General features: G+C 59.1%; 37 protein-coding genes and 21 pseudogenes (2 of these 58 cut by a window edge). 25 read left to right on the forward strand and 33 right to left on the reverse strand.

Annotated features, from left to right (window positions below):
* Together BA011_RS29315 and BA011_RS29320 are read right to left on the reverse strand one after the other, a co-directional pair.
* Positions 1–1,555: the 5' portion of an ABC transporter substrate-binding protein gene (locus tag BA011_RS29315; RefSeq protein ID WP_065283412.1), read on the reverse strand. 29 nt of this gene lie to the left of the window's left edge; 1,555 of the gene's 1,584 nt are visible here — the first part of the coding sequence; it begins with the start codon at positions 1,553–1,555; its stop codon lies beyond the left edge, outside the window.
* 923 nt (positions 1,556–2,478) lie between these two features.
* Positions 2,479–4,035 carry a gamma-glutamyltransferase family protein gene (locus tag BA011_RS29320; RefSeq protein WP_065283569.1) on the reverse strand — a complete coding sequence of 519 codons (1,557 nt, stop codon included), beginning with the start codon at positions 4,033–4,035 and terminating at the stop codon, positions 2,479–2,481.
* Between the two features lie 134 nt (positions 4,036–4,169).
* On the opposite strand from BA011_RS29320, the pseudogene BA011_RS29325 reads away from it, so the two are divergent.
* From BA011_RS29325 to BA011_RS29345, 5 genes and pseudogenes are all read left to right on the forward strand, one after another.
* A pseudogene (locus BA011_RS29325) lies at positions 4,170–4,760 on the forward strand (amidohydrolase); the annotation flags it as partial.
* A gap of 70 nt (positions 4,761–4,830) precedes the next feature.
* Positions 4,831–5,271, forward strand: a complete 441-nt coding sequence (gene tnpA, locus BA011_RS29330) for an IS66-like element accessory protein TnpA (RefSeq protein WP_065282368.1) — start codon at positions 4,831–4,833, stop codon at positions 5,269–5,271.
* A complete protein-coding gene (tnpB, locus tag BA011_RS29335; RefSeq protein WP_018240906.1) occupies positions 5,255–5,608 on the forward strand; it encodes an IS66 family insertion sequence element accessory protein TnpB in 354 nt (117 codons plus the stop codon). The genes tnpA and tnpB overlap by 17 nt, the downstream gene beginning before the upstream one ends.
* A gap of 41 nt (positions 5,609–5,649) precedes the next feature.
* A complete protein-coding gene (gene tnpC, locus BA011_RS29340; protein ID WP_065279183.1) occupies positions 5,650–7,257 on the forward strand; it encodes an IS66 family transposase in 1,608 nt (535 codons plus the stop codon).
* A gap of 84 nt (positions 7,258–7,341) precedes the next feature.
* On the forward strand, positions 7,342–7,998 hold the full coding sequence (locus tag BA011_RS29345; RefSeq protein ID WP_237352720.1) for an amidohydrolase family protein: 657 nt from the start codon (positions 7,342–7,344) through the stop codon (positions 7,996–7,998).
* Between the two features lie 88 nt (positions 7,999–8,086).
* On the opposite strand, the gene BA011_RS29350 is transcribed toward BA011_RS29345, so the two are convergent.
* From BA011_RS29350 to BA011_RS29390, 9 genes are all read right to left on the reverse strand, one after another.
* Positions 8,087–9,586, reverse strand: a complete 1,500-nt coding sequence (locus tag BA011_RS29350) for an FGGY-family carbohydrate kinase (RefSeq protein WP_065283413.1) — start codon at positions 9,584–9,586, stop codon at positions 8,087–8,089.
* Between the two features lie 15 nt (positions 9,587–9,601).
* Entirely contained in the window at positions 9,602–10,402 is an 801-nt protein-coding gene (locus tag BA011_RS29355; RefSeq protein WP_065283570.1) for a BtpA/SgcQ family protein, read from the reverse strand.
* 119 nt (positions 10,403–10,521) lie between these two features.
* Positions 10,522–12,354, reverse strand: a complete 1,833-nt coding sequence (gene atzF, locus BA011_RS29360) for an allophanate hydrolase (RefSeq protein ID WP_065283414.1) — start codon at positions 12,352–12,354, stop codon at positions 10,522–10,524.
* A gap of 10 nt (positions 12,355–12,364) precedes the next feature.
* Positions 12,365–13,000: an isochorismatase family protein gene (locus BA011_RS29365; RefSeq protein ID WP_065283415.1), complete on the reverse strand. Its 636-nt coding sequence runs from the start codon at positions 12,998–13,000 to the stop codon at positions 12,365–12,367.
* Complete coding sequence (locus BA011_RS29370) at positions 12,993–13,679, reverse strand: cysteine hydrolase family protein (RefSeq protein WP_065283416.1); 687 nt, start codon at positions 13,677–13,679, stop codon at positions 12,993–12,995. Before BA011_RS29370 ends, BA011_RS29365 begins: the two co-directional genes overlap by 8 nt.
* The gene (locus BA011_RS29375) at positions 13,676–14,821 is read right to left on the reverse strand and encodes an ABC transporter ATP-binding protein (protein ID WP_065283417.1); all 1,146 of its coding nucleotides are present in this window, start codon (positions 14,819–14,821) and stop codon (positions 13,676–13,678) included. The genes BA011_RS29370 and BA011_RS29375 overlap by 4 nt, the downstream gene beginning before the upstream one ends.
* A 10-nt stretch (positions 14,822–14,831) precedes the next feature.
* A complete protein-coding gene (locus tag BA011_RS29380) occupies positions 14,832–15,653 on the reverse strand; it encodes a carbohydrate ABC transporter permease (RefSeq protein WP_065283571.1) in 822 nt (273 codons plus the stop codon).
* Positions 15,654–15,658: 5 nt separating this feature from the next.
* On the reverse strand, positions 15,659–16,558 hold the full coding sequence (locus BA011_RS29385) for a carbohydrate ABC transporter permease (protein ID WP_151343655.1): 900 nt from the start codon (positions 16,556–16,558) through the stop codon (positions 15,659–15,661).
* A 174-nt stretch (positions 16,559–16,732) separates the two neighbouring features.
* On the reverse strand, positions 16,733–18,028 hold the full coding sequence (locus BA011_RS29390; protein WP_065283418.1) for an ABC transporter substrate-binding protein: 1,296 nt from the start codon (positions 18,026–18,028) through the stop codon (positions 16,733–16,735).
* Positions 18,029–18,439: 411 nt separating this feature from the next.
* On the opposite strand from BA011_RS29390, the gene BA011_RS29395 reads away from it, so the two are divergent.
* Entirely contained in the window at positions 18,440–19,948 is a 1,509-nt protein-coding gene (locus BA011_RS29395; RefSeq protein ID WP_151343616.1) for an FAD-dependent oxidoreductase, read from the forward strand.
* A gap of 8 nt (positions 19,949–19,956) precedes the next feature.
* On the opposite strand, the gene BA011_RS29400 is transcribed toward BA011_RS29395, so the two are convergent.
* Positions 19,957–21,048, reverse strand: coding sequence for a questin oxidase family protein (locus BA011_RS29400; RefSeq protein ID WP_151343617.1), 1,092 nt, complete (start codon positions 21,046–21,048; stop codon positions 19,957–19,959).
* A 52-nt stretch (positions 21,049–21,100) separates the two neighbouring features.
* Positions 21,101–21,874, reverse strand: a complete 774-nt coding sequence (locus BA011_RS29405; protein WP_065283419.1) for an SDR family NAD(P)-dependent oxidoreductase — start codon at positions 21,872–21,874, stop codon at positions 21,101–21,103.
* Positions 21,875–21,922: 48 nt separating this feature from the next.
* On the opposite strand from BA011_RS29405, the gene BA011_RS29410 reads away from it, so the two are divergent.
* Positions 21,923–22,936: a DeoR/GlpR family DNA-binding transcription regulator gene (locus tag BA011_RS29410; protein ID WP_237352721.1), complete on the forward strand. Its 1,014-nt coding sequence runs from the start codon at positions 21,923–21,925 to the stop codon at positions 22,934–22,936.
* A gap of 31 nt (positions 22,937–22,967) precedes the next feature.
* Positions 22,968–24,161 carry an amidohydrolase family protein gene (locus tag BA011_RS29415; RefSeq protein ID WP_065283420.1) on the forward strand — a complete coding sequence of 398 codons (1,194 nt, stop codon included), beginning with the start codon at positions 22,968–22,970 and terminating at the stop codon, positions 24,159–24,161.
* 138 nt (positions 24,162–24,299) lie between these two features.
* Here BA011_RS29415 and BA011_RS42490 read toward each other — a convergent pair whose 3' ends face one another.
* The 3 genes and pseudogenes from BA011_RS42490 to BA011_RS29425 form a co-directional block, all read right to left on the reverse strand.
* On the reverse strand, positions 24,300–24,461 hold the full coding sequence (locus BA011_RS42490; protein ID WP_420493445.1) for a hypothetical protein: 162 nt from the start codon (positions 24,459–24,461) through the stop codon (positions 24,300–24,302).
* 392 nt (positions 24,462–24,853) lie between these two features.
* Entirely contained in the window at positions 24,854–25,912 is a 1,059-nt protein-coding gene (locus BA011_RS29420; RefSeq protein ID WP_231283901.1) for a GSU2403 family nucleotidyltransferase fold protein, read from the reverse strand.
* 1,130 nt (positions 25,913–27,042) lie between these two features.
* Positions 27,043–27,849, reverse strand: a pseudogene (locus tag BA011_RS29425) (NAD(P)-dependent alcohol dehydrogenase); the annotation flags it as partial.
* Between BA011_RS29425 and BA011_RS42500 the strand changes: the two are divergent.
* Positions 27,836–27,967: pseudogene (locus BA011_RS42500) on the forward strand (transposase); the annotation flags it as partial. The pseudogenes BA011_RS29425 and BA011_RS42500 overlap by 14 nt on opposite strands.
* A 256-nt stretch (positions 27,968–28,223) precedes the next feature.
* Here the strand turns inward: BA011_RS42500 and ltrA are convergent.
* Positions 28,224–29,546 carry a group II intron reverse transcriptase/maturase gene (gene ltrA / locus BA011_RS29435; RefSeq protein WP_186806473.1) on the reverse strand — a complete coding sequence of 441 codons (1,323 nt, stop codon included), beginning with the start codon at positions 29,544–29,546 and terminating at the stop codon, positions 28,224–28,226.
* Positions 29,547–30,579: 1,033 nt separating this feature from the next.
* On the opposite strand from ltrA, the gene BA011_RS29440 reads away from it, so the two are divergent.
* Positions 30,580–31,605: an LLM class flavin-dependent oxidoreductase gene (locus BA011_RS29440; RefSeq protein ID WP_064245255.1), complete on the forward strand. Its 1,026-nt coding sequence runs from the start codon at positions 30,580–30,582 to the stop codon at positions 31,603–31,605.
* Here BA011_RS29440 and BA011_RS46605 read toward each other — a convergent pair.
* Positions 31,542–31,798 (reverse strand): annotated as a pseudogene (locus BA011_RS46605) (IS6 family transposase); the annotation flags it as partial. The gene BA011_RS29440 and the pseudogene BA011_RS46605 overlap by 64 nt on opposite strands.
* 158 nt (positions 31,799–31,956) lie before the next feature.
* On the opposite strand from BA011_RS46605, the pseudogene BA011_RS46365 reads away from it, so the two are divergent.
* The 5 genes and pseudogenes from BA011_RS46365 to BA011_RS29460 form a co-directional block, all read left to right on the forward strand.
* A pseudogene (locus BA011_RS46365) lies at positions 31,957–32,121 on the forward strand (GntR family transcriptional regulator); the annotation flags it as partial.
* A 391-nt stretch (positions 32,122–32,512) separates the two neighbouring features.
* Positions 32,513–33,991: an acetyl-CoA carboxylase biotin carboxylase subunit gene (locus BA011_RS29445; protein ID WP_064245254.1), complete on the forward strand. Its 1,479-nt coding sequence runs from the start codon at positions 32,513–32,515 to the stop codon at positions 33,989–33,991.
* On the forward strand, positions 33,988–34,491 hold the full coding sequence (locus BA011_RS29450) for an acetyl-CoA carboxylase biotin carboxyl carrier protein subunit (RefSeq protein WP_081274371.1): 504 nt from the start codon (positions 33,988–33,990) through the stop codon (positions 34,489–34,491). The genes BA011_RS29445 and BA011_RS29450 overlap by 4 nt, the downstream gene beginning before the upstream one ends.
* A 1-nt stretch (position 34,492) precedes the next feature.
* Positions 34,493–36,100, forward strand: coding sequence for an acyl-CoA carboxylase subunit beta (locus BA011_RS29455; protein ID WP_064245252.1), 1,608 nt, complete (start codon positions 34,493–34,495; stop codon positions 36,098–36,100).
* A 423-nt stretch (positions 36,101–36,523) separates the two neighbouring features.
* The gene (locus BA011_RS29460; protein ID WP_065283422.1) at positions 36,524–38,059 is read left to right on the forward strand and encodes a class I adenylate-forming enzyme family protein; all 1,536 of its coding nucleotides are present in this window, start codon (positions 36,524–36,526) and stop codon (positions 38,057–38,059) included.
* A gap of 180 nt (positions 38,060–38,239) precedes the next feature.
* Here BA011_RS29460 and tnpC (BA011_RS29465) read toward each other — a convergent pair.
* The 3 genes and pseudogenes from tnpC (BA011_RS29465) to BA011_RS42515 form a co-directional block, all read right to left on the reverse strand.
* Positions 38,240–39,562: pseudogene (gene tnpC / locus BA011_RS29465) on the reverse strand (IS66 family transposase); the annotation flags it as partial.
* 56 nt (positions 39,563–39,618) lie between these two features.
* On the reverse strand, positions 39,619–40,335 hold the full coding sequence (locus tag BA011_RS29470; RefSeq protein ID WP_151343619.1) for an IS6 family transposase: 717 nt from the start codon (positions 40,333–40,335) through the stop codon (positions 39,619–39,621).
* A gap of 118 nt (positions 40,336–40,453) precedes the next feature.
* Positions 40,454–40,654: pseudogene (locus BA011_RS42515) on the reverse strand (DDE-type integrase/transposase/recombinase); the annotation flags it as partial.
* Between the two features lie 444 nt (positions 40,655–41,098).
* Here BA011_RS42515 and BA011_RS29475 point away from each other — a divergent pair.
* The 6 genes and pseudogenes from BA011_RS29475 to BA011_RS42535 form a co-directional block, all read left to right on the forward strand.
* Positions 41,099–41,815: pseudogene (locus BA011_RS29475) on the forward strand (IS6 family transposase).
* Positions 41,816–41,867: 52 nt separating this feature from the next.
* A pseudogene (locus BA011_RS29480) lies at positions 41,868–42,191 on the forward strand (TlpA family protein disulfide reductase); the annotation flags it as partial.
* A 737-nt stretch (positions 42,192–42,928) separates the two neighbouring features.
* A pseudogene (locus BA011_RS29485) lies at positions 42,929–43,536 on the forward strand (IS6 family transposase).
* Positions 43,428–44,390, forward strand: a pseudogene (locus tag BA011_RS29490) (IS256 family transposase); the annotation flags it as partial. The pseudogenes BA011_RS29485 and BA011_RS29490, both read left to right, overlap by 109 nt.
* 60 nt (positions 44,391–44,450) lie before the next feature.
* Positions 44,451–45,640 (forward strand): IS3 family transposase gene (locus tag BA011_RS29500; protein WP_151343586.1). Its coding sequence is split into 2 segments (ribosomal slippage): positions 44,451–44,703 and positions 44,703–45,640, totalling 1,191 coding nucleotides; the frame shifts between segments, so codons are not numbered across the junction.
* Positions 45,641–45,658: 18 nt separating this feature from the next.
* Positions 45,659–45,922, forward strand: a pseudogene (locus tag BA011_RS42535) (IS256 family transposase); the annotation flags it as partial.
* Between the two features lie 173 nt (positions 45,923–46,095).
* Here BA011_RS42535 and BA011_RS29505 read toward each other — a convergent pair.
* The 3 genes and pseudogenes from BA011_RS29505 to BA011_RS29515 all read right to left on the reverse strand — a co-directional run.
* Positions 46,096–47,163 carry a sensor histidine kinase gene (locus tag BA011_RS29505; RefSeq protein WP_064251309.1) on the reverse strand — a complete coding sequence of 356 codons (1,068 nt, stop codon included), beginning with the start codon at positions 47,161–47,163 and terminating at the stop codon, positions 46,096–46,098.
* A gap of 78 nt (positions 47,164–47,241) precedes the next feature.
* Positions 47,242–47,712, reverse strand: a pseudogene (locus tag BA011_RS29510) (transposase); the annotation flags it as partial.
* Positions 47,713–47,776: 64 nt separating this feature from the next.
* Positions 47,777–48,391: pseudogene (locus tag BA011_RS29515) on the reverse strand (group II intron maturase-specific domain-containing protein); the annotation flags it as partial.
* A gap of 51 nt (positions 48,392–48,442) precedes the next feature.
* Here BA011_RS29515 and BA011_RS29520 point away from each other — a divergent pair.
* Positions 48,443–49,017 (forward strand): annotated as a pseudogene (locus BA011_RS29520) (IS6 family transposase); the annotation flags it as partial.
* 29 nt (positions 49,018–49,046) lie between these two features.
* On the opposite strand, the gene BA011_RS29525 reads toward BA011_RS29520, so the two are convergent.
* Positions 49,047–50,194 (reverse strand): IS3 family transposase gene (locus tag BA011_RS29525; protein WP_130718853.1). Its coding sequence is split into 2 segments (ribosomal slippage): positions 49,047–49,945 and positions 49,945–50,194, totalling 1,149 coding nucleotides; the frame shifts between segments, so codons are not numbered across the junction.
* Between the two features lie 61 nt (positions 50,195–50,255).
* Here BA011_RS29525 and BA011_RS42545 point away from each other — a divergent pair.
* Together BA011_RS42545 and BA011_RS45370 are read left to right on the forward strand one after the other, a co-directional pair.
* A pseudogene (locus BA011_RS42545) lies at positions 50,256–50,387 on the forward strand (IS6 family transposase); the annotation flags it as partial.
* Between the two features lie 564 nt (positions 50,388–50,951).
* Positions 50,952–51,008 (forward strand): annotated as a pseudogene (locus BA011_RS45370) (IS66 family insertion sequence element accessory protein TnpB); the annotation flags it as partial.
* Positions 51,009–51,330: 322 nt separating this feature from the next.
* Here the strand turns inward: BA011_RS45370 and BA011_RS29540 are convergent.
* Genes BA011_RS29540 through BA011_RS29550 form a run of 3 tightly spaced genes read right to left on the reverse strand, consistent with a single transcriptional unit; the run spans position 51,331 to position 53,352 of the window.
* The gene (locus BA011_RS29540) at positions 51,331–52,344 is read right to left on the reverse strand and encodes a tyrosine-type recombinase/integrase (RefSeq protein ID WP_064251307.1); all 1,014 of its coding nucleotides are present in this window, start codon (positions 52,342–52,344) and stop codon (positions 51,331–51,333) included.
* On the reverse strand, positions 52,341–53,042 hold the full coding sequence (locus BA011_RS29545) for a tyrosine-type recombinase/integrase (protein WP_237352722.1): 702 nt from the start codon (positions 53,040–53,042) through the stop codon (positions 52,341–52,343). The genes BA011_RS29540 and BA011_RS29545 overlap by 4 nt, the downstream gene beginning before the upstream one ends.
* A gap of 25 nt (positions 53,043–53,067) precedes the next feature.
* The gene (locus tag BA011_RS29550; protein ID WP_420493416.1) at positions 53,068–53,352 is read right to left on the reverse strand and encodes a LexA family protein; all 285 of its coding nucleotides are present in this window, start codon (positions 53,350–53,352) and stop codon (positions 53,068–53,070) included.
* Between the two features lie 28 nt (positions 53,353–53,380).
* Here BA011_RS29550 and BA011_RS29555 point away from each other — a divergent pair, with 28 nt between their 5' ends.
* A complete protein-coding gene (locus BA011_RS29555; RefSeq protein ID WP_065282351.1) occupies positions 53,381–54,496 on the forward strand; it encodes an IS630 family transposase in 1,116 nt (371 codons plus the stop codon).
* Here BA011_RS29555 and BA011_RS29560 read toward each other — a convergent pair.
* From BA011_RS29560 to BA011_RS29575, 5 genes and pseudogenes are all read right to left on the reverse strand, one after another.
* Positions 54,475–55,440 (reverse strand): recombinase family protein, encoded by a 966-nt coding sequence (locus BA011_RS29560; RefSeq protein WP_335727690.1) that lies wholly within the window; start codon positions 55,438–55,440, stop codon positions 54,475–54,477. The genes BA011_RS29555 and BA011_RS29560 overlap by 22 nt on opposite strands.
* Before the next feature lie 69 nt (positions 55,441–55,509).
* Positions 55,510–55,794: pseudogene (locus BA011_RS44510) on the reverse strand (transposase); the annotation flags it as partial.
* A gap of 68 nt (positions 55,795–55,862) precedes the next feature.
* Positions 55,863–56,081: pseudogene (locus tag BA011_RS29565) on the reverse strand (dihydrodipicolinate synthase family protein); the annotation flags it as partial.
* A 122-nt stretch (positions 56,082–56,203) separates the two neighbouring features.
* Positions 56,204–56,533, reverse strand: a pseudogene (locus BA011_RS29570) (dihydrodipicolinate synthase family protein); the annotation flags it as partial.
* Between the two features lie 61 nt (positions 56,534–56,594).
* Positions 56,595–57,671, reverse strand: a pseudogene (locus tag BA011_RS29575) (trans-sulfuration enzyme family protein) (it continues 148 nt past the right edge of the window).

Consider the following 57,671-nt stretch of genomic DNA (forward strand, 5'->3'; position numbering starts at 1 on the left):
TGGACCCGTCAGGATAGATGAAGAGGCCGGCCAGCGACTTGTCCATCGCGTGGATCATCACCGAAGTGAACAGTGACAGGGCCGGCACCTTTTCGGCAAGCATGGGCATGGTTTCGGTCTGCAGGATTTTCTTGCGCTCATCGAGCGACGGGGCACTGCGCTCCTTGTCGAGTGTCGCGTCGAGTTCCTTGTCGACGATGCCGGTGATGCGCTTCGAGGTTGAATGGAAATGCGTGCGCAGCACGAGGTCGGGCTCAGGTGAACCGGTGGACCAGCCGCAATCGACCATATGGCCGGGGCCGCCGCCCGGACGATCGTAGAGGCGTTCGTTCCAGGCGGCGATTTCCAGAACGGAGAGCGACACCTGAAAACCCTGTTCCTGCAGCATTGCGGTGATGACCTCGCCATATTCCTTGGTCTTCGGGTAGAAGCCGACGGAGGTGATGTATTCCAGCAGCGGCAGACCCTCGCCCTTGGGGAAACCGGCCTCGGCCAGCAGCGCCTGGCATTTTTCTGGGCTGTATTCCGGATAGTCCGGCAGGTCGATATAGCCGAACTTCACCGGCGACACGTAATTGGACGAAGCATGGCCGGCCGAGCCCAGAATTTCGACGATCATCGAGCGGTCGATCGCGTGGCAGGCCGCCTTGCGGATGAGCGGGTTGTCGAACGGCGCCTTTGAGCAGCGGAACCAGAGATACTTGTTCTCGACCGAAACGACGCTGCTGATGGCGATCTTGTCGTTGCCCTGGAGTGAGGTCACCTGTTCCGGTTCCAGACGCTCGACGATCGAGGCCTGGCCATTGAGCAGGGACAACATGCGTGTCGTGCTGTCGCCGACGAAATTGAAGCTGATGCCGGGAATCTTCGGTGTGCCGAGGAAATAGCCAGGATAGGCTTCGAGGATCGTGGCATTGCCCTCCTGCTTGACGAACTTGAACGGGCCGGTGCCGTTCAGGCGCTGCGTCAGCGGCCCGGTCGGGCCACCGGCGACATCGGTCGCCGACATGATCGGCAGATATGAGGCAAGGAAGATGAACAGATGGGCCGGGTATCCGCCCTTGGAGGTATCCACGATGACGGTGTAGTCGTCAGGGGTGGTAATCGTCAGCGTCTCGGTCGGGCCGGGGTAGAATTGGGCCGGGCGGTCGGGGCGGGAGCCGTATTCGAAGGTCGCCTTGACGTCTTCTGCCTTGAAGGGTTTGCCGTCGTGGAATTTCACACCTTCGCGCAGCTTGATCTCGAGTTTGTTCGGCTCGAGAAGCTTGATGCTGGTGGCGAGTTCATAGACCACTTCGTCGGGCTTTTCGACTGTCATCGGCGTCCGCGTCAGGAAACCCATGACGAAGCCTTCGATATTCTTCTGCGACAGCGTCGTATGGCCGGTCGGGTCCCAGTTGCCCGTAATATTTTCCGCCGACAGGAACACCACCGTCTTGCCCGATTGGGCAAAGGCCGAGGAGAACAGAAAATCCGGGTTGATCTGCAGGAGACCGGCACCCGTGCCAGCCGCACCAAGCCCGGCGAGGAAATTGCGTCTGCTGATGTCATTCATAAGCTGTTTCCCTTTGTTGTGGTTTTATGTGGCTTTCTTATTATTCCACGATATCGGGCATTTTTTCCTTTTTCAATGAGCTCTCGTAAATTAGAAAGTCGCAATGCCATACTTCCGTCGTAAGTCGGCTCCGACGATTTGTATTCTGTTGATTGTAAGTGAAATTTCGGAAAATTCCTTCTGTGCAGCGCTAGCTAAGATCTCAAGAATGGCGAATTTTTCAGCATTTATCTATTGCGCAGGCAGAATAGGCGGATCAGATATTTCTATAAATATCACAAAATCACATTTTGGCGCCTAAAAAATACACAGGGAAAGGCAGCGCGCGCAAACCTCGCCATCTCCACTGACACCAGTTGCTCCTTTTGCGTCCATACCCACACGGCCACCGCCAAGGCGCGCGGGGACGGAGGCGCAGCATGCCGAACTCCTTTCGGTCATCGGCGTTGCCGCTCCAACCAATAAATAACTGTGCGATCCGTCGTTGAGCATCGGCGGTGTTGAAGGAATTCGAACCGCCGATCACATCCAATCCGCGCTGTTTGCGTTAAGCCGCTGGGGTTTATATGCGACCCGCCGGACTCCCACGTAAGGCAAACCATCACCGGGGTGCCTAAGTCCTGCGATAAGAACGCCTATGGTGCTGAGACGTTGCCAAGCCTAGCAAGGCTGCCGGTCCACCACACCGAATTGAGGACTCTTTGTCCAGGCGCAAGTGGCTCACCGCTTACCCAATTCATCCATGGATGCCTCCTCTTTTGTGGGTGACATAAAGCATCGCCAACATGGCACATTGCGATACCGGTGGGAGAGGCTCCAACCTATCAGTGGAAATCAGAAACGCGGAGATCCCTCGTGCCTTCGCCGTCACCAAATCGTGCGGATCCAGTTTCCACGTGGCGCCAATCCCGCCGCTTGGGCCGTCAAGTACGCGCAACGGGAAGTGCGACCCCGTCCCCACGCGGGTCATGGGCGCCCGCAAGCGAACCATCCGCCTGCCGCGCGATGATGCCGGCTTGTCCGGAAAGGGGACTGAGCCGATCGATGGGGGATAGCACATGGCCACGTGCGGCGAGCTCGGCGAACACTGTGTCGCCTGCGTTGACTTCCAGCTTCAAGGTATCGCGGCTGTCCGAGAAGGTTTTGCCCAGCAGGAAGCGCTGCCCGGTGAGGGCCGTCATCGGATCCTCGCCGAAATCGATCAGGCGCGTGAGGATCATCGACAGTGTCTGTGGCTGGCCGTCAGCTCCCTGCGTTCCGTAGATATAAGCTGGTCTACCGTCTTTCAGCCCCAGTCCCGGATTGAGCGTGTAAAAAGGGCGCTTTTTCGGGGCCATGACATTCGGATGCCTGGGATCAAGGGAAAAGGCAGCGCCGCGATTCTGCCAGAGAATGCCGGTGTCGCCGACAACGACCCCGCTACCCCAGTCGAAATAGGTGCTTTGCAGAACGCTGACGCTTCTGCCCGAGGAATCGGTCACGCCGAAGAAGACGGTGTCACCGGGGCGAAAAAGCTGCGGCCAGTCCATTGCGCGTTCAAGATCAATGGAGCGTGCCGATCTTGCCAGGTGTGGCCGGCTCAACCAGTCCTCCACCGGCTGGTTCGCGAAGTCCGGGTCGGCGATCAGGCCGCGATCCAGAAAGGCTCTTTTGACCGCTTCAACGCAAAGATGAATATGATCGGCGTCGCCGGATGTCAGCTGTTTCATATCGAAATGAGACAGAATGCCCATGATCGCCAGCGTCGAAATGCCCTGCGTCGGCGGTGGCGGGGCCAGCAATTCTACGCCGCGATAAAGCAGGCTTGCCGGTTCGCTCTGGCGTGTCCGGGTCGCGGCAAGATCGGCGGAGGTGAGCGGCGATCCCGCAGCCAGCAACCCTTTTGCAATCCGTGCCCCGAGTTCGCCTTCGTAGAAGCTGCGCGGACCGTCGCGGGCGATCAGTTGCAGCGATGCCGCCAGCTCTTGCTGCCGGAAAGGCGTCCCGACCTGAGGGGCGATGCCGTCAGGCATGAAAACCTCGCTGAAGCCCGGCCAGTTCACGACCTCGGACTTTCTGAAATCCAGCCAGAAGCTCTGCGAATTCGTGACAGGGAAACCGTCCGCCGCGTGCCCGATCGCATCGTCGAGCAGACTGGAAAAGGAAAGGCCTCCGCCCCAATTCCGGACAGAATAGTTATGGGCGTGACGCCAGGCATCCACCGCGCAGGCGGATGTGAGCGTCGAAAGTGGTCCTCGCAAGGGGATCTCGCCGTCAAAGCCGGGCAGAATGCTGGCCGACTGGCCGATACCGAGGAAGCAGTCCTTTCGGCCCTCTTCATCTGCGACGATCCAGACAGCGTCGCCGCCAAGACCACAGAAATGCGGATAGACCACAGCGATCGTCGCGCCGATGGCGATCGCAGCGTCGAGCGCAGTTCCGCCATCCCGCAGAATACGAGCGCCGGATTTACTCGCCAGCGGATGCGGGCTCGTTACCATGCCACCTCGTCCCTGCGCAAATCCGGGTCCTTTGGTCCGTGGTTCGCTCAGCGTCATGCGTTCTTTCTTCCAAGGCTTGTCTTTTGCGCAAAACCGGTTTCAACGTGTCTCCAATACACGCCCAGGAGACAAGCATGGCCATCGATCTCGTGATCCGCAATGCATTTCTGCCGGGGTCCGATGGCTTTACGGATATCGCGTTTGCGAATGGCCGTATTGCTGCAATGGCGCCCCACTTCATTTGCGATGCGCCGGAGTACGATGCCCGCGGCCGGTTGATCAGCGGGGGCTTGATCGAAACGCATATCCATCTCGACAAGGCCGGGATTATCGGTCGATGCGTGCTCTGCACGGGGACGTTGGCTGAAGCCGTCAGCGAGACGTCGAAGGCAAAGGCTGCCTTCACCGAGGAGGACGTTTACGCGCGCGCTGCCGCGATCGTAGAACAGGCGATCCTCAATGGCACGAACCGGCTGCGCACATTCGTGGAGATCGACGGGCGCGCCGGGTTCCGGTCCTTTGACGCCATCAAGCGGCTGCGTGCCGACTACGCTGCTGCCATCGACATCGAAATCTGCGCCTTCGCCCAGGAAGGGCTGACCAACGATCCGGGTACGGAGGAAATGCTGGACACGGCATTGGCGTCCGGCGCGGATCTCGTCGGCGGATGCCCCTACACCGATCCGAACCCGGACGACCATATCCGCAGGATCTTCGTAAGCGCACAATTCCCCGCACCTGTTCACTGAACGGCGAATGAGGGAGTCTGTGTCCACAAGGGAGACTGTGGACACAATGACATTGGATAACTTGAAGGGCTCAGGGGGTCTTCGGGCAGTGAAGGTTCTTCCCAACGGGAAGCGGCGTTTCGATCCGGTCGAGAAAGACCGGCTGATCGACGCCGCAATGAAGCCCGGCGTATCGGTTGCCCGTCTGGCACTGGCGCACGGCGTCAACGCCAATCAGTTACGCAACTGGGTGAAGCTTCGCCGAGATCGGCAGGCCCAGGGTAGTTTGACGGCTGCTGCAGGGCAGGAAACGTCGGCCTTTGTTCCTGTGGTTGCAGCGTCGCCGATTGCGCGGCAGCCCGACATGCCGGCCCGGCCATCATCGGCAGGAATGCGGCTGATGGCGTCTTTGCCAAATGGTGTGCGGCTTGAGCTTGAGGATGTGGATGAGCGGGCTCTTTCGGCGATGATCGAAATTCTGGGGCGGTGCAATGTTCCGGCTGGCTGACGATCTTCGCGTCTATCTTCACCGGGACCCGATCGACTTTCGTGCGGGGATCAACAGCCTGGCGATCCTGGTCGAGCAGTCGATGGGCCTGAGCCCGTTCGAGCGTGCTGTCTTTGTCTTTTGCAACCGCCGGCGCACCCGGATGAAGCTCCTGTTCTTCGAGCGGTCAGGGTTCGTGCTTGTATTGAAAGCCTTGTCCGAAGACCGGTTTCGCTGGCCCCGCCGCGAGGCGCCGGTCGTGACGCTCGATACCGAACAGTTGCGCTGGCTGCTTGACGGCATCGATCTCGACGCGATGGTGCGCCATCCTGTTCGGCAATATGAGTTTGTCGGCTGAAGGCTGTTGACGGAGCGGGGCGGCTCAGATTCAAAGCTACGATGACACGAGCCGGCACCCCGACCGTTGCGGAACTGATGGCGCTTCTGGCGGCGAATGCTGCCGAGAACGTCGCGCTGCGGGCTGAGAGAGACGCCCTTGAGCAGCGTGTCTTCAAGCTCGAGGAAGAACTGGCGCTTGCACAACTGCATCGTTTTGCGCCGCGCAGCGAAAAGCATATGGATCGCGTCTTCAATGAAGCCGAGAACGCCGCTCTCGAGGCCGATGCTGATGAGGGCTTGGCCGACTGTGACGAGACCGACGCCACTGAGCTTCCCGACACGGGATTGCCAGAGGTGGAAAAGCCCGAAGGCCGCAAGCGCGGGCGTAAACCTCTTCCGGCAAATTTGCCCCGCCAACGCGTTGAATATGACCTTGCCGACGATCAGAAGACCTGTCCGTGCTGCCGCCATCCGTTGCATCGCATGGGCGAACTCGTCACCGAGCAGCTGCATATCGAGGTGAAGGCCACGGTGCTGCAGAATGCCCGGGCCAAGTATGCTTGCCGCAACTGCGAGCGCACCGATATCAGCACTCCCGTTATCATCGCGCCGATGCCCGCACAGCCCTTGCCGGGGAGCATTGCCACGGCCTCGACGCTGGCCTTTGCTCTTGTTCATAAATATGTCGACGGCACACCGCTCTATCGCCTGGCACAGGCCTTCGAGCGCGCTGGCGTCCCTGTCAGCCGTGGCGCTCTTGGCCATTGGGTGATCGGGTCCAGCGAAAAGCACCTCGTTCGCATCTACGATGCACTGAAGCAGCGGCTCTTGTCGCAGAACGTCATTCACGGTGACGAGACCACGGTGCAGGTGCTGAAGGAAAAGGACAGGAAAGCAACTGACGAGTCCTACATCTGGGCCTATCGCAGCGGGCAGGATAGTGTCGAACCGGTTGTGCTGCTCGAATATCAGCCCGGTCGTGGGCAGGTGCATCCGCAGACTTTCCTTGGTGACTATCGCGGCATCCTGATGAGCGACGGCTATCAGGGCTGGCGCACCCTGAAGGGCGCAACGCATGTCGGGTGTATGGCTCACGCCAGGCGACGCTTCGTCAACGCCTTCAAGGCCGGGAAGAAACAAAGCGGGCCGCCCGCGCAGGCATTGAAGTTCTTCGACCAGCTCTATCGGATTGAAAGGCAGGTGCGGGACGAAAAGCCGGATGACGGCGAAACGCAGGCCGATTGCATCCGGCGCTTGCGCCAGAAGCATAGCGTTCCAGTCCTTGATGCCCTGAAGGAGTGGCTCGACAGGATGGCCCCCAAGGTCGTGCCCGACACCAAGCTCGGCGATGCGATCTCCTATACGCGAAACCAGTGGCAATATCTGACCCGCTACACCGAAGACGGCAGGATGCCGATCGACAACAATTTATTGGAACGCGATATCAGAGTTTTTGCCACTGGAAGGAAGAGCTGGCTATTTTGCGACACTGTCGACGGGGCCAAGGCAAGCGCTGTCATCTACAGCCTTATGCTGACCTGTCGCGCCTGTGGCGTCGAGCCATTCACCTGGTTGCGACACGTCTTTACCGAATCGCCGCAGCGTCCGGACGGCGCCAATATCGACGATCTGCTCCCATTTAACTTCGCCAAATCCACTGCCGCATAAGCCGCTGCGGGCGTCACAATCCACTGCGTCAACGCGCAGCGAAATGAGCGCTTACGGATCTTCGATCTTGGCGAGCGTTACGGCGTGCCGGTCGATTTCCATCTGGACTTCGATCTCGATCCGGCCGGATCCAATCTTCCCCTGGTGATCGCCGAAACTCTGGCGCGTGGCTACCAGGGGCGCGTATCGGTCGGTCATGTGACGAAGCTGTCTGCCCTGCCGCCGGAGGCATTCGAGGCCGTCGGCCGCAGTCTGACGCAAGCCGGCATTGCGGTAACCGTGCTGCCGGCAACGGATCTGTTTCTGACGGGGCGGGCGGCAACGCATCTTGTTCCGCGCGGCGTTACGCCGGCGCATCGGTTGGCGGAACTCGGCGTCCTCACGACGATCTCGACCAACAACGTCCTCAACCCGTTCACCCCCTTCGGCGATGTCAGTCTCATCCGCATGGCCAATCTCTATGCCAATGTCGCGCAGATCGGGACCGCCGAGGCCCTCGAAGCGGTCTTTGACATGATCACGATCAATGCCGCCCGGCTCCTGGGCCTGGAGCAATATGCGCTTGACGTCGGCGGTCCCGCCACGCTCGTTCTGTTCGATGCGGTATCCGGTGCTGATGCCGTAGCCAGGCTTTCCCCAGCAGTGACCGGGTGGAAAAATGGTCGGCAGACGTTTTTGCGGCCGGCATCTCGATTGCTCTTCGGGCAACAACACCAAAATCTCGATGGTCGGCTAGAATAGCGGCTTTAGGCGTCTAGCATTCCGCGGCTCTCCGCGCGACGGTGAAGCGTCACCAAATATTCCTTCGACACGCGAAGCCCCCTGATTGTCATTGCCAAAGGGGAGAAAGCTGCCCGTAGAGGTCGCGGTAGCGGCGATAGGCCTTTCTATAGTGGACGCCGTTTTCCCAGTTTGGTTGCAATTGTTCGGCGAAGGTGACGAAACGCGTGATGCCGCGCCAATCATCTGTCAGCCCTGCGCCGATCGCGGCGGTCCAGGCCGCGCCTATGCAGGAGCCCGGATGACCGGACAGGCGTTGGACCGGGGCTTCGAGAACATCGGCGACGATTTGCATCCAGATCCGGCTTTGCGCGCCGCCGTCCGAGACGAAATAGCGCTTCGGCCTATGGCCCATGTCGATGAGGACCTCGATATGATGGCGGATAGCATAGGCATAGGATTCGAGCAGGGCCCGCCAGATATGGCCGAGATCATGCGACAAGGTCAGACCTTCGACCACGCCGCGTGCGGCCGGATCGTGAATGGGTGTTTTTTCTCCGAGAAGATAAGGCAGGATTGTCAATCCGTCGGCGCCGGCACTTTTTTTGTCCGCCATCCCGTCGAGGTGCTGGTGGATCGTCAGCCCGGCGGCTTTCGCGGCTTCCTTTTCCCCGCCGGCAAAGGTTTCGATGAACCAGTTCAGCGCCGAGCCGCCGGTCGACATGCATCCATTTGGCATGAAAAGTCCCGGCACCAGATGATAGTCGAGGAAGAGGCGAGAGTCGGGACGCACGACATCCGTCGCGGTCAGGATATCGACGGCGCCGCCGAATTTGAGAAGCACATCGCCCGCATCGACGACGCCAGCGCCAAGCGCCGAAGCGATCATATCCGCTGCTCCGGCAACCACCGGCGTGCCGATGGCAAGTCCGGTTTCGAGCGCGCCCTTTTCATCGATATGACCCGTGATCGCATGCGACGCCCGCTTCGGCGGAATGACTGAGCGCGGTATATGCGCGAGTGCGACGAGGCCGTCATCGATCTCGTGCCGCGTGACATCGACGAAACCCGCTTCGAGCGCCCAGTTCTGCTCCACGGTAAGCGCGCCCGTTAGCCGGTAGTTGATATAGTCATAGGAGCCGAGGACAGTGGCGATGCGCTTGAAGTTGTCCGGTTCGTGCCGTTCGATCCAGCGCAACTTGGCAGTGACGAGTTGCTGGTTTATGCCGTTTCCGGCCTTTGCCAGGAATGCAGCTTCGTCATATTCGGCCTTGAGGTCGGCGACTTCCGCGCCGCAACGGCCGTCGCTCTGCTGGATGCTGGGTCGGATGACAGCCCCGTTTTCGTCGAGCAGAACAACGGCCGGCAGCATGCCTGTCGTGCCGATCGCCCGGATGTCGCTTGCCTTCGCCCCGCTCCTTTCCAGAAGCTCCGGAATGATCGAGCACACGTTTGCCCACCAGTCTGCCGGATCCTCCTCCGCCCAGCCGATATCCGGCGATCGAAGGGAAACGGATCGAGATGCGGTGACAAGGATTTCGTCAGGCAGCCTCAGCAGGATACCGATGGTCGAGGTCGTTCCGATATCGAGGCCAAGGACCATGGTCATTCGCCAATCTCCAATCTAGCGCAGCGTTTCGACCAAATCCATGAACCGCTTGACACGGCTGCCGTCAACGGCGTTCCACGTATTGCCGTCGATCTTGAAATGCGTGCCGATTACCACGCCTTGCGCGATGGACAGGACATCACGCACATTGTCGAGATTGACGCCGGTGTTTGCAAAGACGGGCACTTCCGTCACTGCCTCGCAGACCGAGCGCAGATCGGACGCTTCGGCCGGCTGGCCGGTGATCGGACCAGACACCAGGATCGCGTCCGCCAGCGACGAGAACACCGCGCTCTTGGCCCGCAGCGCGATGGGCCGCTGGTCGAGCGAATAGGCGAATTCGGCATTAATGTTGAACAGCAATTTCATGTCGTCGCGACGCAGGGCAGCGCGTAGACGCGAGGCACTGGCGCAATCCGGCTGCCAGAGGCCCATGTCGGATGCAAACAGGCCGGTGAAGATTTCCCGTACGAAACTGGCGCCGGTCACGGCGCCGATGGCCACGCTTGCCGATGGATCCCAGAGATAGTTGACGCCGAAAGGAACCTTGATGGCGGGTTTGATCGCCTGAACGATGGCGGTCATCGCCGCAATGCTTTCCGGCGAGCCCTTGAAGACGTAGGGCCGGTCGTTTTCGTTCCCGAACATGATGGCATCGACACCGCCGTCCTGCAGCTTCTCGACATCCGTCAGGACGTCGTCGATCAGTTTTTGAACGCCGCCGTCCGCATTGTAGAGCGGCGAGCCGGGAAGCGCACCGATATGCGCCATGGAGATCACGACCTTCTTGCGGTCGCCGAAGCAATCAAAGATCATTGTATTTTCCTTCCTTGCAGGCATGCCGTTGTCCGGATCGAGGTGAACCGGGTCAGGCATATGCGTGTTTCCAGTGTTCGAGTTTGTCAGGTGATGTGCTGGATGTTTGTCGATCATTTCTAGGCCGCGACGCTTTGGCGGTAGGCCCGCCAGCCGCCATAGGCTGTGATGTCGGGTTGGCCGTCGATGGCCGTGCTCTCACAGAGGAAGCCGGTGACCTCCGAGCCGTCCTCGAGTGCCAGCTTTCCGACACCCAGCGGTGCTGGAATGCGGGCGATGAAATCGCCAAATCCGGCGGCCGGCAAGGCCCAGACTTCGACCGCGATGCCGGCGCCGCCATCGGCTGCGCGGATAAGGCCGGGCTTGGGCGGGACGGTGCCGTTCAGTGCGTAGAGCCGGTAGGCGTCGGTTGTCTTTGCCGCGCGGCGGAAGATGCCGCCGCGTGTCGTCAGTTCGTGATTGAGCGGCATGCCCGAGAGATGGGCGCCGACAACGGCGATCTCACGGTAATCTTCGTCAAGCGGCAGGGCTGCCGCTTCGGGATAGGGATTGTCAAACATGGCGAGCGAGAGACCGGTCGAACGGTGGAAGGCAGCGGCGATCCCCGCCGCCTTGGCTTCCTGAAAGCCAGGCGCCAGAAACGTCACGCCAAGCGGCAATCCGTCGTTGCGGAAACCGTTGGGGACGGCAATGCCGCAAAGTCCCATCAGGTTGACGAAGTTCGTGTAGATACCGAGCTTAGCATTCAGCGAGATCGGGTCGGCGGCGATTTCATCCTTTGTGTAGATGGTCGGCGCGGTCGGCACCATCAAGACGGCGATATCCTCCCAGACGGGCCGCGTGTCGCGCTTGAGTTCGGCGATGCGGTGGCTGGCCGCAAACGTATCGAGGGCTGTGAACTTACCCGAATTGGAGAGGATCTGGCGTGTCACGGGATGAATGGCGTCGCGGTGTTTTTCGAGCACGGCATCGAGGCTGAGAGCACGCTCCGAAATCCACGGGCCCTCGTAGAGAATGCGCTGCGTTTCTTCGAAAGGCGCGAAATCGATCTCGACAACGTCTCCGCCCAGATCCTGCATCCGCGCCACGGCCTCTCCGAACAGGCGCTCGGCCTCCATATCACCGAAGAAGCGCAGAGCTTCGCCCTTGGGGATGCCGAAGCGGAACCGTGGTGGCGGGGTCGCTGGTGTCAGCGGGACGGCCTCAGCCTCCGGTTTGGAGAACGGGTATGTCGGATCGTAGCCGCCGATCAGGTCTGTCACCTTCATGCCGTCCTCGACGGTCAGTGCGAAAACCGCAAGAGTCTCGATGGTTTTCACGCATCCGCCACCGGAAACGCACGCATTGCTGATGAGACCCGGAGTCGGCTTTATGCCGACGATGTTGTTGAAGCTTGCCGGCACACGACCGGAACCGGCCGCATCGTTGGCAATGGAAAAGGACGAGAGGCCGGCTGCGACCGATACCGCCGAGCCGGAGCTTGACCCCCCTGAAATGTAACGCTCGTCGAAAACCGAGGAGCAGGCGCCGTAAGGTGTGCGCATGCCGACGAGGCCGATGCCGAACTGGTCCATGTTGGTCTTGCCGATCAGGATGGCGCCGGCATCGAACAGCCGCGTGATCGCCTGACCGCTGGAGGTGGCGATATAGGCACTTTCCTTCAATGCATTGGTGGTGGGCAGGCCGACGATGTCGTTGCAATCCTTGACGGAGAACGGGATGCCCCAGAGCGGCTGGCCGTCATACCCCTTGGCTTCAAGGGCTGCCGCCGCTGCCAGCGCATCTTGCCGCGATACGAGATGGATCCAAACGTGATCGTCGCCGCGCGAAGCGATACGGTCGTAGATGGCTGAAATGACCATGGTCGGCGTCAAGGCGCCGGTGGCATAGGCCTTGGTCAGTGTGTCGAGATCGAGGCTGCCGGTTGCGGCAGACCAGTCTTGCTTGGACATCGCAGGTTCCTCAGATTTTTGTAAGGGCCGCTTTTACGGCGGCGGCGGAAGCAACGGTGCCGAACAGACCATTGCCGAATGTGGTGATGCGCAATTGCGCGGCATGGCGCGTCTCGCTCGTGCCTTGGCAGGCATCGGCAACGGCAAGGCACTCGAAACCCATATCGTTGGCGGTGCGTTGCGTGGCGTGAACCAGCCCTTCCGTCGGTAATCCGGCGATCAAAAGATTGCGGATGCCACGGGCCTTCAGCTTCGTTTCGAGCGGCGTCCTGTAAAAGGCATTGTCGCCGGGATGATCGACCACCAGTGCTGTGTCTGGGAGAATGAGTTGTGGCGGAAAGGTCCAGTCGCCGGGGCCTTCGGCAGGCACGACATCGCCCATGGCATAACGGCGTCGCGCGACATCGTCACCCGCGGGTAAGGCGACGCGGCGCGAAGCTGCGACGAACAGGCCGCAGTCGAGGGCGACCGACAGCAGGTCCAGTGCCGTCGTAAATGCCGGCATGGCAGCCAGCGCAGAAATCGGCCCCTGCTGAAAACCAAGCAGCAACAGGGCGGTATCAGCCGATGACCAATGCCCGTCGAATGGAAAGGAATACGGTTCCGCATGGATCTGGCGGAGTGTTCTGATGCCGCGGTCAGACATCGGTGTGCTCCAGCATGGTTTGGAAGGCGGCAAGGCAAGAGACACCTCCCCAGCGGCCACCAAAGGCCTTAAGGATCTCCAGCGTCGCCAGATGGTTCGGCGTTTCGACGGCGGCGGTGCAGTCCTCGAGCAGGACGCATTCGAAGCCGCGCTCGAAACCGTCGCGCATGGTTGACTGGACGCAGCAGTCCGAGGTGACGCCGGTGATGACCAGACGGGAGATGCCGAGGTTGCGGAGTTCCGCTTCCAGATCCGTTTGGTGAAAGGCAGACTTGCCGGGCTTGTCGACGACCAATTCCTCGGCTTCGGGAGCGAGCTCCGGGATGATCTGCCACCCTGGCTCGCCGCGGACGAGGATCCGGCCCATGGCGCCCATGTCGCCGATCCCCAGCCCATGGACGCGGGTGCGCCATTGTTTGTTGGCGTGGAGATCGGACAGATCAGACAAATGCCCCTCGCGCGTGTGGATAACGGCGATGCCGGCGGTCCTTGCAGCGGCAAGTGCCTGGCTGATCGGCGGAATGACGGCGCGGGTGTTGGAAACATCTTCGCCGAGCTGATCGATCCAGCCGCCGGGCGCGCAGAAATCGATCTGCATGTCGATGAGTATAATCGCCATCGCGCTTTTGACGGACGTGCCGCCAAGTGGCCAGAAGCCTGATGCGGGGTGTTCGCTCATAGCGCCATGCCTTTTTCAGCGTCGAAGATGTGGATGGCCAAAGGATCGACCGCGAAGGTCAGCATATCGCCCGTCGTGACTGGATGACCGCTGTCGATCATCGAACGCAGGCGCGGGCGGACGGACATCAGGTCCTTTTCTTCTTCAATCACGGTGGAATGGATCATGGTGGCATCCTGGACATCGAGATGAACCAGAAGCGTTGCGCCCAGGTCCTCGACAAAGGCGGTGCGCGCCGAAACCGTGCCAACCCCGCCGGTATCGCCCGACCGCTTGAGTGCTTCGGGGCGGATGCCGATGATCACCTTGCGTCCGGGCACGATTTTGGCGCGCTCGCCTGTGGCACCGAGCGGCAGGGTGAAAGCGCCCAGTTGGACCACAGGCTTTCCGTCTTTTGCCGCAATGGTCCCTTCGAGGAAATTGATCGGCGGCGAACCGATGAAGCTGGCAACGAACAGATTGACCGGCTTGTCATAGAGACGGCGCGGCGTGTCGAGTTGCTGGAGGGTGCCCTTGTTCATCACGGCGACCCGGTGGCCCATCGTCATCGCCTCGACCTGATCGTGGGTGACATAGACGGTCGTCACGGCGCTCATGCGCTGCAGCTTGGCAATCTCTGCGCGCATCTGGCCGCGAAGGCGGGCGTCGAGATTGGAGAGCGGTTCGTCCATGAGAAAAGCATGGGGGGAGCGCACCAGAGCACGGCCCATGGCAACGCGCTGCCGCTGGCCGCCGGACAACCGGGCGGGCTTGCGATCCAGATAGTCGGTGAGTTCGAGCAGGGCCGCTGTCTCGCGCACTTTTTTCTCGATGATCTCGTGCTTGACGTTACGGACCCTGAGACCGAAGGCGATGTTGTCGGCAACCGTCAGATGCGGATAGAGTGCATAGGACTGGAACACCATGGCTATGTCGCGGTCGCGCGGCGCCAGATCGTTGGCGACCTGTCCGTTGATGCGCAGTGTGCCGCCGGTGATGTCTTCAAGGCCGGCAATCATGCGCAGGGCCGTGGACTTTCCGCAGCCGGACGGCCCGACGAGAACCATGAATTCGCCATCGACGATATCGAGGTTCAGTCCATGCAGCGCGGAATGACCGCCCTCATAGGTTTTGGAAACATCCTCAAAGGAAATCTGGGCCATCGATCGGCTCCTATTGTACGCCGTTGGTCGCGCCCTGAACGAAGTACCGGTTCAGGAACAGCGCCATCAGGACAATTGGAATGGTGGAGAAATGCGCCAAGGCACCGAGCGAGCCCCAGGTGACATCCTTGGTGCCGTAAGCGGTCAGCAGGGCCACGGAGATCGGCTTGGAATCGAGTGTCGTCAGGAACATCGGGTAGAGAAAATCGTTCCAGGAAAACATCACGCAAAACAGCACGCAGGCGATGATGCCGGAGCGAACCGCCGGCACCGCGACCTTGAGAAACGCGCCGATCTGGGTGCAGCCATCCGTAAGTGCCGCTTCTTCCATATCGCGCGGCAGGGCGCGGAAATAGGAAAACATCATCCAGGTGACAAAGGCGCAGTTGAGCATGGTGTTGATGATGATCACGGCCCACCAGCTTCCGAGCAAGCCGATATCGCGCATCATCAGATAGAAGGGGATCAGCGCCGCAATGGCCGGAACCATGCGGATCGCGAGGAAGAAATAGGCGAAGAAATTGGCGTAGCGGGAACGCGAGCGGGCAAGGGCATAACCGGCGGGAACGCCAAGGAGCAGTGAAAGAACGGTGGTGCCGAGGCTGATCACGACGGAGGATCGCAACAGCGATACGACATCGAAATAAGACAGTATCCCGCGAAACTGGTCCAGCGTGGGTTGGAAGCCGAGCTTCGGGGGAATGGAGAAGATCTGATTGGACGGCTTGTAGGCCGTGGTGATCAACCAGAGGACCGGCAGCAGGAACAACACCGTGATGACCAGCACGGCTGTCCGCTCGAACACGATCTGACGTTTGGAGACCTTCGACATCGGCATTACTTCCCGTTGATCCGGACATCAGCACCGCGCACCACGAGCAGAAGCACGGCTGCCATGACGGCGATGAACAGCATGGTGATATTGCCGATTGCCGAAGCGTAGCCGACGTTGAAGAACTGAAGTCCCTCCTTCACCGCCAGCACCATCAGCGTGTTGGTCGCATCGTTGGGGCCGCCGCCGGTCGTGACGAAGACGGAATCGAACACACGGAACGCGTCCATCATGCGCAGCATGAGCGCGAGGAAGATGGAAGGCAGCATCAGCGGCAGGATGAGGAGAGTGAAGCGCTGCAAGGCCGTGGCCCCGTCGGTGCGGCCTGCCTCCAGAACGTCGTTTGGCAGGGATTTGAGCCCGGCAAGCAGGATCAGCGCCATAAGCGGGGTCCATTCCCAGCAATCGATGAGGATCAGCACCCAGAGTGCCGTTCCCGCATCGGTGAGGAAGCCGGTTCGCGGACCGATGCCGGCGTCGGCTAGAAAATAGCCGACCAGCCCGTAGTCCGCGCCGAGAAGGGCCTTAAAGATGAGGCCGACGACCAGCGGCGTGATGGTGGCGGGGACGAGCAGAAAAGCCAGCGCGATGCGGTTGAAGCGACTGTCACGCCACAAAAGCAGCGCCAGTCCGAATCCGAAGATCAGTTGCAGGCTGACGCTGGCGATGGTGAATTGAAAGGTGTTGGCGATCGCCTGGCGAGCGGAACGGTCCGAAAAGATTTCGACATAGTTTCCAAGGCCGACGAATTTGGTGCGGGCCGGACGCAGCAAATTGTAATTGAAGAAACTGTACCAGATACCCTGAGCCAGCGGCCAGACACCCACGGCCAGCACATAAAGGACAGCCGGCGCCGCCATGAAGAAGAGAAAGAAGCGGCGGCGATCGGAAAAACTGCGGCTTATCGGGAAGAGACTCATGCCGTATCGCCGCTGTCCGCCGGCGGCTTCGCCCGTGGCGAGGAATGGCTGGCTCATGTCGGTTTCATTCCTGACGTTTTGAACGCGATACCCGTCCGTTTACCTGCTCCCCGCCTTTCGGCGGGGAGGCTGATCTTCGCTGGATCAAAGCAGGAAAGTCTAGAAAAGTTTCTTGGCTTCCGCCTGAGCCTCGTCCAGAGCTGCCTTCGGCTCGGCAGCGCCTGCCAAAACGGAGTTGACGGCGGCGCCGAGGATGTCCTGGATTTCAGGATATTCAGGGATGCGCGGACGATAGTCGCCATTGCCGTTTTCATAGGTCTTGGCGACGACAGGCAGGAAGTCGAACTTTGCTGTCAGGTCCGGATCGGTTATCTGGCTCTTGCGCATGAACGAACCGGCACCTTCCAGATTGAATTCCTTGTGGATCTTCTTGCTGGTGAGCCATTTGATGAAGGTCCAGGCGGCTTCCTTCTGCTTCGCATCGATATCGGCATTGATCGCCATGCCCCAGCCGCCTACGCCGTATTGCGGCGAAACGCCTGCACCGACCGGTGCGGTGGTGATGCCGACCTTGCCGACGACGTTGGATGAGGCCGGATCGGAATAGCCGGGCGCGCCGACCGACCAAGTCTGCATCATGGCCGCGACACCCTGACGGAAGCTCTCTTCGCGTCCGCCCCAATCATATTCTATGGCGCCGGGAGGTGCGGTCTCGACGAACAATTGCTTGTAGACGGCGAGGCTCTCGACGTTTTCGGGCGAGTTCAGCGCCGGCAGGCCGTCCTTTCCAAGGATCGAGCCGCCCATCTGGTTGTTGTACTGCATCCAGTCCTGCGCGACCGCTGGACCCTTCTGGCCGTTGGCCACGAAGCCGTATTGCTTCTTGGACGGGTCGGTCAGCTTTTTGGCGTCCGACACCAGCTCTTCCACCGTCTTCGGCACTGCGAGGCCGGCAGCCTCGAACAGGTCCTTGCGATAGGCAAGAACATTGGCGTAGGCGGCGAAGGGGAAGGCAACATAGTGGCCGTTGTACTGGCCAAGCGATTCAAGGATCACCGGATAGATGTCGTCGAGGTCGAGTTCCGCTGCATCGCGCTTGACCCAATCGGTCAAATCGACGGAATAGCCATTTTCCGCATAGGCGCCGGCCCAGACGATGTCCATGGTCACGAGATCGTAGCCCTTGGTGTCCCCGACGAAATCGGCGGTCGTCTTGGTCAGCAACGTGCCGTAGTCCATGACTTCGACCTTCAGGTCGGCGCCGGTGTCTTCCTTGAATTTCGCAGCGAGTTTGGTCAGGACGCCGCCAAACGGATCGTTCTGCGAGGCAAGCGTAAGAGTGACGCCATCCAGCGGCTTGGCATGTGCAAAAGCTGTCGATGTCATCAGCGTCATAAGAGCGATGCTGAGCAGGCGGGTCGTCCGGGGCATCGGGAATTCGGAGATCATGGTCATGTTCTGCCAGCCTTTCCTACGAGATTGAAGATCTGACGCGAAGCTATCTGAGCTTGAGCGGCTGTCAAACAAAATTTCACATTAAACGCGCAAATATAACGAAATTGAACATTGATGATGAATAGTTCTGCGGACTGATTAAAGATTCGGCGGGACCTGCATTTTATAACGGCGTTTTTAAAGATTCCGTCCCGGCAACCCACTAAATCGGGAGAAAAATTCCATGCCTAAGAAATGCACACCTCTTTTGCGAGGAGCGAAGATCTCTATTCCAAGGTGTGGCGCTGATGGATTCCGGTGTTAATTCCCAGCTACAAATGCGGAAGTGAGAGAGAAAAATAACATAATCACACACTTTACAACTTTCCCGCAGTCACTATTCTCGCCTCAAGGTCGACGGGGAGCATGAATATGCAGAGCGCGAAGGGCATTCCGGAGACGTCAGCAACCGATGCGAGCAGCGCACTTGCCGGGGTCGCACCACGAATTGCGGATGACGACGCCCTTACGTTGCTTGAAAAGCGTGTCCGGCTCGAACTGGCGGTTATCGAGGCGCCCTTGCGGGATTGGATTCCTGAGCGGCGCGATGACGATGGCCGTGTGATCAACGATGTGGTCATCGTCGGCGCCGGGTTGTCCGGACTGTCGCTGGCCTTCGGGTTGATGCGCCAAGGTGTGACGCGCGTAAAGGTGATCGATGCGGCGCCCACAGGGCGGGAAGGACCCTGGCTCAACACGGCGCGGATGCGCACGTTGCGGTCTCCCAAGAATCTGACGGGTCCCGACCTTGGCGTGCCGTCGCTGACCTACCGCGCATGGCACGAAGCAAGGTATGGTGTGCAAAGCTGGGAAGCGCTCGACAAGATCGAGCGCCGTGACTGGATGGCCTATCTCGTCTGGTTTCGGGGCGTTGTCGGTATGGAGGTCGAAAACGGTGTGCGCCTCACCGGCATCGAGGCGCGCGACAATCATCTTGCCTTGCGTGTCGAAGAAGCCGGCCTTGAGCGCGTGATCACCTGCCGCAAGGTCGTTCTGGCGACCGGCATGGATGGCGCTGGCGGGCTCAATGTGCCAGCCGCTATTTCCGGCGCCCTGCCGCGCGAACGCTGGACGCACAGCGGAGAGGTCGTCAGTCTGGATTTTCTGTCCGGCAGGGCGGTCGGCGTCATCGGCGCGGCGGCGTCGAGTTTCGACTGGGCGGTGGCAGCGCTCGAGGCCGGTGCAGCATCGGTGACCGTACTGGCGCGCTCGCGCAGCCTGCCACGCACCGAAGTGCTCGACTGGTCGAATTTTGCCGGTTTTCTCAATCACTTCGCCGATCTGGACGACCTCAGTCGATACCGGTTCGCGCGCCGGATGTTCGCCTTCAGAACGCCGCCGACCACCGAGATGTTCGAGCGGGCAATGCGTTTCCCGGCATGCCGGCTCGTCATGGGTGCCCGGGTCGAAGCGCTGGGGATGCAGGATGAGCGTATCGCCGTGGCAACCGCTGCCGGCGATTTCGCCTTCGATCATCTGTTGCTCGGCACCGGATATAGCGTCGATCTCCGGCGCCGGCCGGAACTTCGCGGCATCGTCGATGCCGTGGCCACATGGAGCGACCGTTTCACCCCGCCGGAAGGCGAGGTCGATGGTGATCTTCTGGCCTATCCCTATCTCGGCCCTGCCTTCGAATTTCAGGAGAAGACGGCCGGGCAATGGCCGTTGCTGCGCGATATCCACATCTTCAACAGCGCGGCCGTCCCAAGCCTCGGACCGGTCTGCAACGGCATTACCGGGCTGAAATCGGGGATCCCACGGCTTGTTGCCGGTCTGTGCCGCGGACTGTTCCTGCAGGATGCGGATCTGTTTTACCGGTCGCTCGACGACTATGACAAAATCCATTTCGAGCCGCCACCGGCGTCTGGCAAGTCAGGCTAACCCGGATATCATTCGATGAGTCCGACCCGGCGTGCTGCGACGACACGATAGAGCGGATCGCCGGTGTGGCGGTATTCCTCGAGTGCCGAAAAGACGAGCGAGTGATCGTGCTCGTCGTCGGAGGCGACGGCGGCTGCGGCGATCGCCTCGTCAGGCGGGACTTGCAGCTTGCGCCAGGCGTCGAGCATCTCGGCACTGGGCAGATCCGGCATGCCGATCTTGGTGTAAAGCGACAGCACGACTTCCCAGAAATGAACTGCGAGGATTTGCGGTTTATCGAGATGGGGGCTGACAAGGCGCAGCCAATGGCTGCCGGTCAGAGCGTGAAGCGCCTCGAAGCTCATCGTACCCGCGTAAAGCGCCAGAGAGGCCTGGCGCATCCGGATCAGAACATCGTCCGTTGGCGCAAGCCGCCCGAGGCGCTGCTGAAAAGCGGGTATATGGCCCAAAGCTTCGATCCATTTCCACAAAAGCGTCGAGGAAACGGCAATGTCGCGGAAACTCGGTTCCGATTGCATCGACAGGATCAGTTCGGCCGGGTCGTCTACGGTTGGCGAGCCGGCGAGTGGCGGCGGCGGAAAGGCGAGATAGGTCGCGGCCCAGTAACCGAGCGCGATGCCGATCTCCGTTTCGTCACGGCGCAGGACGGCATAGGCAAGACGCATAAGGCCATGGGTGGCGGAGGCCGCCACGCCGGGGAAAAGCGTGGGCAGATGAAGACGGATGGCTTCGTTGCCACCAATCCTTGAAACGACGTCGGCGAAATAGTCGCGCAGATCGGTTTCCCGATCGCGCTGGCCAAGCGCCGAGCGCCAGGTCGCATCGGTGAGCGATGAAACAGCCGGTGGCGGAAAGGGCACTGCATGGGCGAGTGTATAGTGACGGGCATAGGCTTCCAGCCGCTCCGGCATTGCGCCGAGCCTGCCCATGGCCTCCAGCACCATAGGCAGGTGATTGGCAAGATAATCCGGAAATTCGCCGCTGCGCTGGCCGACGTCTGCGATCAGCGGCCGCAATCGCGCACTGGCCCTCGGATGACGGTAGATGGCGCTTGGTGAATCAGGCTGGGTGTCGACAGTGATCTGAGGGTTTCGTTCCATCGTTTTCATCCATTCCCCCGCGCTACCGCGTTGTCCGTGCGGCGCAATTTCATCAGTCCATGCGAACGCCGCCGGTCACGTTGATGCCCTGTCCGGTCATGAAGCGGGCGCCGTCGGAGGCCAGGAACCGAACGACCACAGCCACGTCTTCCGGCTCCTCGATTCGCCCCATTGGCGTCAGCGTCACATATTCCTGACGCACCTCGTCTGGCGTCATGTTGCGAAGCTTGCCTTCCCAAATGATTTCACGCTCCTGCATGGCTGTGCGTACGAAGCCCGGGCAGACGGCATTGATGCGGATGCCGGAGGGAGCGAGTTCGCGTGCAAGCGCCTGCGTCCAGCCCAGAACTGCAAACTTGCTGGCGGAATAATGTGCCAGCAGCGGCGCTCCGACCTTGCCCGCGAGCGAAGCGGTATTGACGATGACGCCCTTGTTTCCCGTCGCCAGAAAATGGCGAACGACAATCTGGTTGCAGAGAAAAACACCCTTGGCGTTGACGTCCATGTTGAAGTCCCAGTCCTCGTCCGTCAGATCAACCGAGGCCTGCATGGTCGAAACGCCGGCATTGGCGCAAAGGATGTCGATGCCGCCCCGCTCGGCGATCACGGCATCCATCGCCGCCTGCACGGAGGCGCGATCGCGCACGTCGATGCTGCCGAAAAAAGCACTTTCGCCCAGTTCATCGGCAAGAGCAGCGGCGCGGTGACCATCAAGATCGAGGATCGTGACCCGCGCGCCATCTGCGTGAAACGTTCTGGTAATTGCCGCGCCGATGCCTGATGCACCGCCGGTGACCACGACTGATTTTCCTGCGAATTCCGACATGAAGCCCCTTGATCTCGCACGCTTGGAAACGAGCGCCATTTAACGATTTTGTGCATCTTTGAACATTATATAACAAATAACAACCTTTATTCACGCGTATGCCTGTGTTACGCACAAACAGCCGATGAATCGCGACCCTGGCAGCAACCGTCAGGAACGACGCGAAACGGCCAGACGCTCTTTGGCAACCCGTTTACGGAAACAAGCATGGAAAAAGGCCAACCCGCAGACACCGAGGTGGATCTTGAGCCGGATGCCGGTCCAAGCGAAGGCCGGACCGACCGGGTTCCGGCGGTGCTGCGGCAGACGCATATCATTGCTTCATTCGAAAAGAACGGTTTCGTGTCGATCACCAGCCTTGCCGACGAGCTTGGCGTTTCCGGTATGACGGTACGCCGCGATCTCGATCTTTTGGGAAAGCGCGGACTGCTCGAACGCACGCATGGTGGTGCGGTCGCCGCAGGTCCGCTGGCGACGCTCGCCTTCGACGAGGACGAGCCACCGTTCGAGCAGCGCATGCGCCGGCAGGCAGTGCAGAAATCCTCGATCGCCGAAGCAGCGGCGAAGCTGGTCGCCTCGGGCGAATCCGTCGGCCTCGATGTCGGCACATCCATCCTGGCGCTCGCGGGGGCCTTGGCGTCCCGGAGGGATCTGCGCGTTTTTACCAACAATCTGCGCGTCAGCATGCTGATGGCGGACGGAAAAAGCAACGTCTACATTCTGGGCGGGCAGGTACGCTGGCCAGAATATTCGGTGATTGGGCCGCAGGCGGTTGAAGCACTCAAGAGCCATTTTCTCGACAAAGTCTTCATCGGCGTTTCCGGTCTGGATCCAAGCGGCTTCTACGACTATTCGCCCGAAGATACCGAAGTCAAACGCGCCTTTATCGCGAATGCAGGCAGCGTGATCGTGCTGTGCGATTCATCCAAATTCGGACGCCGGGCCTTGTCGCGGATCGTCCCGCTTGAAAAGGTGAACATCCTTGTCACCGATGCGCCGCCCCCCGCCGATCTCGTCGCCGCATTGGGCGAGCGCGGTGTCCGGATCATCGTGGCCGCATGACGCGCTGACGCCAAGAGAGTGAGGATGCCACGTGGCGACACTTTTCTCCAATGGAAGGCTTGCCGAGGCCGGTCCGGTCGATATCAAGGTCCGCGATGGCCGGATAGAAGCGATATCGGCGGCCGGCACGGCACCGGTCCAGGCCGGCGAAACGGTGGTCGATCTCGGTGGGCGGATGGTCCTGCCGGGCTTGGTCGAGGGACATATCCATCTCGATACCAGCTTCTACGGCGGCAAGTGGATTCCCCACAGGCCCTGCACCAACGGTTTCGACGTGCGCGAACGTGTCTCCTTCCAGCATGAGAACATGGCGATCGCCGAGCCGATGGATGTGCGCGCCCGCAAGCAACTGGAGCTTTGTATCGCCAACGGCACGACCGCAATGCGCAGTCACGTCATGGTCGATGCTTCCGTGGGTCTCAGTTCGCTCGAAACGATCCTGACGGTCCGCGAGGAATATCGCAGCCTCATCGATCTCCAGCTTGTCGCCTTTCCGCAGAGCGGCATCCTGACAAGCCCCGGAACATCCGATCTCCTCGACAAGGCGATCGAGTTTGGCGCCGATCTGGTCGGAGGTCTGGACCCAGGAAGCTTCGACCGTGATATCGAAGGCCACCTTGCCGTAGTGTTCGGCGTGGCGGCGCGGCGCGACGTCGATGTCGATATCCATCTGCACGATGCCGGTTTGCTCGGCGTCTTCACGATCGAGCAGATCTGTGCCCGAACCCGCGCGCTCGGCATGGAGGGCCGCGTGGCCATCAGCCATGCCTATGCTCTCGGCGACGTCGCTCCCGACGTTGCGAAACGCGCAGCCGATGAACTGGCGCGCAGCGGTGTGTCGATCATGACCAATGCACCCGGCGCACAGTCGTTTCCCCCGGTCGCCTTGCTGCGCGCCGCGGGTGTCACGGTTTTCTCGGGAAGCGACAACATTCGCGATTCCTGGTGGCCCTATGGCGATGGCGACATGCTCGGCCGGGCGATGATGATCGGCTACCGTTCGGGATTCTATACCGATGAAGAACTGAATGCGGCATTCGATGTGGTCACCGCCTCCGGTGCCAGGGCCTTGCGACTAGACGGATACGGTCTCAAAATCGGCGCAAAGGCCGATTTCATTGTCCTGGAAGCGGAACATGTAGCCGAGGCTGTCGTCTCAGTTCCAAGATCGCGCTCCGTCTATAAAGGCGGCCGGCTTGTCGCTCAGGATGGAAACCTCCATTAAGTACAGATACACCTAAGTAATGGCTTCAGCCATCAGCGTCGGGGGCTCATCGATACGATCGACCATCGCAGGCCGGCGGTCGCGCCCGTGTCTACCTGCCATCGAATGCCAACCGTTGCCCGGTGTGAAACGGTCGGCTCAATGCGAACGTTGCAAAACCGGCATCCGCGCCACGATAACCAAACCGGAAGAGGTCCATTGGCGGGATACACCAACAGAATAGTCACCCATCTTCGGCAGGCCGGTGCCGTCGATCACCAGAAAGGCATCTGAAGCCCCGACAATCTTGGCGGCCTGCACTGCCAATTCCGCCTCCCCGGCAGGTCGCATGCTTTAACGTCACGATCCGCCCGTTCGAGCCGAGCGCCCTCTATCACCACGTCGTGTTCTGGCAAAAAGGCTGGCATCTTGGTCCTATGTTGCAAGAGGCCGCGAGTGTCTCATCGAGTGCGCGCAGGATAAGTCGAAGCGCCATAGCTGCTAAAGCGACGAACTACGTTTTGATTTTGATGGGAACCGAACCGACGACGCGTCAACCGGTACGCCGCGCGCTCACACCAAAATCGACAAAGCAGAAACGTAAGACCTTGACCACCACAACGGACCCGAACAATACCTAAGAGGCGGGTCACTTCTCAGTGCAAATCCCGGGTCAACTCTCAGCGCAAATCAACACTCAAGCGGGCCTATCTTTATCTCGTGAGAGTGCCAACCATTCGATTGACGCCGCCCCAATATTCCTTGTGCATGGTTTCGGCTGCCTCCGAGATTGCCAGCTTCCAGGCAGGTCCGCGATTCCATGCCTCTTCCACGGCATCAGCCAGTGAAGGCCCGTGGCCGGTGACCGGCAGGGCGTCGAATAGCATTCCTGCCTGTCTCAGGTCTTTATCCCGTTTGGCTTGGCCGCCAGCGTCATTTTGGCGGCGACCGGCAACGATAAGCTTATGCACTGCATACCTGCAAGGATCAGGGATGACCACCGAGATACCGGCACCATGTAGCAGGATCGAACGAACGGGATCACGGATCAAGAAATCCATGAACCTTAGCGGTTCGGCCGACGCGCCACCGAGAGCGGGCATGTTGGCGGGTTTGTCAGAATATTCTTCAGCTCCTCTGTTCGTCGTCATGAATTCGACCCGGTAGCCGGTTTGATTCCGGAAGGCATGAGATCGAGGGCTACCGCTGATGTGCGGCACGGCCCGGAACGTTGGATCAAGCCCTTTCAGGAGATCGAGGATCGGCGGCAGTGAATCCGCTACTTCGGCAGAGATCGCGAAATCCTGGGCTAGGTCTGCATCACCTGTTAGGATCGCCGCCGAGGGCAGACGGATGCCGAGATATGCTGAGTAGCATTGAAAAGCGACAGTGCCGATGAGAACACCGCGCAGCCGGAAGAGACCGGCCTTGGCAAGCGCTTGAACGACATCGCCGGTAAAGCGATCAGGAGCAATCAAACCGGCTTCCCGCGTCAGCGTGGAAACGAACTTGCGGCGTGCCTTATAGTCCGACTTCTCGCCCTTGAAGGTTTCGACCCGTTCCGAAATCACGGGATCGTCGGCAGGCCCGACATACCGGCGCTTCTGCCCGCCCTCACCGTCGGGTTGGTCGAAATACCAATAGCGCCGACCATCGACTGCCACCGGCACAAATCTACCCGACGGGGGGAAGTCTTCCGCCCAATCGTCATCGAATGCCCGTTGCTGAAGTTCCGCGACCATGGTCCGGAACATGAGATCAATCTGCTTGATCACGGCGGCCTCTATATTGTTTTCACAAATCTAGTATAGACACTGTCTTTGAGCAAGCGGTAGTCGGTACTACCCTGGGGCACTGACCCCACCTTCACGACACGAATACCGGGCTCCCGGCCAAGGCAGGGATATTCAGTCTAACACTTGTCACTATCCAAAGGCCTCTCTATATTGTTTTCGCAAATCCAATATAGTGAATCAGTTGAAACGCTTCTCCTTACTGTCTGCGTTTATAAGTTCGCTCCGCTCATATTCTGGTCCTCTCGGGACCGGATTGCAAAAAATCAGAGGGGTCAAGTCATCGCGCCTCCAAGAATTCCTCGGCTTAGGAGCGCAGCAAGGTTGTCAGCATTTCATAATCAGGTAGCTCATTGAGCAAGTCGCACGCCTTGAACCGAACCGAACCGGCGACCCTAGCATTCTTCCTATTCTAGTGGCCTTCCTATTCTAGTGGCGTCCTAAGCTGCTGTAAAAGTTAGCTGTTGAGGCGTAAGCAGATTTATGGAACTGGCGTTTGAAGAGGCGAATGGCCAGCCCAGCAATCGACACGGCTACTCATGGACCAACAATCAAACCCACAGTACGGCTAAGACGGTATCAACGTCCCAGGATCGGACTGCGTGTCCTTGAGGATAAAGTTGACGGCATATTTTTTGCCGCCGATATCCAGCCTTGAGCGCGTCGCTGACCAGGCCGAAATTCGTCTGCTTCGGAAAATGGGCTCAGCGGCCTGGATCGGGCGTTCGCCCAGGCGACATTGATCGTATTGACACCCGAGGCGAAGGAATTGCGGACGCTCGCCGGTATGGCAAATGCTGCAGCGGCGCCTCCCGCGATGCTGGCGGTGACGCGCAGAGACCGCGCCGTGTGATATCCGGATGCTTGCCCAAATTGTCATCCCAGACCAAGAGCGTTGGATAAATCGTCAGACCGCGACCTCTCTCTCCATGCGGGATCGCAGGCGGTTGCGGAGAAAGCCGCCGGCTTCCTCGATCGACTGCATGCCCTCGTCGAGCATCGGCGCGAAAAGCTGCCAGGAATGCACCATCCCCTCGAAGATATTGAGTTCGGCGGACACGCCTGCGGCCTTGAGCCTTTCGACGACGGTCACCGAGTCTTGTGGTCTTGCCGCTCTCGGAATCGTGGATTGCCTGGTTGATCTCGTCGAAGTCGTAGAATTTCACGAGCTTGTCGAAAGGGAAGCGGCCCTGGGCGTAGAGCTCGGCCAATATCGGAATGAAGGTGTCCGGGTTGGATTCGCCCTCGACGATCCCGATCAGACGGCGACCGCCGCTCATGAAGTGCACTTCGTCGAGATTGATCTCGGTGCCCATGGCCGACGCGCCGAGAATGCCGCAGGCGCCCATCGGCGCCAGCGCCATCACCGCGCTGCGGATAACGCTAGAAATCCCCGTCGTATCGAGCGCGAAATTCAACCCGTAGCTCGTGATCGCTATGATCTCGGCTGTCGCATCCACCTTGCCGGGATTGATCGTGTGCGTGGCGCCGAGTTCGCGCGCCATGGCCAGCCGCTCGTCATTCATGTCCACCGCGACGATGGTTGTCGCGCCGACGACCTTGGCCGCCATCAGGGCGGAGAGGCCGACCGAACCGGAGCCGAATACGGCGAAGGATTTGCCCGCCGAAACCTTGAGCGCGTTCATGACTGCGCCCGCACCGGTCTGGATACCGCAGGCGAGCGGTCCCAGCAATTCGAGCGGCGCCGTATCCGGTACCTTCACGACATTCACCTCATGGCAGATGGCGTGGGTGGCGAAGGATGACTGGCCGAAGAAGTTACCGTGAATACGCTCGCCGCCTGCCGAAAGCGCCCTCGAGCCATCCGTGCGTGCGGCAAAGAAATTGCGCGGGAAAAATTCGTGGCAATAGCTGATGTGGTGATCCATGCAACAGTGCTGATTGAAGCTGTTGAAGATCGGCGCCCAGGTCCGCGTCTCAGTCCGCCGCATCAAGGTGGCGATGGCTTCGGCCTGCCCCTATGCCGAGGAGTTTGCTCTGGCTCACGCCCGAATATGCGCTGCGGCCCGATGATGCCGCCGGACCTGAACCCACCCACCAACGAAAAAGGATACATCACCGGCCCAGACAAAACGCCCCACATCGCGGCGACGGCCGCGCGCGTCTTCGGCTGCGAGCCCGGCCCCGACCGCCGCCAACAGCCCAACGTCAACCAAAGCCACAGGCGCTGGTAGAGTCGAGGACAGGCGCGGTGACATGAGTCCCGTTTCCTGTCCCCGCTCGTCAAACCGGACGTGCCGATTTCCGGCATCCGGCTTTCCGACTGGCTTCACCGCATAGCTCTCGGAGGTGGCCCGATGTGGACGCGTCGAAGGCGCAGCACACCGCCCTCTCCAAAGACATAGTCATCGGAGAAACGGTGCGACCCGCGCCCTGCCACCTTGTGCCGCCGCGTGAGGAAGTTTCGCACACGCTCGTAAACATGGTTGTCGACCGCCCGATATGCCGGAAGGCGGGAGCCATAACCGAAGTAGGTCGACCAGCCGCGCAAAAGGCGGTTGAGCCGGTTCCGCACGTCGGGCCATGTCCCCATCTCACCGGGCACGAGCAAATCGCTCACCTTTTTCTTGAGCCGCTGGACACTTTTCCGAGATGGGCTTGCGCCCAGATACCAATGACCATCCTTGCGAAAATGCTCGGGGCCAAAGCTATAGCCAAGGAAGTCGAAATGCTCCTGTCGTGCATTCCTCACCGAGGTTTTCGCCTCATTGAGGGTGAGCCCGAGCTTCGCCATAACCAGCCGCGTCCACGACAGAGCCTCTTCCGCATAACCACGGCTGAGGATGACGAAGTCGTCGGCGTAGGAAACGACGTGGGCTTGGAACGCTTCTCCCCGTGCGGTCTGCCGCCAATGCTTCAGGAAACGGTTCATGTAGATGTTGGCCAGCATCGGACTCGCGACACCGCCCTGAGGCGTTCCGCTCGTTGCGTTGCGACCACCACTCATGCGCCGCTTGCCGTCGCCATCCCGTTCTTCAACAGGCGCTTTCAGCCACATCTTGATAAGATGCAGCACATGCCTGTCGACGACCCTGCGGGCCACGGATCGTAGAAGGTCCGCGTGCGGAATCGAGTCGAAATATCCCGACAAATCAGCGTCGACCACATCGGTGTAACCCCGGCATATTAGCCGGTGCACCTCCTTGACCGCCTGACCACCACCCCGATTGGGGCGATAGCCATAGGCGCTATCCTCGAAATCCGCCTCGAAGATCGGTTCAAGCACCAGCTTGGCGGCAGTCTGGACGACACGATCCCGAATAGTCGGAATACCGAGCGGCCTTTCTCCACCTCCAGGCTTTGGTAGCATGACCCGTCGTACCAGTTGGGGCCGATACGTTTTCGAAACGAGTTCCTCGCGCAGTCCCGCCAGCCACTCCTGCGCTCCCGCCGCCTCGATCCGCGCGAACGTCACGCCGTCGACGCCCGGCGAACCAGCATTGGAGCGGGCTAGCCGATAGGCATGGTACAGAATGTCGTCGCGACAGATCTTGTCGTAGAGAGCGTAAAAGCGGAAGGCAGGCTCCGCCTTCGCTTTACGATACAGCTTCCTCTGAAGAGTCCGGATCTTATCAGGCGTTTGCAGGCTCATCGCCAATCACCTCCACCTCATCATCGTCAAAAGCACACCAGAAGTCAGGGGCCTTCCCTCCACCGGCATTACCCGGCCTCAGCAGTAGTATGACCCTGTCCGACTCCCGCTCCAGACCGGCGTGCCAAGCACGCCGTTGAGGCCGCTACCCTCGCCCGGGACGGGTCTCCCCCGATTACCCGCACCACCTTTCCAGCGTGCCGTGCCCACTACCCCGGCGAATCGAGCGGGTGCGCTCGTCGATTTCTTCCCCGCTCGTGCTGCCTTCCCCTAATCTCAGGAGGGTCGGCATCCGCATCTTCACTTTCGAGGCCTGCTCAGGCTTCACACTCGTTACGGCCCACTGGATTGCTCAACCGCCCAAGGCGGCCTTTGTCACGAGGCTTCGGCCCGGCCGGTTACCCTGCCAAGCCGCTCGTCAGCTACCAGACCTATCGACAATTATCTGGGTGGAACCTTCCTCCACTGGTGTTACGCGCCGTCGGGGCGCACTGAGAGATGCGGGTTAACGTGACAATACCGGCAGCGCTTATCCCATCAAAGCAGAGCTGATTTTCCGAGATGCGGGCGGCCCTCAGGCCGTGCATCCATGAACGCTCCATCCAGCCTCCACGGGACCTGAACCTACTCAGTACATACAGACGCCAACAAGGAGACGCCAATGATGATTTGTGCCAACGAGACCAACGAAGGGGACATCCACACAGCTCGGCTGGTCACCCCACCAAAAGTACAGTCCCATAGCCCGGTTCAGCATCTGGCCGTGTTTGCCTGTTGGCGCAAGGAGCCCTCCACGCGATCTGCTAGGGTGCCCAACGCCGACGTTCTAGGGGGCCTTCGTGGGGAACGGATAAACTTCTCTGCAACAGCCGGAAGTGCAAGGACGCGTGTGCGCAACTTCCAAACGCCCGATCTGGCGTAGCCAGCGCAAAGCCCAAGCAAATTAAGATCATGTCCGCCCAGCAAAAAAGCCAGGTCTCAGATCAGTCGGATCAACGCATTAAGCTCGTTCATGAAAGTTGGAGATGACCGAATGAGACATACCTTCCCTTCAAAGCTAACCATCGGCATCTTTGATCACTTAGACGAGGACGGTCGCGACATCGCACAACAGTACGCAGACCGCCTGACGTTGGCCGAGACGTGCGATCGGCTCGGTTTTTATGCATATCACCTCGCGGAGCACCATTGTACCCCGCACGGGAGAGGCGCATCGCCGAATTTGTTCTTGTCGAGCGTCGCACAGCGCACTCGGCGGCTTCGTGTCGGCCCCTTGGTCATGTTGCTTAGCCTTTGTCATCCGCTACGCGCGTTTGAAGAGATCTGTACGCTGGACCAGTTGAGCGGTGGTAGGCTCGAGCTTGGCATAGGGCGCGGCTCTCTCCCGATCGAATTGAGATACTTCGGGATTGGTGCAGACGCGGTGCCGGAGCGCTACTTCGAAGCCAGCGAAATCCTCATGAAGGCAATGAAGGGCGGCACACTATCCTACCAAGGCTACCATTTTGAGCTAAACAATGTCCCTTTGACGCTGCGGCCTCATCAGCGTCCGCATCCGCCTACATGGATCGCCACCAACCGGCCCGAGTCTGCGGCTTGGGCCGCTGCGAACGGCGCAAACATCGCGTGCCAAGGACCCGCGTCTGTTGTTCGCAAAATTACTGATGCCTTCCGTTCCCATCGAGAGCACAACACTGGCGCGGACGACCCAGTGCCTTTTCTCGGATTGCTCCGAATGGTAGTGGTCGGACGTTCTGCCGCGCATGCCCATTCACTCGCGGCACCTGCTTACGGCCGATGGGTCAAGAACTTTAAATTCCTGTACGATCTCAACGCGATCCCCGTTCCGCCAAACTTGCCGCTGACCTTGGATGCCGCAATCGAGAGCGAATTGTGCGTGGTAGGAACGGCAGCTATCGTGCGCCGGGCTCTCCTTGAGCAGTTGGAAGAGGCGGGCGCCAATTACCTTCTTTGTCAACTCGCGTTTGGAGATCTGACACTGGAGGCCTCCCAGTACACCGCCCTGGCCATACAGTCCGGCCTTATAGATCGAAGCTGATTGAATGCGTAAAGCCGCCCCGAATTGCGGCTCCATCGCCGTATCGTTTCGTAAGACACGACAATGTCGCGCTCCAACAGCATTTCCTCGACCAGCCGCAGGCTCAAAGGGAACCGGAAGTACAGCCAGATCGCACGGGCGATGATCTGCGGTGGAAGCGGTGGTTCTTGTAACTGAGAGTCAGCGATTTCATCTCAGCCCCTCATGAGGCTGTGACCTAGAAAAGGACCATGACGCCGGCACGGACAAACAGGCTTGGCTAAGTCCCGCAGCGGGGGAGCGCGCTAGCAGCTAACTACGGCATTTGCCGGATACAGTGGTCAAGGACATCCACAGAGGAAAAACTAGCAAATGCGGTGTTGCAAGAAAGCGCCACAAGGGCGTGGGGTTGGCTCAAATTGTACTACTGAACCACAACCCGCAAAGGTCGACGTTGCCTACGATGCTACCCTGCGTCTACTCTACAGTTACGGCCGTGTACCGGGGCAGCATCTTAGGGAACAGGATCTCGGCTCGGTGTCTCGGGTGCCAGCCGATCGAGAGAAGGATCATCCAACAGGCCAAGTGAAATACGCATCCGAAATGACGCCCATGGAACAGGCGCGCTCCGTCTCTGCCGTCCACCTGCCCACCAGGGAGGGCATTGCAGAACCGCAATTGTCGCGCCCAAGTGGGCTCGTTGCTTACGCTATTGAGGAATTGCTGCTGCTCAGCGATGCCCCGGCCATGCCTCGGTTTGCGGATGAGGCTACCCTGCCATCAAAACATCGACCACAAAGAGATTGTGACGATGCGGGATCATTTGCGAACCCGATCCAGGTGGATTGCAGGCCCTTATACGGAGATTGGAGAGCACTACAAAGGGCCGGCAAATCTAATCTCAGCCCTAAGGTAGACAAATAGGCGAATGCGAAAATTACCCTTTGATACCGTTCTGATCGCCAATAGAGGCGAGATTGCCGTACGCATCATCAAGACCCTGCGCGAGCTTGAATTGCGCTCCGCAATTGTCTACCATGATCTGGATGCGGGAGCGCCGGCCGTCTCAATGGCCGACATGGCGATTGCCGTGAGCGGTCGCACGCCAGTGGCGGCCTATCTTGATACCGCACAAATCATCGCCGCCGCCCGCGAGGCGAGCGTCGGGGCGATTCACCCAGGCTATGGGTTCCTTGCAGAGAATGCGGAGTTCGCAAGGGCGGTGGTCGAGTCTGGGATCGCTTTCGTCGGGCCCACTCCTGAGAGCATCCAACTGATGGGTGACAAGATTCGGGCCCGCAACTTCGTTCAGCAGAACGGGTTTCCGGTCATGCATTCAGCGAACGAAGAAGATGACCCTGCCTCGTTCATTCTGAGGGCGCGATCCATTGGAGCGCCTTTGCTGGTAAAAGCATCAGCCGGCGGCGGCGGCAAGGGCATGCGGATCGTCCGCGACCTCGACACCTTGGAAGACGCCATTGCGGAGGCACGCAGTGAGGCGCAGCGCTACTTCGGAGATGGCCGACTCTACATCGAACGATATATCGAAAAGTTACGGCATATCGAAGTGCAGGTGCTCGGCGACTCCTTCGGAAACGTCGTTCATTTGTTCGAGCGGGAATGCTCGGTCCAACGCAGATTTCAGAAGGTCATTGAGGAGGCCCCCGCGTCAACGATTTCCCCGCGGTTCCGCCAGGGAATCTGCGAAGCTGCCGTGGGCATCGCTCGAGCCGCCAACTATCGAAACGCAGGCACTGTGGAATTCATCGTGGACGGAGGAGAGTTCTATTTCCTCGAGATGAATACGCGCCTGCAGGTGGAGCATCCCGTCACCGAAATGATCACTGGCATCGATATTGTTGCCGAACAGCTCTATGTCGCCGGGGGCCATGAGCTTAGATTTTCACAGTCAGATATCGTGTCGAAAGGACACGCGATCGAAGCGAGGATGTATGCTGAAGCTCCTGAACGTGGCTTTGCTCCTACGACGGGGAAGGTACTGGTACTCGAGTATCCCGACGGTCCAGGCCTACGGATCGACAGTGGCATCTCGCAGGGTCAGCAGATAACAACAGCGTTCGATCCCTTGTTGGCAAAGGTGATCGTACATTCGCGCACGCGTAATGAGGCTGCGCTGAAGGTCGAACGCGCGATGCGGGAGCTGGTGCTCCTCGGCTGCGAAACAAACGCGAGCTTTCTCGCGCGCGTCCTTGCCGACGAGCAATTTTTAAGCGGACAGGTCCATACCGGATATCTTGACGAAAATCCGCAGCTGACCGCTGCCGACTCCGCGTCCGACTTGTCGACCTTCCTAGCAGCCGCCGCTCTCCTGACGAGACCAGTGTGCGATTCGGCAGATGCCGTACCTGAGCTTCACGCCTCTCTCGGCGGCTGGAGAAACGCATGAACCACGTTTTCGAGCTTGAAGGTGTAGATTATCAGTTGTGGCTTTCACGCTGTCAGCAGGGGTATCGCCTGCATTTGGGGAACGAAATACTCGTACCGCTCGACTTCTCCCATCAAGGCGACGGTGGCGGCCTTCTTAGCATTGCCGGCGCAAACGAGTCGGTAAGGTTTGCGATCGATGGTGACACTATTCATCTGCATATTCGCGGCAGGACGCGCGTTCTGCGCTACCGAGACCCATTGTTAGCCCATTCGCTCGTGAAAAAGGATGCAGGTCTTCTTGTGGCGCGCGCGCCGATGCCAGGCGTGGTGGTTAAAACGTCAGTTTTGCCCGGCGACCAGATTTCCGCAGGCTCCGGGCTGATGGTGATCGAGAGCATGAAGCTGGAAAGCGTCATACGCGCGCCACAGGACGGGGTGGTCGACCGAATTCATTTTAGCGAAGGCGAGAGCTTCGAGCATGGCGCGATACTAGTTACGATCAAAGAGGAAGGGCATTAAGATGCAGCGCATCGCTTCTCTTGTCGACGTGAACGCGCAAGAATTTCGCCTCAACGAGCTCCACAACAGAAGACTTGCGGCCGAATTAAAGGAGCGCCAGCGTGCGGTCCGCTTCGACCGTCCCGAGCGCGACCGCGAGCGCCTGCGGCGACAAAACAAGCACTTTGTTCGCGACCGGGTGGAGGCTTTGCTTGATCCAGAAACCCCTTTCCTCGAACTTTCGACACTGGCTGCGAACGAGGCTTACAACGGGGGTGTGCCCAGCGCAGCGCAAGTCGTCGGCATCGGCATCGTTGCGGGACGCGAGGTGATCGTTCACGCAGATGACCCGAGCGTGAAGGGTGGAGCATGGTATCCGTTGTCAGTCAAAAAGATCGTCCGATCCCTGGATATAGCAATCGAGAACCGTCTGCCCGTCGTTCATCTTTGCGACTGTGGCGGTGGATTTCTGCCTCTGCAGGCGGAACTCTTCGCGGATCGCCACCACGCGGGCAGAATCTTCCGCAACCAATCCATTCTCTCGAAGATGGGCGTGCCGCAGGTCGCCCTCGTGATGGGACATTGCAACGCGGGAGGAGCTTTCGTTCCTGCGCTTAGCGAGTACAACATTATCGTCCAGGGAAGCGGAGCGATATTTCTCGGCGGTCCATCGGTTGTAAAAGTTGCGACTGGCCAGCACGTGTCTGTCGACGAGCTCGGCGGTGCTGACATGCAAACCAGTGTATCGGGAACGGCCGACTGTATCGCGGATTCAGAGATGCACGCGATTGCGATTGCCCGCGACTTAGTCGGCCGTATCAATCGTCCCGAAAAAGTCTCGATCGATCGAGTCGCTCCCGAGCCGCCCGCCTATGATGCATCTGAGCTATACGGCATAATTTCAAGAGATCCTCGAGTGCACTTTGATATGCGGGAGATTCTCGCGCGCTTGGTCGATGGCAGCAGGTTCCATGAATACCAACCGCTCTACGGGCGAACTCTGGTATGCGGGTTCGCGCGCCTTCATGGATACCAAATCGGTGTTCTGGCGAATAACGGCGTGCTGTTCGACGACAGTGCGCTGAAGGGCGCTCACTTCATCCAGTTGTGCGACATGAATCGGACGCCGCTGTTGTTCTTGCAGAACATCACCGGCTTCATGGTGGGCAGCGAATATGAGCGACGTGGCATCACCAAAAATGCCGCCAAGCTACTCATGGCCGTGTCTGGAGCGGCGGTGCCCAAATTCACGGTCATTTGTAACCATTCTCACGGTGGGGGAACATTCGCTATGGCCGGGCGCGCTTTCGATCCGCGTTTTCTGTTCACCTGGCCGCAGGCTCAGATTTCAGCCATGGGTGCCGATCAAGCGACGCAAGTGCTTACCGATGTGAAGGCAAAGCAGCTGGCGGCCGATGGTAGGCGCCTATCGGCGCAGGAGTACGAAGTCACGAGACAGTCGATTTTGGGAGAGTATAGGGAGCGATCAAGCGCTTACTACGCAACGTCTGAAATCTGGGACGACGGGATTCTTGATCCTGTTGACACCAGAAACGCGCTCGCAATCGCCATGAGCGCCTCGCTCAATGCTCCCATTGAGGCGCCACATTATGGCATCTTTAGAATGTAGTGCGGCTCCCCCTCTCGGCCTTCCTTCTGATCGAAAAATATGCGCGGACGGGTCTAAGTGATAGAAGACGCAGAGAAGAACATTGAACCAATCGCGCCCGCCAACGAGCAACGGAATCTTGAGCTAACAAGCCGGATCGTCGCTTCCTATCCAAGCGACAGTATCGTTTTTTGCCAGGCCTGCGGTTCTCGATGCTTGCTCGCCGTTGTCCAATCATATTGTTGCTCGATCGCTTCTTGGCGAATTCGGCAAAGGCCGCGTCTCGATGCCGATTGGATGAGCACCCTTGAATATAGCTCATAAGCGCTGCAGCACCCCGCCAAATTCGTCGCCGATGCCTTCACGCGGCGATGTCACGTTATCAGTAGCTCAACTGCGCCGGACCAAGTCTCATGCGGCTCCAGACAGAAGGAATAGGCGACAATGGATCTCTGCACACTGATTGACCGCAATGCGGCGTTTGCTCCAAACAAGGCTGCAATCCATTTCGAGGGTGAGACCCTAAGCTACGCCGCGTTGCGCGGATCTATCGAGCAAGCCGCGCGCGCCCTGAACAAAGAGCTGAGAGTCACTAAAGGCGACCGCGTCGCCATCCTCAGCCTGAACCGGCCCGAGTATCTAGTTCTCCTCTATGCCTGTGCGCGTCTTGGCGCAATTATGCTGCCTTTGAATTGGCGGCTCGCGCCGGCTGAGCAGCTCTTCATCTTGTCTAATGCCGGAGCAAAGGTATTGGTTGTCGAGCAGGCGTTCAACGGCCTTCTGCCGCATCTGGCACACACACTGCCCGACACCTCAGTCGTCGGTTTGGACTTCACGCCCCCTCGCGGGAGCACATGGGATAACCTGTTGGCCCAAGGCAGCGGTGATAGCCGTAACTCACATGCTGACTTGAGCTGCCCGCTTCTGATCGTCTACACTTCTGGCACTACCGGGCGGCCGAAAGGCGCGGTCCTCCGACAAGAAGCATTGCTCTGGAACGGGGTGATGAGTCAGCACATGCATGCTCTGACGTCGGAAGATCATGTGTTGTCGGTACTGCCGTTCTTTCACGTGGGCGGGCTCAACATTCAGACCACTCCGGCTTTGCACCATGGTGCGACGGTTACTATCCATTCCCGATTTGCGGCAGGTGCGACACTTACTGCATTCGAGCGCGATCGGCCAACGCTTACGGCATTGGTACCGACGGCCATCCAAACATTGACTGACGACGCCGCTTGGTGGACGGTCGACCTGTACTCCTTGAAGGCTATTTCAACCGGCTCAGCGATTGTGTCCCAGGCCCTGATCGAACGCGTTACCGCGCGAGGGGTACCGGTCCTGCAGGTGTATGGCTCCACAGAAACTTGCCCCATCGCCATCTACACGAGGCTAGGGAGTGATCTCTCACGCTGCGGGTCTATTGGCCTGCCGGGCCTATGCTGCGAGGCGATGATCATCGATGACGCCGGCAACGAGTTGCCGGCGGGTGCCCCAGGCGAAATCGCAGTGCGCGGCCCAAATGTCTTCTGTGAATACTGGGGCGATCAACAAGCGACCCGCGAGGCACTGCGTGACGGCTGGTATCGCACTGGCGACATCGGGCACCGCGATGCCGACGGTCACTATTGGGTTCGCGATCGCAAAAAGAACCTCATTATTTCCGGCGGAGAAAACATCTATCCAGCCGAAGTCGAGCGTGTGCTCGGGGAGCACCCTGATATCGAGGAATGCGCCGTTGTCGGTCGGCCTGATTCGCACTGGGGCGAGGTGCCGGTCGCCTACGTGGTCAGGCGGGCGGGGGCACGGATCGAAGCGGAAGCACTGGCCGCGCACGTGCAGTCGCAGGTCGCTCGCTTCAAGGTCCCGCGGAAGTTTATTTTCACGAGGGAATTGCCGCGAACAGCGTTGGGCAAGATTCAGTACTCGATTTTGAAAGAGCTTCAAGCGCGGTCCAGCGAGCAAGAAGGCAGCAACTGATAACGTGACATCGCTCTTGGAGCGACACCGTAAACTTAACGCTGTGAAGTTGATCTGTGTAGGGGGTGGGGTGGGATGAACAGACCGACCGTAAGCTATAAGAACCACCGCTTTCCACCGCAGATCATCGGTAAGCGCGCTTTTCAGTGCACGTCGTAAATCGCTTTGAAGGGCGTCGGCTTATGCTGGCTGGCTTTTGAAGTTGAAGGGCAGCAGGTCGTCGATATCAGCATCGTCGGGGCGCTGCGGCAGTTCGGTGAGAACGTGCTTCAACCATGCGAATGGCTCGACGCCACAGGCCCGGCAGGTCAGCATTAAGCTGTAGATGACGGCACTGGCTTTGGCCCCCTGGACTGTATCGCTAAAGAGCCAACTCTTTCTTCCAGTGGCAAAAATTCTGATGTCACGCTCCAGCAAATTGTTGTCGATCGGCATCCTGCCGTCGCCGGTATAGCGCGTCAGGTACTCCCATTGATTGAGCGCATAGGAAACGGCATCGCCAAGCTTGGTGTCGGGCACGACCTTTGGCGCGATTTTGTCGAGCCATTCCTTGAGGGCGGCAAGGACCGGGACGCTGTGTTTCTGGCGAAAGCGGCGCATATAATGATCTCGCGTTTCGCCGTCGTCGGGCTTTTCGTCCCGCACCTGCCTTTCAATCCGGTAGAGCTGGTCGAAAAACTTGATGGCCTGCGCCGGCGGCCCACCGGGTTTCTTGCGCGCTTTGAGAGCATCGACAAACTTCCGCCTGGCATGGGCCATGCACCCGACATGCGTGGCGCCTTTCAACGTGCGCCAGGCCTGATAGCCATCGCTCATCAAGATACCGCGGTAGTCGCCAAGAAAGGCCTGCGGGTGTTCCTGCCCGCGGCCGGGCTGATAATCGAACAGCACGATCGGTTGCCGGCTGTCCTCGCCGCTACGGTAGCCCCACACGTAAGAGATGCTGGTGGGATCCTTGCCCTCTTCCTTCAGCACCTGAAATGTCGTCTGCGATTGAAGCCGCAGTTTCAGCGCATCATAGATCCGAACGAGGTGTTTCTCGCTCAAACCGATCACCCAATGGCCGAGAGCACCAGGGCTGACAGGAACGCCTGCACGCTCGAAGGCCTGGCTCAAGCGATAGAGCGGCGTGCCGTCGACATATTTATGGACGAGCGCGAAGGCCAGCGTCGAGGCCGTGGCGATGCTGCCGGGCAAGGGCTGCTTCGGCATCGGCGCGATAACAACAGGCGTATTGATCCCGGTACGGTCGCAGTTGCGGCATGCATATTTGGCCCGGACATTCTGCAGAACCGTGGCCTTCACCTCGATGTGAAGCTGCTCGGTCACCAACTCGCCCATGCGATGCATCTGGTGGCTGCAGCACGGACAGACCTTCTGGTCGTCGGCAAGGTCATATTCGACGCGCTGGCGTGGCAGGTTTGCCGGCAGAGGCCTACGGCCGCGCTTCTTCCCTTCCGGTTTTTCGACGGATGGCAATCCCGTGTCCGGCAAATCGGTGAGATGGCACTGTAAAGTTATCAGCGGATTGATGCAGCGATAGCTGGCCGGGACGGCTGTCAGGCTGCGGCGACACACGCGATTTTGTTCCAGATTTGCATGGCGGCGTTACGCAGGTCTCGATGTTGAGCCGATGACAGCGTATTGCGGGGAAAGTGGAACAGGTTGGCAATCGGATCATGGATGGAAACGAACCGCTGAAGCTGGCGTGCCGACTTGAAGCGTTTCATGGTCCTTTCGCGTCGTCGGATCGGCTGGTGCGAATTTTCCGCTCGATTATTGAGGCCTTTGTGCGACCGGTGTTCGACACCGGGCATGAGGTCGCGCCTGGCGGCATCATAGGACCGGAGCTTGTCGGTGATCATGACCCGTGGTGTCCGCCCTTGAGCCTTCAGCAACTTACGCATCAGACGCTTTGCCGCCTTGGCATTTCGGCGGCTTTGCACCAGCACTTCGAGGACGAAGCCGTCCTGATCGACCGCACGCCAGAGCCACTGCTTCTTGCCATTGATGGCCCCCACACATTCGTCGAGATGCCATTTGTCGCCCAGGCAGCCGGCTGACCGTCGCTTGATCTTCCGGGCGAAATGCCGTCCGAATTTCTCCGCCCAGCTTCGAATGGTCTGATGCGTGACGATGATGCCGCGGGACGCCAGCATGTCCTCAACCATGCGCAGGCTGAGCGGAAAGCGAAAGTAGAGCCATACCGCGTGCGCAATGATCTCAGCGGGAAAGCGGTGGCGACGATAAAGCGGATCACGAGCAACTTCTGACATGGCCCATGTACGCACATCTTCATCAGCCGTCGGTTAACTTTACGGTGCCGAGCGAAGAGCTCCGGGCGGTTCGTCACACCAGTCGAAAGTCCACGCAGATTACCTAATAGCACGGTCGAGGACGGAAGAGATTTCGGAGTGCCGAAAAGATCGATCTGAACCGTTGCAAGTTGCCGACGGATCGAAATCCCTGCATCATCCGCTCCCGTTTTCGAAGCGGCCGTTTTCGAAGCGGCACGTGAGAATTCTCGGCCCGATTGTTCAGGCCCTTGTGCGATCGATATTCGACGGCGGGCATCACCTCCCGTCTTGCAGCACCGGCGACATTCCCCCAGGGCGATTCATAGGCTACCAATTCATCCACCGTCGCGAAATAGATTGTAACTCCAAGGTAAAGGGCCCCAAAAGATATGAAGGTTTGCACGCTCAAAGCGCGAACGATCATCTTTTTGAGATTTCTAGTCTTGTATCTAGTCATGTGTATTGTCCATTCGGTATCCAACGCCCCTGAGGGAGACCAACATACCGCGAAGGCCTGCCGCATCTAGTTTGGATCTCAGATTGCACATATGAGATCCGTAAGCTACAAGAACCACCGCTTTCCACCGCAGATCATCGCCCGTGCGGTCTGGCTGGTATTTTCGGTTCCCTTTGAGCCTAAGGCAGCGTCGATAAATTACGGCTCTGATTTTGGTAGTCGGGGTCTGATTGAGTGGCACCGTAAAGTTAACCGACGGCTGATGAAGATGTGCGTACATGGGCCATGTCAGAAGTTGCTCGTGATCCGCTTTATCGTCGCCACCGCTATCCCGCTGAGATCATTGCGCACGCGGTATGGCTCTACTTTCGCTTTCCGCTCAGCCTGCGCATGGTTGAGGACATGCTGGCGGCCCGCGGCATCATCGTCACGCATCAGACCATTCGAAGCTGGGCGGAGAAATTCGGACGGCATTTCGCCCGGAAGATCAAGCGACGGTCAGCCGGCTGCCTGGGCGACAAATGACATCTCGACGAATGTGTGGGGGCCATCAATGGCAAGAAGCAGTGGCTCTGGCGTGCGGTCGATCAGGACGGCTTCGTCCTCGAAGTACTGGTGCAAAGCCGCCGAAATGCCAAGGCGGCAAAGCGTCTGATGCGTAAGTTGCTGAAGGCTCAAGGGCGGACACCACGGGTCATGATCACCGACAAGCTCCGGTCCTATGATGCCGCCAGGCGCGACCTCATGCCCGGTGTCGAACACCGGTCGCACAAAGGCCTCAATAATCGAGCGGAAAATTCGCACCAGCCGACCCGACGACGCGAAAGGACCATGAAACGCTTCAAGTCGGCACGCCAGCTTCAGCGGTTCGTTTCCATCCATGATCCGATTGCCAACCTGTTCCACTTTCCCCGCAATACGCTGTCATCGGCTCAACATCGAGACCTGCGTAACGCCGCCATGCAAATCTGGAACAAAATCGCGTGTGTCGCCGCAGCCTGACAGCCGTCCCGGCCAGCTATCGCTGCATCAATCCGCTGATAACTTTACAGTGCCGTTGGACGCGTGGTTGACCGAAAAATTCTCGAATTTGAATTTTCGGATCGCGTTCGACTACACAGGCGAAATGCACAAGCTTTGGATGGCCGCCAGCTTTTCTTTCGGGATTCCGACGTCGTTCGTGGTCGACCGAGACGGCCACATCGCCTTTATCGGCATTCCGATGGAACTTGATGATGTTTTGCCGAAAGTGCTTGACGGCAGCTGGCGCACCAGCGCGGAAGCGAAAAAGGCCGACAAGGAGCGGATTGCTGAAGGCGAGACTTATGCTGCGGAGATAGCGTTCCGTAATCGAATCTCGGCGGCGATAGAGATTAAGTGAGATGATCGGCTTTGCTGCTGAACGACTAACGAAGGTGGACGCTGGCGCCTCCATGCCCGGCAAGCAAACTTCGTGCGGGACGGAAATAATGCCGAGCTCTTCAGGCGGCTGTCAGCTATGCCGGCTAAACGACTGTTATTGACATCAGAGGAAGGAGGACAGCGGCGACCAAGCCGTATTTGTGCAAACGCCAAAGAAGCGGAAGAGCAAACCCTCATCGGGAGAGACTGCCGTATGGCGATAGCATTACCGAAACAGAACCCTCGCATTGGGAGGGAGGCAATAGCTTCACGCTCCCAGGAGCCATCGGTCTTGCAGCTTTAGTGACTGCCGCAACAGTCCTATGGGCATTTGGAAAAGTGGAAAACCATGACGACTGACATCTCATCTTATGGTGTGATTGAATTAACCCACGCCGAAGCTTCTAAAACTTGCGGAGGATTTGCACCGCTCCCGGTTGCTGCCGTAGCAGGCTCCCTCGGAGGAGCTGTAGCATGTGCCGCGATAACCGGCATATCTTATGCAATCAATTACCTCTTCACTCGGCATTAGAGCCGAAATTCGCGCTTGGAGCGATTTTGCCGGTGCCTCGAAGCCTTGATCTCGTTCGGCACCGGCTTGCTCCGCTGCTCGGCGGTTGTTGCGGGTCCTGACTGACCCGAAACAATCCGGCCGGAAAATGAGGTTTGAGGGGTATTGTCACGTTAACTGGTTGCGGTTGCCTGCCTGACGGGTTGGGCGTAGATTTCGGCGATGCAGACACGAGATATCAGCTTCAAGCGTCACCGTTTCCGCCACGGATCGTTTCTCACGCGGTCTGGCTTTATTTGCGGTTCAACCTTAGTCTGCGTGAAGTTGAGGAAATGCTGCTCGAGCGTGGAATCGACGTGTCATACGAGACAGTCCGCCGCTGGATCGCCAAGTTCGGACCCCAGATCGCACGTATCTGGACGAAGTCGTCGTGAAATGCGCTGGAGAGAAATTCTGGCTCTGGCGTGCGGTCGATCAACATGGCACCGTTCTCGAAGAGATATTGCAGAAGCGGCGTGATAAAAGGGCAGCGAAGCGCGTGCTGGTGGCGTTAATGAAGCGCTATGGCTTTGCTCCCAAACGGATCATCACCGATAAGCTCCGCGCCTACGGTGCAGCAAAGGCGGAAGTGGCACCCGGCCTTGAGGGACTGTCAGGAATTTCGTGTACGGGCGTGCATAATGGGTACGAAGGAGACCACCCATGGCACGACGGAAAGAGCCTATCATCGCGGACAGCATTTTGGACCAGCTTCTCGCCGGTTCTGATGCGAAAACGGCTTTCGAGAGCAACGGTCTGCTCGATCAGTTGAAGAAGGCGCTGGCGGAGCGGGCGTTGAATGCGGAGATGGATCATCATCTCTCCGACGAAGAGACCGTCGGCAACAGCCGCAATGGCTACGGCCGCAAGACAGTGCTGACGGATAGCGGCTCTTTGGAGCTTTCCATCCCGCGCGACCGGCAGTCGAGCTTTGATCCTCAATTGCTTGCCAAGTATCAGCGCCGCTTCCCTGGCTTCGACGAGAAGATCGTGTCGATGTATGCGCGTGGGATGAGCACGCGTGAGATCGTGGGGCATGTCCAGGATCTTTACGGGATCGACGTGTCGGCCGACTTGATCTCGGCCGTCACCGACGCGGTGCTGGACGAAGTAGCGACCTGGCAGTCGCGGCCTCTGGAGCCGGTCTATCCGTTGGTGTTCTTCGATGCGCTGCGGGTCAAGATCAGAGACGAAGGCCATGTCCGCAACAAGGCGGTGCACATCGCGCTCGGCGTGCGCGGCGATGGCACGAAAGAGATACTCGGCCTCTGGATCGAAACGAATGAGGGTGCCAAATTCTGGCTGCGGGTGATGAACGAGATGAAGAACCGCGGCGTCGAGGACATCCTGATCGCCGTTGTCGATGGCCTGAAGGGCTTTCCAGACGCCATCAATGCCGTCTTCGCGCAAACGACGGTGCAGACCTGCATCGTCCATCTGCTGCGCAATTCTCTGGATTTTGCATCATGGAAGGACCGCAAGGATTTGGCCCGCGAGCTGAAAGCAATCTACGGAGCCATCGATGACAAGGCGGCGGAGGCGGCGCTGACAACGTTCGAGGGTGGCTTTTGGGGCCGGAAATTCCCAGCCGTCGCCCAGATCTGGCGGCGAGCCTGGCAGGAGGTGACCTGCCACTGAGAATTTCCTCCAGAATGGATTAGAGTCCGGACCATTGAGGACGGACATATGAAGAAGCAGAGATTTACGGAAGAGCAGATTATTGCGGTGCTGAAGGAACAGGAGGCGGGTGCGAAGGCAGCCGATCTCTGCCGCAAGCACGGGATTTCAGAAGCAACGTTTTATAATTGGAAAGCCAAATACGGCGGCATGGAAGTCTCCGAAGCGAAGCGTCTGAAGGCGCTTGAGGACGAGAATGCGAGGCTAAAGAAGTTGCTGGCCGAGCAGATGCTTGATGCAGCCGCGCTCCGCGAGCTTCTTGCAAAAAAATGGTAGGGCCTGCCGCCCAGCGTGACGCCGTCACGCATCTGAAGGCCGTCATGGGTCTTTCGGAGCGGCGGGCCTGCCAGATTATATCCGCCGACCGCAAGATGATCCGTTACCGGTCAAGCCGACCGCCGGAGGTTGAACTGCGGACGAAGCTGCGCGACCTCGCCAATGAGCGGCGTCGTTTCGGCTACCGTCGGCTGTTTGTCCTGCTTCGGCGGGACGGAGAGCCGTCCGGGGTCAATCGCATCTACCGGCTCTATCGCGAGGAAGGTCTTTCCGTTCGCAAGCGGAAAGCCAGGCGGCGTGCGGTCGGCACACGTGCGCCGATCCTGGTTGAAGCGAAGGCCAATGCCCGCTGGTCGCTGGACTTCGTGCATGACCAGTTCGCCTGCGGCAGACGCTTCCGCGTGCTCAACATTGTCGATGACGTGACGCGCGAATGCCTGGCAGCGGTCCCGGACACGTCGATCTCTGGTCGACGTGTCGCCCGAGAACTGACGACGCTGATCGAACGACGCGGCAAGCCCGGAATGATTGTCTCCGACAACGGCACCGAACTAACGTCGAATGCCATCCTCGCCTGGTCGAGGGATCACAAGGTCGAGTGGCACTATATCGCGCCGGGGAAGCCAATGCAGAACGGCTATGTCGAGAGTTTCAACGGCCGGATGCGCGACGAGTTGCTCAACGAGAGCCTCTTCTTCGGCCTCGATCATGCCCGCAGCGCCATTGCTGAATGGGCTGACGACTATAACCATTTCCGGCCACACTCGTCGCTCGGATACCAGACCCCGGCAGGCTACGCCGGGATCATCGCCGCAACCGGCTCCAACGCTGCGCAAGATGAAAGCTTCGCGTTTCCGCCGGTTGCTCCCACCGCGCCATTTGGCGTATTCAAACCCGCCGAGGCTCTAATCGCAGCCGGATGAAACTTCAGTGGCAGGTCAGAGGTCATCCCCTTCTTCGCCTTTCCAAAGGATGTTCGCCGGATCATTTACACCACCAACGCCATCGAAGCCCTAAATTCCAAGCTGCGTCGCGCCGTCCGGGCAAGAGGTCATTTTCCGAGCGATGAGGCGGCGACAAAACTGCTCTACCTGGTCTTGAACAGATCGGAGAAAGAGTGGAAAATGCCGCCGAGGGAGTGGGCGATGGCAAAATCCCAATTCGCCATTCTCTTTGCGGACCGCTTTCAGGCCGCAAGGGCCTAAGAGCAAATGTTCAACCGCACGCCCGTACACGAAATTCCTGACAGTCCCGGCCTTGACGGAAAACTCCAGCCTCCGGTGGTCCAGAATCCTGGGGCGGTTCAAAACCGCCGGGGCTCTAGTCGCCGCTGGATGAAAGCTCAGTGCCAGGTCACTTCAGTTCACGTCCACCAACACTAAATCCTCTCTACGCCGGAGGCGTGCTTTAGCAGCCGGATCGTGACTTTGAAGCCTCGTCCGCAATCAGTATCTATGAAGAGTTCGCCGTGATGGGCATCTACTATCGTCTTCACAATTGCCAGGCCAAGACCGCGACCGTCGGGAACGCGCTGTGACGAGTCACTGCCGCGCCAGTTCCGATCGGAGGCTCTATCCCGCACCGCGGCCGGCATGCCAGGGCCCGTGTCCACGCAAACCATCATAGCCCAATCCTCGTCCTCATAGGTCTGGACGGTCACGGTACTCCCCGGTGCGTAGCGGCGGCAGTTGTTGAGCAGCTCGCTCAGCACCTGCTGCATTCTCTCGGGATCGGCGAGGCAAACTGCACGATCGAACTGTCGCTTTATTTTGATGCTGGCAGGCACCAAATCGTGCTCCGTCGAGGCGGTTACCGTCTCAGCTACCACCGCGAGGTCGATCTCTTTAATATTAAGATCAAGCTTGTGGGTCCTCGAGAAATCAAGATTTTCTAAATCGTTGGCCATAGAAGTTAGTAAGTTGACATAGGGAATCATGCGAGCGAAGAGCTCCGGGCTTGGTTCGATCACACCAGTCGAAAGTCCATGCAGATTACCTAATAGCACGGTCGAGGACGTTCGGAATTCATGCGCAATCGCTGAGTTCCAGTATTTGAGGTCTACTTGCACCTCCTCCAGGCGTTCGGCCATCGCGTTAATATCGGCGGTAAGGGCATAGGTCTCCTCGAACGAGTTCGGGGGCGCCACGACACGCACTGAATAGTCACCGGAGGCTATCGAATGGGTGGCAGCTGCAATGGGTGGCAGAGCACTCACGATGTCTTGGGCTAGGCGACGGCCGACAATGGCGGCGGGAATAAGAACGATTGTTGCCATTATACTGGTTACGGCGACATCCTTCCAGGGCGATTCATAGCCTATCAATTCATCCACCGTCGCGAAATAGATTGTAACTCCGAGGTAAAAGGCCCCAAAAGATATGAAGGTTTGCACGCTCAAAGCGCGAACGATCATCTTTTTGAGATTTCTAGTCTTGTATCTAGTCATGTGTATTGTCCATTCGGAGAGCTGGCTCGGTTTGTCTGAACAGTTCCGGGCGCTTTGCTAAGTGGATTTCCGCCTCGATTATGCTGCCACCATCATCGGCGTCAGCGCATTGAAGTAAGCCCGATCCGGCGTCTGCCGGTCAAGGGATGAATGTGGGCGTCGGGTGTTGTAAAAGCTCAGATATCGGCCGATGGCAGCGCGGGCCTCGGAAACGCTCTTGTAGGCGTGGAGATAGATCTCCTCGTATTTGATCGACCGCCAGAGCCGTTCGACGAAGACATTGTCCCGCCACGCGCCTTTGCGATCCATGGAGATGGCGATGTCGGCGTTCTTCAGAACGGCGGTGAAGTCGACGGAGGTGAACTGCGACCCCTGATCGGTGTTGAAGATGTCGGGCTTGCCATAGCGGGCAAGCGCTTCTTCGACCGCTTCTATGCAGAAGGCTGCTTCCATCGTGATCGACAGCCGCCACGATAAGACCTTCCGGCTGAACCTGTCCACGACAGCGCAGAGATAGACGAAGCCCCGTGCCATCGGAAGTGGAGTAAGAAGCGCGGAAGCGCTTCTCCTCCCCGAACCGTACTTGCACCTTTCAGCGCATACGGCTCTCTATTCAAGCTTGGCCCATGGCCATAGCAACTTCATGATAGTTCGATGTGACGGTACTGCGGTTCTCGATCCGGAAGATGTATGGATTCTCCTCCGGATTGCGCCACCGGAATTGCGCCTTGGGGCTTGAGACAAGCCGTTTCAGCGCTTTTCCAACGGGGTCCCCGCGTTCATTCCGACCAAACACGAGCCAGGTTTTCGCCTTGCCCGGTTCCGGGACCCGGTACTATTTCCGCATCAAGGGTTTGATGCGAGATCGGTATTTATGTCCCAGCCAATGCGCCATTTTCCAGAACACGACATGGTCGATGCGCCGGAATACGTACGCCGTGAAGTCGGTGAACTTGTAGAACGCCGCCCATCCCACCAACTGGCGGTTCAGGCTGGCGATCATGTCGACCGTACTGACACTATGATTGCCGGAAAGGGTTTCGGTAAGTCTGCGAACAAACCCCTTGGCCTTTTCCTTGGGTATCGTCGTGACGACGGACATCCGTCCGTGTGCCCCTCGCTTGCGAATGATCCGGTGCCCCAGAAAGACGAAGCCGTCGTTGACGTGAGTAACATGGGTCTTTTCCATGTTCAGCGTCAACTTCAACTCACCTTCCAGAAACGCCCGGCGGCATCGTCAACTTAACGGAATGTGGAATTCGATGTGCGATGAAGGTTCATGACAGACTGTGATCCACTCTATCGTCGACATCGCTTTCCCGCTGAAGTCATTGCCCACGCCGTGTGGCTCTATTTCCGTTTCCCTCTGAGCCTGCGGATGGTCGAGGACTTGCTGGCTGCCCGTGGATCATTGTCTCGCACCAGACCGTCCGGCTGTGGGCGGAGAAATTCGGCCGCACCTTTGCCAACGAGATCCGTCGTCGATCATCCGGTCGGCTTGGGGACAAGTGGCATCTCGATGAAGCCGTTGTTTCAATCCGCGGCAAGAAGCATTGGCTGTGGCGCGCAGTTGATCAGGACGGTTTCGTCTTGGAGGTTCTCGTACAAAGCCGCCGCAATGCAAAGGCCGCCAAGCGCCTGATGCGCAAGCTCTTGAAGGGTCAGGGACGGTCGCCGCGTGCGATGATCACCGACAAGCTGGGGTCCTACGGCGCAGCAAAGCGAGAGATCATGCCGGGTGTAGAGCATCGCTCCCACAAAGGGTTGAATAATCGGGCGGAGAATTCTCACCAGCCAGTCCGGCGGCGAGAGCGGATCATGAAGCGCTTCAAGTCACAGCGACATCTACAACGTGGCCTGCTGCCGGTTTATCGGACACGAGGTTAAGCTAATCCCACCTTTGTTTCAAAGTCATTGGGGCTGAGATAGCCCAGTGTCGAGTGGCGACGCTTCGGGTTGTAGAAGCGCTCGATGTAATCGAACACATCGGCTCTGGCGTCATTCCTCGTGCGATAAACCTTCCGTGCCGTTCTCTCCGTTTTCAGTGAGGAGAAGAAGCTCTCCATTGCAGCGTTGTCCCAGACATTTCCAGAGCGGCTCATCGAGCAGGTGATGCCGTGATCTCCCATGAGGCGCTGGAACTGCTCGCTGGTATATTGGCTGCCCTGGTCGGAGTGATGCAGCAGAGCATCTGGTTTTCCTCGACGCCATATCGCCATGATCAGCGCATCTGTGACGAGTTGGGCTGTCATGTTGGCATTCATCGACCAGCCGACGACACGGCGTGAGAACAGGTCGATGACGGCTGCGACATACAGCCAGCCTTCCGCGGTCCAGATATAGGTGAAGTCAGCCACCCATTTCTGGTTCGGACGGTCTGCCACGAACTGGCGGTCCAGCACGTTAGGCATGATGACGGCACGGTCACCGGCATCCTTTGGCAAGCCACGCCGCCTCGGTCTTGCCCTGAGCGCATTCAAGCGCATCAGCCGCTCAATACGATGGAGGCCACAGGATAACCCTTCCTCCAGCACATCGTGCCAGACCCGTCGGGCACCATAGGTGCGGTCGCTGGACTGGAAACTCTGCTTGATCCTTTCCAGCAGGACCTCGTCATGGCGTGCATGTTCGCTCGGAGAACGATTGAACCAGGCGTGGAAACCTGAACGAGAAACTCCCAGCGCTTCACAGAGCCATGCCACCGGCCAGATCGAGCGGTGCTTTGCAACGAACGCGAACTTCATATCGCGTCCCTGGCAAAGTAGGCTGCGGCCTTTTTTAGGATATCGCGCTCTGCCTTCAGCTTTGCGACTTCACGACGGAGCCGCTCGATCTCAAGCTGCTCCGGCTTCATTTGCCCTTTTCCAGGAAAGGATTGGCTGGGATCGTCGCCGTATTCCCGAACCCATTTGCGCAACACATTCTCGTGGACATCAAGATCACGGGCAGCCTGCGCAACGGCAACCCCACGCTCCCTGACCAGCTTCACCGCCTCAAGCTTGTACTCGCGGCTGAATATTCGTCTTTGCATTCATGCTCTCCGGTTTCAGGAGGAACACCTTAACCTCGTGTCCATGAAACCGGCAGCAGGCCAACGCTTCGTCTCCATCCATGATCCGATCGCCAATCTATTTCAAATCCCGCGCCACGACATCTCCTCCGGCCACCATCGCGAACTGCGCACGGCGGCGATGAGCCTGTGGGCGAAAATTGCCCGAGCATGAGAGATATCTGCGGATGGCGTCTTTCGCTGGCCTTTCATCCGTTAAGTTTACGACGCCTTAATATCGGCGGTGAGTGCAGCGGCCTCCTCGAATGATCTCGGAGGCGCATTGACACGCGCTGAATAGTCGCCGGCGGCTATTGAACGGGTTGTAGCTGCAATGGGTGGCAGAACACTCCCAATTTCTCTAGCCAAGACTCGGCCGACAAAAATGGCGGCAATAAGACCGCTCGTTACTAGCAATATGAGAATGGGGATTTGTGCCCATTGAGGATCAATATAGTCCCAGAATACGTCGGCTAAGATCTGTGATCCGGGGAAAGATATGAAAAAACCTACCAAGGTCTGCAGTAAGCGACAAGCTGACCCCATCTGGCGTCGGTAGCGTTGGCCGCTGTATTGCGGACAGACGATTCACAAACTGTGAGCTTCTATGTCTGCGCCTAGCTCTGGAACTAGAAACTTCCATATGATCGAGGCTGTTCCGGAACGACTTGAGGGCGCCCCACGGCAATTTCGGCGCCGCTGGTCCGATGATTTTAAAGCGCGGGCTGTGGCTGAGGCAATGGAGCCCGGCGCAAGCGTCTCGGCCATTGCGCATCGCATCGGCATACATCCCTCGCAGCTATTTGGCTGGCGTCGTGATGCTCGTGACGGACAACGATCCTCCTCGCAAGATCGGGCTGGTCAGGCAGGGACCAGGACGATTGGCACACGTGCGATGATCGAGCTTGTCATCGGCGACGTCGTTATCCGGGCCGACGCAGATATCGGCGAAGCACAGCTGCAGCGGGTGATCCGAGCGGTGCGATCGGCATGATCCCGTCCGGCGTGAAGGTCTTTCTTGCGAGCCATCCCATCGACTTCCGAAATTATGTGAAGCGTGCAGTTATGTGGAGTCCGCCGCGACAACTACTTGCCGCCTGCGGCGTTTGGGAGTGGGATTACTCGACATAATTTTTCGATCGTCCGATGGACTTCAGCATCGCGAGTAGCTTGTCGGGAGCAGCAAAGCGACCCGGCTTGAGCGACGGCGGCGCCATCGCTGCAAGCGCCTCCAGTTTTTCGGTTGGATCAGCCCGCAGATAGATTTCCGTGCTTTGCAGGCTGGCGTGACCGAGCCAGAGTGACACCTTGCGCGCATCGCGGGTCGCTTTCAGAGTGTGCATGGCACAGGTATGGCGCAAAACATGTGGGGTAACGCGTTTATCGGCGAGAGAGGGGAGCTTCTGCGCCGCGGTAGCGGCGTGCTTGGCAAGGATATATTCGAATCCGGCCCGGGTCATCGCGCGTCCCACGGCATTGAGGAAGAATTCGGTGTCGCCACTCGCCGGGCGGACTGCCAGCCAAGCCTTCAACGCCGCCGTGGTCTCTTTCCACAAGGGCAACACACGTTCGCGGCGTCCCTTACCCATGATGTGGATGCTGGTGACCGTCTGGCGGTCAATCTGGTCGAGGCGGATGCTGACGAGCTCGGAGACGCGCAGCCCGGCAGCGAAGGCCAGATGCAGCATCGCTCGATCGCGAATGCCGGATACCTGACGCGGGTTCGGTGCATCAAGCAAAGCCTGCATCTCGTCGCGGCTGAGATGGCTGACGAGCGCCTCGTCGATCTTCTTCATTGGGATCGCCCGAACCCGGCGCGCCTGATCCAGACAGGAAGGGAGCCGGTACTCGAGGAAACGGAAGAAGGCTTTGATGGCAGCAAGACGGGCGTTGCGGGTGCGCGCCGAGTTGCCGCGCTCCCTCTCAATATGCTCCAAAAACGCGAGGAGGAGCGGCGGATCGAGTTGCTCGATCTCGATGCGGGACGGGGTGGTCTTCAATCGGCTAGCGGCGAAGCAGAGCAGCAGTTGGAAGCTGTAGGCGTAAGCCTCGCAGGTGTGTGGGCTTGCCCGCCGCTCTTGCGGCAGATGTTCTCGTAGAAAGGTGGTGAGATGCGGAGCCAGCGCGGTCATGTGACGGCTCCTTGATGCAAGGCCTCGCCAGCCGCTGCGATCTGCCTCAACAGGATCGGCGTTGCCTGCAGATACCAGTAGGTGTCAGTGACGTGGGCATGGCCGAGGTAGGTGCTGAGGGCGACGATGTGGCGGCCAACGGCATGATGATCGGGCTGGCATTGATCGAGGGAGCGCACGGCGAATGTGTGCCGCAGATCGTGAATGCGGGGGCCGGTTTGCCCAGGCTCTCCCCGCAAACCGAGCGATCGTGCGAGGCGGAGGAAGACAGCAATCACGGTACTGTAGGCCGGCGGCGCGCCCATAGCGGAAACGAACAGCATGCTGTTCAAGGTTCCGAGCCGACGACGCGCCAACAAATACTTATCCAGGGCGTCCCGCGTCGTGTCGTGGAGCGGCAGTAAGCGGCTCTTCTGGAACTTGGTTTGTCGGATAACCAACCCATCGGCGGTCACGTCCTCAAGTCGAAGCGCGAGGGCTTCGGAAATGCGCATTCCGGTGGTGGCCAACAATCCGAACAGGGTCTCGTACATCAGCGGCCGGATCGTGTCTGACGGCTTCAATCGTGCGGCCGCCTGCAACAACGCGCTGATCTCATCCGGCGTATAGATGTGCGGGATCCGCCGCTTGAGCAGGTTGCGCCCCAAGGCTTCTGCGGAAGGAACCTGATGGCGCAGGTCCTCGGCTGCTAGTACCACGCCACAGAGATTATGACGGTTTGTCTTATCGTAGAATTGGCAGGGCTTCTGGTGGGATGAGAAGTTGGATGCTGCGTGCGGCGCCTGGCACGCGAGATATAAAACCCGCCTTCTCGAGGGTCAGCACCATCTGGTGAACAGACGGAGCCGTAACGCCGAAGTGGCGACGCATGTCGGCTTCGGCCGGAGGCTGTTTGAAGATGCGGCTGTAGGCGTAGATGAAGGCCAGGTACTGGCCTTGGATCTGCGTAAGGCCCCGTCTTGCCGTTGCGGCTTGCGGGTCAAGTGAGGGACTCATTTTGGGATTCATCTGCGTCTCCACGCTGAAGGAGGTGTCGATGAATATAAAGTTTCACATAGAGCTTAGCCAATCGGAACGTGACCAACTGGCCGCTTTGTTGAGCGGGGGGTGCCACAGGTCGCGCAAGATCAAGCGCGCCCAGATCCTGGTCGCAGCGAACGAAGGCTTCAGCGACGAGGTGATCGCGGCAACCTTGAACGTCAGCGGATCGACGATTTACCGGACCAAACGCCGGTTTGTGGAAGCCAATCTGGAAGGGGCGCTCAGCGAAGAACCGCGCCCGGGTGTTGAGCGCAAGCTATCGAGCAAGGAGGAGGCGCTGTTGGTAGCGACCGCCTGCTCAAAGCCGCCGCCCGGGCGAGCCCGCTGGACCCTGGAGCTTCTGGCAGATGAGATGGTCCGGCTCACCGATCATGACCAGTTGTCCTCGGAGACCGTGCGTCGCCGGCTGGCTGAGAACCATCTCAAGCCTTGGCGCAAAGACATGTGGTGCATCCCAAAGATCGATGGGGAATACGTCGCGCGCATGGAGGATGTTCTCGACCTCTACGCAGAAACGCCTGATCCACAAAGGCCCGTGGTCTGCTTCGACGAGAGCCCGACCCAACTCATCGGCGAAGTGCGCGAGCCCATTGCGGCCAAGCCTGGCCAGCTTGAACGCTACGATTGCGAGTATCGCCGAAACGGCACGGTCAATCTGTTTGTCTTCATGGACGCCCACCGGCCCTGGCGCAGGGTGAAGGTCACCGATCGGCGAACCAACCAAGACTTCGCCGAGTGCATGCGCGAACTGGTCGACGTCGATTATCCCGACGCGCCGATCATCCGCGTGGTGATGGACAACCTCTCCACTCATTCCGCCGGGGCGCTTTACGACGCATTTCCCGCCCCGCAAGCTCGAAGGGTGCTGAAGCGACTGGAGTTCCACCACACGCCCAAGCACGCCAGTTGGCTCAACATGGTCGAGATCGAGATCGGTGTCCTGCGTAGCCAATGCCTCGACCGTCGTATCGACAACAAAGACACCATAATCGCCGAAGTCGCAGCCTGGGAGCAGCAACGCAACGCCCACGGCGCAAAGATCCAATGGATGTTCACAACCGAAAATGCCCGCAAAAAGCTCCGTAAAGCTTACCCCGTCAAAGAGTCATAATCTCTGTGGCGTGGTACTAGTACCAACGCAAAGCGGCGGACCGTCACCAGCCGGTTGCGGCGCTGCTGTGGGGATGGCGCAAGCGTCGCCCATTCAAGTACACGAGTGACTTCAATGTGCCGATCGCCATGCCTTTCGGCGAAGGTGACGAAGCTCCTCAAGAGCGTGTGCTGGCGGACGTCGAGTGCCAGTTCGACGGCCGCTGGCGTCATTTGCTCAGCAATCAGCATGCCGATGGCTTCATCGACGGGTGGCCCGGCAATCGACTGACACATGGGCTCCCCACGATAGATATGGTCACGATTACAAATGTACCAGGCTTCCTGGCGGCCACGCCGGGCCGCATAGCGAACCCTAAGATGGTTGCCGCATTGCCCACACACTGCCCGGCCTTGTAGCGCCGGGCCCTCCCTTGGGATTGACGCTCGTGCCGCTTCAAATCCACGGCCGTTCGCCTTGAGAATCTTCAGGTTCTCCTGGTGTCGCTCCCAACTGATATAACCGGGGTGGGCATCGGGCATGCAGGCCGGCCAGTCATCAATGTCGCGCGCACGCAAAGTCTTCTTGCCGTCGATGGTACGTCGAAACTGTCGTCGGCCATAGGTATAGGCACCGGCGTAGCGCGGATTGCTCAGGGCGCGCACCGCCGTCGATGCGGTCAACGGCCGAAACACCGTCTCGCTGTTGTGCAGGCGCGATGGAAACAAAAGGCCTTCATTGCGAAAGACCTTGACGGTCTGGGAGGCGGATCCGACGCGAGAGAACGTCTCGAAGAAATGAACGATCGTCTCTCTGACTTGCATGTCTGGATCAAGCGCCACATTGCCGGAATGGTCATAAACCAGCCCGGTTGGCAGGAGACAACGGAACTCGCCGCGCCGCACCTTATTGAGAATGCCGCCGCGCAGCCGTGCCTTGATCACATGCAGTTCGGCCTCACTCATTGTTCCCTTGAGGCCGAGCAGAAGCCGGTCGTTGAAACTTGCCGGATCGTAGACGCCGTCTTCGTCGAGGATCAAGCGCAGCACCGATCCTAATAATCCTTCGACCTGACGCAGCCGCAAGCCGAACACCAGGCCCAGCGTCAAGGCGGTCTCGATGGCTAGATCGGAATAACGAGGCTGGCCACCACGCGTCGTTCGGCGTGGAGCAAGCCACATGGCAAGCGCCTCCGGTGTCAGCCACAGGGTCAAGCTGCCACGTCGCCGTAACCCCGCCTCATATTCCGGCCAGTTCGTCACCTTGAATTTCATCCTGCCGATGCGATGGTGGCGGGCGGCGTTATGTTTGAAAGGCATCAAGGTCACAGATCGGTTATTGAGGTTGCCGATCGCCTACACCACGACAGCTAAACGATCCGTGCACCAACGCGCCCGCCGACGGTTTCGACAGCCGTTTCAATAGCACGCTTGCGCTCATCACGCGTCAGGAAGGCATAGGCGCCCGTGCTTCCAAGAAGGCCAATGCTGTCAGCACCGGCATCAACGATGCGCTGTAGCAGCATCGCAAGTGCGGCTCGATCAACGCGTCCGGATGCATCGGCCGGAGTGATCGGAAAAGCGGATAGGCCTTTAAAGAGAGACATGAATGTTGCCTTGGTTATGTGCGGGTTAGCAGCAGACGGATGCCGGCTGCGCCAAAGAAGATCGCAAGCGTCCCCTCGATCCATCGGCGCGCCCGTCGGTAGAAGCGCACCAACGGCGCAGTTGAAAAGGAGACCGCGGCTAGCAGGACTGCTGTAGCACCCAGAGCTTTCGCATCCTGCGCCAGCCTGACCGCGTCGTCGGTTCGCAACGCCCCGACTCCGACGATAACTGGTATGCGGGCGCCGGTTTCCTCAAGCGCTAACGCAAGAGCCCGGCGGCGTTCCTCGCGCGCGAGGTACATGTAGGCGCCGGTACTGCCGAGGAGACCGATGGAATCGACTTTTGCCGCGCAGAGCCGGGCAACAAGCGCACGCAGCGCTTCCGCATCGATCTGGCCGTTGCGATCCATGGGCGTGAGAGGAAATGCGGATAGCCCGCTCAGTAATTTCATTTCATACTCCGGAGTTCGTCTCATTCGGCGAGATGGTTGGATGGTGATGCTGCAATATCCGTCATAGATTTTGCAGAGCCTGACGCAGATCTGCGATGATGTCGCTGACATCTTCAAGGCCGACCGAAAGTCGGACAAGGTCCTCCCCAACGCCCAATACCATGTGGGCGTCTTTTCGGATCGACTGGCGCGCCCGGGTGATGCTGGCTGGAAGATAGATGAGAGTATCTGTGTCGCCGAGGCTCACGGCCAGTAGCTGAAGCCGGTTCAGCATCGTTCGCGCGCCGTCAAATCCCGCGTGAAGCCCGAAGGCAAGCATGCCTGACCCTTGGGTCATTTGCCTGCGAGCGATCGCCTGATCGGGATGGGAATCAAGGAAGGGATAGCTTACACAGGCAACGGCAGGATGCGCCTCAAGCATGTGCGCGATCGTCAGGGCGGATGCGCTGTGTCTCTCCATCCGCAGAGACAGTGTCTTCAGGCCACGCAGGATCAAGAATGCCGAGTGCGGTGACAGTGTCGCCCCCGTAATGTAGCGCAGGCCGGTTTCGTGCAGCGTATGCAGCGTTTCAGCGTCGCCGAGCAGCGCGCCGCCCAGGGCATTGCCATGCCCGTTGATGTATTTCGTCAGCGAGTGCAGCACAATGTCGGCGCCATGCTCGATCGGGCGTTGCAGGGCCGGCGAAGCAAAGGTGCTGTCCACCGCCACCTTTACGCCATGCGCGTGGGCACGCTCTGCGATCGCCGCTATGTCGAGGATGGCACTCAGGGGGTTTACGGGCGAAATAGACCAGGCGCGTTTTCTCCGTGATCGCGGCGTCGAGATTGCGCGGATCCGAAAGGTCAACCGGAACGACCTTGATGCCGAAGCGAGGTAGACCCTGCTCAACCATGCCAACCGTGTTCGAATAGAGCGTCTTGTGCACGACAAGCTCATCTCCCTGCGACAGCAGTGAGAGGATCAGCGTGCCGAAGGCAGCCATTCCGGTCGATACCACAAGCCCCGCCTCGGCCCCTTCTAGTTTGGCGAGCCTCTTCTCGAGGATCTCTGTGGTCGGATTATACTCGCGGGCATACAGCCTGCCTCCGAGCGCTGCGGCAGCATCATTTGCCTCGACACTCTCAAAGCCATAGGTCG

It is taken from the genome of Rhizobium leguminosarum, assembly GCF_001679785.1.
Taxonomy (GTDB): Bacteria; Pseudomonadota; Alphaproteobacteria; order Rhizobiales; family Rhizobiaceae; genus Rhizobium; species Rhizobium leguminosarum_R.

Bases quoted from the DNA above. Each gene is read 5' to 3' on its own strand.
- BA011_RS29320 (WP_065283569.1), bottom strand. From the start codon at position 4,035: ATGGTAACGAGCCCGCATCCGCTGGCGAGTAAATCCGGCGCTCGTATT.
- tnpA (WP_065282368.1), top strand. From the start codon at position 4,831: ATGACATTGGATAACTTGAAGGGCTCAGGGGGTCTTCGGGCAGTGAAG.
- tnpB (WP_018240906.1), top strand. From the start codon at position 5,255: ATGTTCCGGCTGGCTGACGATCTTCGCGTCTATCTTCACCGGGACCCG.
- tnpC (WP_065279183.1), top strand. From the start codon at position 5,650: ATGACACGAGCCGGCACCCCGACCGTTGCGGAACTGATGGCGCTTCTG.
- BA011_RS29350 (WP_065283413.1), bottom strand. From the start codon at position 9,586: ATGACCATGGTCCTTGGCCTCGATATCGGAACGACCTCGACCATCGGT.
- BA011_RS29355 (WP_065283570.1), bottom strand. From the start codon at position 10,402: ATGATCTTTGATTGCTTCGGCGACCGCAAGAAGGTCGTGATCTCCATG.
- atzF (WP_065283414.1), bottom strand. From the start codon at position 12,354: ATGTCCAAGCAAGACTGGTCTGCCGCAACCGGCAGCCTCGATCTCGAC.
- BA011_RS29365 (WP_065283415.1), bottom strand. From the start codon at position 13,000: ATGTCTGACCGCGGCATCAGAACACTCCGCCAGATCCATGCGGAACCG.
- BA011_RS29370 (WP_065283416.1), bottom strand. From the start codon at position 13,679: ATGAGCGAACACCCCGCATCAGGCTTCTGGCCACTTGGCGGCACGTCC.
- BA011_RS29375 (WP_065283417.1), bottom strand. From the start codon at position 14,821: ATGGCCCAGATTTCCTTTGAGGATGTTTCCAAAACCTATGAGGGCGGT.
- BA011_RS29380 (WP_065283571.1), bottom strand. From the start codon at position 15,653: ATGTCGAAGGTCTCCAAACGTCAGATCGTGTTCGAGCGGACAGCCGTG.
- BA011_RS29390 (WP_065283418.1), bottom strand. From the start codon at position 18,028: ATGACCATGATCTCCGAATTCCCGATGCCCCGGACGACCCGCCTGCTC.
- BA011_RS29395 (WP_151343616.1), top strand. From the start codon at position 18,440: ATGCAGAGCGCGAAGGGCATTCCGGAGACGTCAGCAACCGATGCGAGC.
- BA011_RS29400 (WP_151343617.1), bottom strand. From the start codon at position 21,048: ATGGAACGAAACCCTCAGATCACTGTCGACACCCAGCCTGATTCACCA.
- BA011_RS29405 (WP_065283419.1), bottom strand. From the start codon at position 21,874: ATGTCGGAATTCGCAGGAAAATCAGTCGTGGTCACCGGCGGTGCATCA.
- ltrA (WP_186806473.1), bottom strand. From the start codon at position 29,546: ATGAGCCTGCAAACGCCTGATAAGATCCGGACTCTTCAGAGGAAGCTG.
- BA011_RS29440 (WP_064245255.1), top strand. From the start codon at position 30,580: ATGAGACATACCTTCCCTTCAAAGCTAACCATCGGCATCTTTGATCAC.
- BA011_RS29445 (WP_064245254.1), top strand. From the start codon at position 32,513: ATGCGAAAATTACCCTTTGATACCGTTCTGATCGCCAATAGAGGCGAG.
- BA011_RS29450 (WP_081274371.1), top strand. From the start codon at position 33,988: ATGAACCACGTTTTCGAGCTTGAAGGTGTAGATTATCAGTTGTGGCTT.
- BA011_RS29455 (WP_064245252.1), top strand. From the start codon at position 34,493: ATGCAGCGCATCGCTTCTCTTGTCGACGTGAACGCGCAAGAATTTCGC.
- BA011_RS29460 (WP_065283422.1), top strand. From the start codon at position 36,524: ATGGATCTCTGCACACTGATTGACCGCAATGCGGCGTTTGCTCCAAAC.
- BA011_RS29470 (WP_151343619.1), bottom strand. From the start codon at position 40,335: ATGTCAGAAGTTGCTCGTGATCCGCTTTATCGTCGCCACCGCTTTCCC.
- BA011_RS29505 (WP_064251309.1), bottom strand. From the start codon at position 47,163: ATGACTAGATACAAGACTAGAAATCTCAAAAAGATGATCGTTCGCGCT.
- BA011_RS29540 (WP_064251307.1), bottom strand. From the start codon at position 52,344: ATGACCGCGCTGGCTCCGCATCTCACCACCTTTCTACGAGAACATCTG.
- BA011_RS29550 (WP_420493416.1), bottom strand. From the start codon at position 53,352: ATGAATCCCAAAATGAGTCCCTCACTTGACCCGCAAGCCGCAACGGCA.
- BA011_RS29555 (WP_065282351.1), top strand. From the start codon at position 53,381: ATGAATATAAAGTTTCACATAGAGCTTAGCCAATCGGAACGTGACCAA.
- BA011_RS29560 (WP_335727690.1), bottom strand. From the start codon at position 55,440: ATGAGTGAGGCCGAACTGCATGTGATCAAGGCACGGCTGCGCGGCGGC.